The organism is Kaistella pullorum (genome assembly GCF_014837035.1).
In the GTDB taxonomy this organism is placed as follows: domain Bacteria; phylum Bacteroidota; class Bacteroidia; order Flavobacteriales; family Weeksellaceae; genus Kaistella; species Kaistella rhinocerotis.
Map to the genome: position 1 here is coordinate 402,403 of NZ_JACSPS010000001.1, position 57,435 is coordinate 459,837.

The following is a 57,435-nucleotide window of genomic DNA, read 5'->3' on the forward strand; positions in this document are numbered from 1 at the left end:
AATTTCGACTTTCTCAAACTGGTGCAACCTGTTAAGTCCGCGAACGTGTGCGCCGTAACTTCCCGCTTCTCGGCGGTAGCACTGTGAAAAGGCGGTGTTTTTGACCGGCAAGTCTTTTTCATCAAGCAAAGTATCGCGGTAAAGATTCGTTACCGGCACTTCCGCGGTAGGTATCAAATACAGATTGTCCTCATTCGCAAAATACATCTGGCCTTCTTTATCCGGTAACTGTCCGGTTCCGTAGCCCGAGGCTTCGTTCACCACGTGTGGCGGATTCACTTCCAGATAACCTGCCTCTGTATTTTTATCGAGAAAATATTGGACTAATGAACGCTGCAACCGTGCGCCTTTGCCGAAATATACAGGAAAACCTGCACCGGCGATCTTTACACCCAGCTCAAAATCAATCAGATTGTATTTTTTGGCAAGTTCCCAGTGCGGTACAGCGCCTTCGCCCAATCCTTCCACATCATGCGACTGATAAACGATCTCGTTATCATCAGCGGAGGTTCCGGCTACCACTTTGCTGTAAGGTATGTTTGGGATTTGATACAGAATATCGAGCAACCTGTTTTCTGCGTCTTTCAAACTTTGCTGCAGCGTCTGCGCATTATCTTTAAAGGTTGCGGTCCGTGCTTTAGCGTTTTCAGCTTCATCTTTTTTGCCTTCCTTCATCAACATCCCAATTTCTTTCGAAATCTTATTCATTTCGGTCTGGTTCAGTTCAAGCTCAGACTGTAGGCTTCTACGCTCATCGTCGGTTGCAATCGCTTCATCAACCAGGTTTAACTGGCGGAAATTTCTTTTATTTAAACCTTCTAAAACACGTTCGCGCTCCTCGCGCAAGATATTGACCTGTAACATTTAACGGTGAAATTTTTATTAAGATAGACTTAGGCTTGACAGCTGCTCAGAAAATACAAATTTAAGCTTTTTAGGCTAACTTTTTTAAGCTAATCATTTGGAAACCCTCACCAGATTAGGCCCGGCATCGGTTTTTCTGAATTTTAAAATGTTGTTGTAATAAACTTCGCTGATTTCAAAAATATCCGGCGCAGACTTGTACCGCAAAGAAAGTGTATCGTTCACTATGGTATCAGTGCTGTCTGATAACTGTTTTGTCAAAAGCATAGCTATTTTCGATTCGTAAACCTTTTGATTTGTGGTAGAATCTATTAAAATACGACGCGCGCCGGCAATGTACTCAATATAATTCAGCGTGTCTGCGTCTTTCTTTAAAGTGAAATTTACAGGCCCATTATCTGTGAGGCCATAGACATCATTCATCCTGATATTTGAATAATGTCCCTCCACGTTCTGATTCAGCAGATCTGTGCCCGCGGAATCGATGTAGAGCTGGATCACCTGGTCTATCCTTTGAATCTGCTCCTCGTCACTGCGGCATGCGGTAAAGAAAAGTGCGATAAGAAGCGCTGTAAATAGTGCGTTTTTCATTTAAGCAAAGATAGAATTTCTGGTGCATTGTTGAAAATGAAGGCTTACGACGCTTTTCCTCTTATTTTTGTAATTAGAACAGTGAGTTCGCTTTTGGAAAGTATAAAATCGCTCATCCGGAATTCAGTGATTTCATAAAAACGGTAAAAAAGCACCATCGAGGACAGAAGGTACGAAAGTGTAGTAACGACACATGCACCCAACAAGCCCCATTTCGGGATGACAAGCCAAGAAGTAACCAGAGTGAAAATCAAACCAATAACAGATTTTATATTGAGAATCCGGAGACTGTTAATTCCTGCAAAATAATGCCCGACGATATTTGAAACCGCAATGGCCAGGATGCCCGGCGCCAAAAGTAAGATGATGATTTTGGTCTGAACAAAATCTGCCCCTAAAATAGCAGCATACCACTCCGCGGGAATCAGCAGGATGATGATAAGAAACAGTAAACTCACCATGAAACTCACCCGGAGTGATATCTTTGTTTTGATAATTGCATCTGCAGATCCATCTTTGGCGACCAAATCAGAATAAAGAATCACGGAAAGACTTTTACTCACCGTCCAGATTGCTTCAGAAAAAGCCACACCTACCGAAAAAATACCGACGCTTGAGATGCCGCGGAAATATTCGAGGAAATAAAAGGAGGCGCGGTTATTCAAAAATTGCAGGAAGGCGCTGAGCTGCGATTTCCACCCGTAATCGAACAGGTTTCTGAAGATATTTTTGGACCAGGTAATATTAAAAATTTTAAATCCGCGCAGTAGCAGCACCGAACTCGCCACATAAAGTATGATGTAACAGACAATAAGTGCCACGAAATAAACTTCGACTGAACGCACATTGAAAATATAAATCAACGCCAGCATAACCGCGAGGTGAATCGCCTGCTGAAGTACTGAAAACAAATTAAACATTCCGATCTGCTGCCTGCCGATAAAGAGATTGAAGTTGGTGGTAAGCAGCGAAAAACTCACTGAAAGCCCGATGAGATACGCGAAATGATCCATCGGGTGCAGCCACGAAAGCAGGACAGGAAAAATGACGCCGGAGATTAGCGACCAGATGTAAGCACGCGCTACCACCTGCTCGGCCTGAAATTTTGATGAATAATAGGAGACGCTGCTACCTGTAAAGATATTACTGAAAAAACCGATGATCGCGAGGTCTGCAATCACAAGTGAAATGGTGCCCTTGCCTTCTGTGCCCCAAAAATTTGTCGTGAAAATCAGCAGCCCGAAGTTCAAACCCAGAATGATGAAGCGTGCGGCAAAACTTTCGAGAATCCTTCTTGATTTCATTATTTAGGTGCGAACTGCTTCACGAAATTTACAAATATTCCGCTGATTTTATTCCAGTTCAGGTCTTTTTTGTAGTATGAAACTGCATTTTGAGCATGTTTATGATATAATTTCAGGTCGTCCAGGTATTGACAAATGCGTTCAGCAACTTCATCAGCGTGTTCGGGATCTGCTGTAAAACCAAATTTCGAAATATCCAAATGCTCACCAATTGCTTTCAAATGCGAATATATCACCGGTTTACCGGCAGCAGCATAGTAGAAAATCTTAATCGGCAGACACCGGTGATTTTCGTTGGTTGCCGGTCGAAGATCAAAGCAGATATCTGCCTCGGCTATGCTTTCAGTGAATTTTTCAAGTGATGTTGGTGGCAAAATTTTTAATTCGTCAACAGTGGTTTCAGCTTTAAGTCTTTCAAAATAATCTTCATCACCAGGCCTGACCGACCCGATTAATAACACTGAAATAAAGAGTTCTGGCCGCATCACTCGTAAAACACTTACTGCATTAAAAAAATTATTGATGCCTTTGTCTCTCGAGAACGTGCCGGTATAGCAAAGTGTAATCTTTCGAGGATTTAGCTCATTTACCGACTCAAAAATGAGTGACTCATCTGGAAAATAAGGAAGCAAAATTTGGGGTTTGAATGGAAAAACCTCGGCAAGCGGCTGTCGTTTAGATTTTTCGCCAAAAATGAATCCGTTACTGAGGAAACCGGCATAAAGTTGGATCAAAGAAAACTTCACGTAATGAAGTGGCCTCAAAAAAACTGAATACACTGCCAACATTCGGTCTGAGGGATACCATTCTGTAACATCATACAAGATTTTGCACTTTGTGCGTCTATTGTAGTCCTTCGCCGCAATAACCGCCAACGGCTCTGACGCGATAATGCAGTGAGGTTCAAAATCATTGATCACATCCTGAAAAAACGCTTTCTTGACGTTAACTGTCGCTGATAAAATATTTTGCGATTTCACAGAAATGCCATCTAGCTCACCCTCAAAATCCGATGACAGGCTGCTGATTTTCACCTCATAACCCTGTTTTATGAGCTCTTTGGCCTGATGATGAAAAATACGGTCATCATCATAACGGTGTGAGGTGGTGAGAAATAAAATTCTGGGCATTTCAACTTTTTATTAAAAACCCTTTCGGCCCGCAAGCAGAAAGGGATATAAATTTAGAAATAAGATTCGGATTACTTACTTGCTGACATACATTGAAGCCCAACTTCGCTTCAGCGGCAATAAAAAATCGCTGAGGAAAGCTAGGTATGAGTTCTTCGAGAAATCAAAAACCTCTATATCGTGCGAAATTTCGCCAATTTTTAATGCATTTCTGAAATCCTGCAACTTCATTGTTTTCACCTCACCATTTTCCACAAAAGTGGCCTTCATCCTGTCAAACAGCCCCAGCTTGTACTGCTCATCTATTTCGCGCATCACGCCACCTAGCGCATCGATTGAGCAACCGGAAGCAGCTTCCACTTCTTCATCTACACACACCACGATGAACTGATTCTTCTCAATCTTAAATGAAGATGATAGCGGCTTGCCGTGTGCGGCCCATCCGGCCAAAAAATCATACAGTTTTTCGGTAATCACTTTGCTTTCCATCGCCGTAAAAGGCCGGGAAGCCGGGTATATGATCACGCGGTAATCGCTGGTTTCTACGGAATTTAACTCTTCTATTTTCATTCTCTCCTGTAAAATTAAAATGTATAGATTACAAATCTTCTGCTTCTGCCAAGAGTTCCGCAATGTCTTTTACCTGCACAGAAGTGTTGTCTAGATGTTTCACACCATCTGTCATCATCGTCATACAGAACGGACAGCCAGTGGCGATTACATTGGGTTGCACAGAAAGCGCTTCCTCTGTTCTTTCGACATTTATATCTTTAAAACCTTTTTCCGGTTCCTTAAACATTTGCGCACCACCAGCACCACAGCAAAGACCATTGGTTTTGCAGCGTTTCATCTCTACCAGCTCCGCATCAAGTTTTTCCAAAAGCATACGCGGCGCTTCATATTCGCCGTTTGCACGTCCGAGGTAGCAGGGATCATGGAAGGTAATTTTCTTTCCTTTAAAGGTTCCACCTTCTATCTTTAAACGGCCTTCATCCATCAGCTGGCGCAAAAACTGGGTGTGATGAATCACCTCATAATTTCCACCAAGGTTTGGATATTCGTTCTTAATGGTGTTAAAGCAATGCGGGCAAGCCGTCACAATCTTCTTTACATCGTAGGCATTCAAAACTTCAATATTGGTAAGCGCCATCATCTGGAAAACAAATTCGTTTCCGGCACGTTTTGCAGGGTCGCCCGTGCAGCCTTCTTCAGGACCTAAAACGGCAAACTCTACATTGATTTTATTTAAAAGCTTGCAGAAAGCACGTGTAATTTTTTTTGCGCGGTCATCGAAACTGCCGGCACAACCTACCCAAAATAGAACTTCCGGAGATTTGCCTTCGGCAGCGTACTCTGCCATTGTTTTTATAGTAAAATCCATTATCTGTTATGCTACTTGAATTGCGTTTTCCAGTTCAAATAAGTTATTTGAAGCGAGGCCGAAGCCATCACAATCTTCTATTAATTTAAATTTTAATCCTGTGCCCAATTCAGACGGTCAGCCTGGTTATATTGCCACGGCGCAGCATTGTTCTCAATATTGGCCATCATGAGGTTCAGTTCCTGTGGCGCTGCAGACTGCTCCATCACAAGATATCTGCGCAAATCTATAATGATTGAAAGCGGATCAATAAGCACCGGGCAGGCTTCTACACATGCATTACACGTCGTACAAGCCCAAATTTCTTCCCGCTGGATGTGATCATCAATCAGTTTTTTTCCGTCATCGACGAATTTTCCGTTCTTGTTGATGTTTTTACCAACTTCCTCTATACGGTCACGTGTATCCATCATGATCTTTCGCGGCGAAAGTTTCTTACCTGTAATGTTGGCCGGACAAACCGCGGTGCACCGCCCACATTCCGTACATGAATATGCATTGAGTAACTGTACCTGATTCAAATCAAAAATATCATTAGCCCCAAATTTGTCCGGAACCGTGTTTGGATCAGCGTCCGGTTGAGCAGCATACGGATCAGCATTCGGATCCATCATCAGTTTGATCTCCTGAGTTACAGAAGCTAAACTGCTGAATTCTCCTTTAGGCTGAAGGTTGGCGTACCACGTATTTGGAAACGCGAATATTATATGAAGGTGTTTTGAGTAATAGAGATAGTTCATGAAGAACAAAATCCCGAGGAAGTGAAACCACCAGGCGCCACGTTCTAAAATTACGAGTGAGGTTGCATCAAAGTTCTGTATCAAACTGCCAATCAGACCTGAAGAAACGGGAAAATTTCCATGAGCGGCTGATTCACCTTTTTGCTGCAGCGCCCAGTCAGCAGCGTTCATCGTAAAGAATGCGATCATTAAGGCAAATTCAATGATAAGGATCCAGTTCGCATCCTGTTTAGGCCAGCCAAAAAGCTCTTTCATGGTGAGTCTCTTTACACCAAAAAAGTTTCTTCGGATAAAGAAAATAACAACTGCGACGAGAACTAACAGCGCTAGTACCTCAAGTGTTGCCGTGAAAACTGAGTAAGCAGAATCGCCTATGATTCCTGCGAGAAAACGGTGAGTACCGAAAATTCCGTCGATGATGATTTCAAGCAATTCCAGATTGATGATTACAAAACCAACATATACGATGATATGCAGAATTCCGGCGATGGGCCGCTTGGTCATCTTGCTTTGCCCGAGTGCAACTTTCGACATCATCGCCCAGCGTTCTGCCGGCCGGTCACTGCGTTCAATCTTTTTTCCGAGTTGGATGTTGCGGTAGATTTCCTTTAAACTTTTAAAAAAAAGTCCGAAACCTACGATGAGGGCGATAAAAAATATAATATTGTCAATATACTGCATATTGAAAGCGTTTATTCTTTAGGCGAGCTGTTTTTACCGAAAACCGAAAAATTAAGGTAACGTTTCGGGTTTGCTTTAAGATCTAATATCAAATTGTTCAGGTTGGCTGATGACTCATTGAGATTACGGTAAAGTTCTTCATCTTTGGCCAATTTGCCAAGAGAACCTTCGCCATTCTGTATGCCCGAAATAACACCATTCAGCTTATCTGCGGTAATACTAAGGTTGTCAATGGTATTATTGAGCTTTTTCACATCTACCTCATCGGCAACGCGGCCATATTTGTCGATTGCAGTACGTGCACTGATGGTCGCAAGGTTTGCATTATCGAGCATTTTCTGTACACGGGGATCATTATTAGCCAACAAAGCGTTGGTTTGGCGCGAAGTACTTTCAAAAGACGCCACGGTTCTGTTCAGGTTGATCAGTAGCGCACGGATTTCCGCCCTGTTTTGCTCATCAAGCAGTTGGGTTGCGTTGTTTGTAAGCGAATCCACACGTTTCAGAACTACCTGAAGCTGATCTTTTACGGGACCGACCTGTGATGAGATACTGTTCATCATTGAAAGTTTGAATTCACCGCTCAACGTATCGCCATCCTTCGCCTCAGGACCTCCATATGCCAGATTAACGCGCATTTGTTTTCCGGACATCAAACCAGGTTCAAAGATCTCCAGCGTAGACTTTTTGGAAAATTTAAAATTTTCATCCACGGTCACCTTCACTACGAAATGAATCCTTCCGTCTTTGTGCGTCACAGGCATGATCTCATCTACCTGCCCTACTTTTAGACCATTGATAGAAACGGGATTTGAGGCTTCAAGGCCTTCTACATTGTCAAACTGTGCGTAAAAAATATTGTCTGTGGTAAAAAGGCTCTTGCCCTTCATAAACTGAAACAGGATTACGAATCCTATGATCGCTAAAACAGCGATTAATCCAGCTTTTATCTCTTTAGAAAACTTCACTCTTGGGGTATTTTAAGTAAACAAATATAATACATTTTTGAAACAAGTTCACATTAGTGAAAACTGTGCCATCTAAACAGAAAAGCGACTGTGAAAGCCGCTTTTCGAGATATATTCTTTAAGATTCTTACTGCATCGCTGTCTGGTTGAACAGTTCGATTCGGTAATCTTTTATTTTTGCATTGTCCTGAAGACTCTTCAGAAGTGCCTGACCAAACTGCTGTGAGTTTTGCCCGGCTATTGCTTCAGTCACTTGCTTGATGTCACCTGGTTGCTTGTTTACGGTTTCAGAGTTTTTCACCAAAACATACACACCGGTCATACCTTCTACAGGCATTGAAAGTTTTCCTTTAGCAACACCGAATGCAGCACCTGCAACTTTCGGCTCCATAGCACCTGCAAGAAGCGGGTTCAGTATGTTGATCTGTCCGCTGCCCTTCGGCGCACCAAACAGCTTCGCGATCTGGTCAAGGGATTTGGCATTTGCAGCTTTGATCTTTTCAGAAATCTGCTTTGCCATTATTTTATTCTTAATGATAGGCTCTATCTGGTCTCTCACCGCTTCCGGATCAGCAGTTCCTGCATCCTGAATTCCGTTCAGATAAGCGACGATGCGGTCACCAGTACCATCTACAGTAAAGATTTCTGTATCACCTTTGCTGCGTTTCTTGTTAAATGCCCACGCGATGATTTCCTGATCTTTATCGGTTCCCAAACCTGGTAGCTGTCCCTGGAAACGGCCTACTTCTTTAGGATTGTCAAACTGATAGTTTCCTTTCTTCGCGATATTTGCGAAATCGTTGAAAGATTTGCCCTGAACCTGCTGAATAAAGCGGGTAGCTTTAGTGTACACTTCATTTTCAGTTTTGTCTGACGCTTTGACGGCTTTTACCAAGTTAGCAACCTTGTAAGTCATCGCGCCCGATTTTTTGTCTTCGATATTGATGATGTGGTAACCAAACTGCGTTTCTACAACACCCGTTGCGCCCTTCCCGTTGTTAGCCAGGAAGCTTAGATATTCCGGTACGAATGGTGTCGCCGGTGTTGTCCAACCCACGCTTCCACCCTGCGCCGCAGAACTTGGATCTGCTGAATACTTCAACATTTCGGTGAATTTAGCCGGATCAGCTTTAAGTACGGCACCTATAGAATCAGCTAATTTTTTTGCTTCATCCTTGCTTCTGGTTTCATTTGCCCCAGCCTGATTTCCTTTGTAAGTAACCAGGATGTGTCGTGAAAGCGTGGAGTCTGAAGGTTTTTTATCTAAAATTTTAGAAACTACGTAGAAATTTTGCTCTTTGTAAGGACCGAAAGTGCTACCAATGCTTGCACCGGCAACTTTATCCTTAATCTGAGAAGGTAATTGTTCTGCCGAGAAATACTGCGGGTTGAACGGTAAGTCAGAATTTAATGAAACAAACATGGAGTCATTGGTCGTATTCTGGAAGTTCTCTTTCCCATCGCTCATATCAGTTCCCTGAGAAAACAATTTGTTGATCTCATTTTGAGCAAGTGTCTCATCCTGCGCACTTGGGGCCGCCGGGAAATACACGAAACCGATATTACGGCTCGCATCACGCTTGAAAAGAATTGGGTGCTTCTTGATATAATCTGTAAGGTCCTGTCTCGTGATTTTCACAGGATTCTTCTTCTCGTAAACACTGTAGTCTATCTTTACAAAATCGATATTGGCAAGCTGGTCACGCTGCTTCATCATTTCTTCAGCTTCTTTCTTGCTCGCAGTGATACCAATGGAAACATTTGCAAAAAGCTGACGTGCCATCATGCGGTACTCCATTGTACGGCGCGTACGCAGCCAATTGTTGTACATCTCTACGTTGCCGCTGTTTTGCAGATCGGTAATTTGCTTCTTGATTTCCTGGGTCTTGAAGTTCCCCTTCGCATCGAAATTTTCTTTGTTTTGAGCGAACATAGGATCATACTGAAGCTGATTCCAGAACATGTCTTCGGTCAGCGTAAGACCCATTTTCTCGAATTGCTGCTTGATGAGTTTCGACTGTACCATCAGCTGCCAGGCCTGTTCTTCCAAACCTGTGCCCGGTTGCCCTTGCTGCTGAGCCTGTTGCTGCAACATAAAGAGTTGGTCGTCATACTCTTCCTTCGTGATCTCGTCGCCATTTACTTTACCGTACACGCCGGGTTTTGCGCCAAACAATTTTTCCAAACTGTCAGGATTTACCACGAAAGCCAGCATTGCGACTGCGATAATCCCCATCAAAAGCCAAGGCCTGTTTCTAATCTGTCCTAAAATAGCCATTTTGTTGTTTAAATTTTATCAGTTTGCGAAAATACACATTTTAAACATATTAGGAAAAATTTTGAGAATTAATGCTGTAATTTTTAAATCATCGGCAAATATGGCTACAAATGGCCTTGGCACAGTGCTTGTGAAATTACCCTCCGTCCCGTTTATCTAAGAGCGTGGATGAAGATTTTAAAAAATTTAAACAAAACACACGTTTTTATTGATGACAGATTGTCATTCAAATATATTATGGCAGATTTTAATGAACTAAATATTGAGCAGATGATTGAAGATGGTTTCACAATAATGGCCGAAGAGCTCGAACTCGGAGATTTTTCCGAAAGCACACAAAACACCGTGCAGGACGTTTTTCCTATTTTGCCGGTGCGGAACATGGTGATGTTCCCGAAAGTGATCATCCCGATTACAGCCGGCCGTGAAAAATCGATTAAATTACTTGAGGAAGCTCAGCGTAACAACGAATATATCGGTATTCTTACCCAGAATAATTCAGGGATCGAAAATCCTACCGAAGATGATCTTTACAGAATAGGAACTTTGGCCAAGATCATTAAAATAATAAAGCTTCCGGAAGGAAACATCACCGCTATCACGCGTGGTTTCCAGCGCTTCACGGTAAAGAATTTCACCGCGACACAGCCATTCTTCAAAGCTGAAGTTACCAAACTCAAAGACATTACTTCAAAGAAAAAAGAAGAATACGCGGCCCTGCTCGAAAATATCAAGGACATGGCCTTCAAGATCATTGAGCTTGATCCTAACATTCCGGCCGCGGCCAATTTCGCTATAAAAAATATGAGTGATAATGAGGATTTGCTGAATTTCATCAGTGCAAATGCCAATTTTTCGCCGGAAGAAAAGCAAAAACTCCTCGAAGAAAAACACCTCATGAACCGCGCACAGCGTTGCTATGAACTGATGCATGCGGATTTCCGGAAACTTGAACTCCGGAATCAGATCCATCAAAAGACCAACCGCGAGCTCGACAAAAGCCAACGTGAATATTTCCTGAACCAGCAGATGCGCGCCATCCAGGAAGAACTGGGCGGCGGACCGGATTCTGATGTGGAGGAACTGATGGAAAAAGCCAAGAAACTAAGGTGGAGTGATGATGTGGAGACCCATTTCAACAAGGAAATCAACCGGCTACAGAGGCAAAACCCAAGTTCGCCCGATTACAACGTGCAACGGAATTACCTCGACTTCTTTACAGAATTGCCGTGGGAAAAGTATTCAAAGGATGTATTTGATATCAATAAGGCACAAAAAGTTTTAGATAAAGCCCATTTCGGTCTTGAAGACATTAAAAAAAGGATTCTTGAGCATATGGCGGTACTGAAACTTAAAAATAACATGAAATCGCCAATTCTCTGCCTGGTAGGCCCACCGGGAGTTGGTAAAACCTCACTTGGTAAATCTGTCGCAGACGCGCTCGGCCGCGAATATGTACGTGTATCACTCGGCGGGTTGCATGATGAGTCTGAAATACGCGGACACCGCAAGACTTACATTGGTGCAATGGCTGGAAGAATTTTGCAGTCAGTAAAGAAAGCCGGGACATCCAATCCGGTGATCGTGCTCGATGAGATCGATAAAATTGGCCAGGGCGTCCATGGTGATCCGAGCTCAGCGCTTCTGGAAGTGCTTGACCCGGAACAAAATCATTCGTTCTATGACAACTACCTGGAAATGGGTTATGATCTGTCGAAAGTAATGTTTATTGCAACCGCGAACTCACTTTCATCAGTACAGCGTCCGTTGCTTGACCGAATGGAAATCATAGAAATTGCAGGCTATACTTTGGAAGAAAAGGTGGAAATAGCAAAAAGACATTTAATTAAAAAACAGCAGGAAGAAAACGGTCTTGCCGCCAATTCCTTTAAACTTGGAAACGCCGAACTTAAACACATCATCGATGCGCACACGTCCGAAAGTGGCGTGCGTGGCCTGGAAAAAAGGCTTGCTTCTGTGGCAAGATGGGTCGCACTGCAAACCGCGATGGAAAAAGAATACAACGCTAAAATCTCAATCAGTAAAATTGATGAGATCCTGGGCGTTCCAAGACCAAAAAGCCTTTCTGAAATTACCGGCGTGCCGGGTGTTGTGACAGGTCTTGCCTGGACTCAGGTCGGCGGCGACATTCTGTTTATAGAAAGTATCCTGAGCGAAGGCAAGGGAAATCTGACGATGACCGGAAATCTGGGAACTGTGATGAAGGAATCTGCGACCATTGCTTTGGAATATATCAAAGCGAAACACGATGAACTTGGGATTTCTTCGGAAGACATTCAGAAGAAAAACATTCACGTTCACGTGCCGGAAGGTGCCACGCCAAAAGACGGCCCGTCTGCGGGAATCGCCATGCTTACATCTATCGTTTCAAGTTTTACGAATAAAAAAGTTAAGGCACATCTGGCAATGACAGGCGAAATCACGCTGCGCGGCAAAGTTTTGCCTGTGGGCGGCATCAAAGAGAAACTCCTCGCGGCTACGCGCGCCGGAATCACCGAAATTATTCTGTGCGAAGCAAACCGCAAAGATGTGGAAGAAATCAAAAAAGACTACCTGAAAAATTTAAAGATAAATTATGTGAACCGAATGAGCGAAGTGATTGAGCTTGCCATCGAAAAATAATGTGCAGAAACAGGTTAATTAAGAGATTGTAGATTCATTATAAAATTTAAATTTGCCAAAAATTATTTTTAATGAAGTCAAAATTCACGGGCAGTTTACTAAGTTTACTTATACTCGGGTCATGTGCTACTAAAGTCGTTAAGCCAGGCGAACCTGAACAAATTGACAGTAAAGTACGGGTTGGGAATACATATACTTTTAAAAAACTGGATGGCAGCCGAGCAAAATTTAAAGTGTCAAAAGTTGATGCAACAACCATTACGGGCACCGACCTCGATCTTAAAAGCTACAATCTTCAAAGAAACCAGGTCGCCTCGGTGAATAAAAGTAACACACTAGGAACGGTTCTCATTGCGGCGGGTGTCGCTGCAGCGGTAATCACCATTCCGGCATATTCCAAAAACGAACCCGTAGGCGGGCGATAAAATTGTAAAATCACAAACCTCCGGATTTTTCGGAGGTTTTTATTTTCTGTAAATTTGCAGCGTTTCTGAGTGGCTTCCATTCAATAATTTGACCTTTAAAATACAACCGAATGCTTCCTAAAATAAATCCTGAACAAACGAACGCGTGGCAAAATCTGGAAGAACATTTTGCGAACAATGATTTTGAGCTTCGCGAATTGTTTCAGAACAATCCGAACCGTTTTCGCGAATTTTCTGTTCAGCGCGACGGCTATCTGTTCGATTTTTCTAAAAACCTAATTAATGACCAAACGCTTGAACTGCTCCTGAAACTCGCGGACGAAACCGAGCTGAAAGAGGCGGTCGAGGCCATGTTTATAGGAGAGAAAATAAACGAAACAGAGAACCGCGCGGTGCTTCACACGGCTTTGCGAGATTTTTCAGACGCTCCACTGATGGTGGACGGCGAAGACATCAAGCCTTTGATTCGAAGAGTGCTGGCTCAAATGAAGGATTTTTCCGGAAAAGTGATTTCAGGTTCGCACAAAGGTTTTTCGGGCAGGGAAATCACCGATGTGGTGAATATCGGGATCGGAGGTTCAGATCTTGGTCCGGTGATGGTTTCCTCCGCACTGAAACATTTCAAAACGCGGCTTAACGTACATTTTGTTTCAAATGTAGATGGAAATCACATCGCTGAAACTTTGAAAAGTTTAGATCCTGAAACCACCCTTTTCATCATTGCATCCAAGACTTTCACCACGCAGGAAACGATGACGAATGCGGCTTCCGCTAAAGACTGGTTCCTGAAAAAAGGACAGCCGGACGATGTAGCGAAGCATTTTGTAGCACTTTCTACCAATGTAAAATCGGTGAAGGAATTTGGGATTGCCGAAGAAAACATTTTTGAATTTTGGGATTGGGTTGGCGGCCGCTATTCGCTTTGGAGTGCGATTGGCCTCAGCATCGTGCTCGCGGTTGGTTATGATAACTTCGAGCAGCTCTTAAAAGGTGCAAATGAAACTGACAATCATTTCCGTACCGCAGATTTTAAAGAAAACGTACCGGTGCTAATGGCGCTGCTTGGCATTTGGTACCGAAATTTTTACGGCGCGGGAACTTACGCCATCCTGCCATATTCTCAGTATCTTGACCGTTTTGCAGCGTATCTGCAGCAGGGCGATATGGAAAGTAATGGTAAATCCGTAGACCGAAACGGCGAATATGTAGAGTACGAAACCGGCCCGATTATTTGGGGTGAACCCGGAACTAACGGCCAACACGCATTTTACCAATTAATTCATCAGGGTACTGAGCTTATTCCAGCGGATTTTTTAGCATACGTAAAATCGTGCAACGAAGTTTCCGACCATCAGGATAAACTGCTGGCGAACTTTTTTGCGCAGACCGAAGCTTTAGCATTTGGCAAGAATGAAGCTGAAGTTATCGCGGAGATGCAGGCCTCAGGCAAGTCGTCTGATGAAATCGCTAAACTTCTGAATTACAAGGTGTTCTCAGGCGACTCTCCAACTAATTCATTTATATTCAGTGAATTAACGCCGTTTTCGCTTGGTCAACTGATCGCATTATATGAACATAAGATTTTCGTGCAGGGTGTGATCTGGAATATTTTCAGTTTTGATCAGTTCGGCGTGGAACTCGGAAAAGTTTTGGCCGGAAAAATCCTTGCAGAACTGGAGGCCAAAGGAGTAATTTCCTCGCACGATTCTTCTACAAACGGACTGATGAACTACTATCTGGCTCAGAAATAAGCTCTTAAACACATTTAAACAGATATCATGGCACAAATACTCGACGGATTAAAGATTTCAAAGGAAATTAAAACCGAAATCCGATACGACGTAGAAAAAATAGTGGAAGGCAAAAGACGTCCTCCGCACCTCGTGGCAATCTTGGTGGGTCAAAACGGCGCCAGCATAGCTTATGTTAACAATAAAATAAAAGATTGCCGAGAAGTGGGTTTCAAATCGTCTTTGGTAAAATTCCCAAGTACGGTTTCTGAAGCTGAACTTTTGGAAAAGATAAATGAACTGAACCTTTCAAAAGACGTTGACGGATTCATCGTGCAGTTGCCGCTTCCACCGCAGATCGATCAGGAGAAAATCATCATGGCGATTGATCCGCGGAAAGATGTGGATGGTTTTCATCCTGAAAATTTCGGAAAAATGGCCCTCGAGATGGATACTTTTCTGCCAGCAACCCCATTCGGCATCCTTACACTTTTAGAAAGATACCAGATCGATACCAAAGGAAAACATTGTGTGATCATCGGTCGCAGCCGGATTGTTGGCAAACCGATGAGCATCCTGATGGGCCGAAAAGACTTTCCGGGAAATTCTACGGTGACTCTTACCCACTCTTACACGCCACATATTGAGGAATTTACGAAAAATGCAGACATAGTCATTACCGCGCTGGGCGACCCTAATTTCCTTAAAGGTGACATGATCAAACAGGGCGCGATCGTAATCGACGTAGGAATCACGCGCATCGAGGATCAGTCGGACAAAGGTTACAAATTGGTAGGTGATGTAGATTTTGAAAGTTGCAAAGAAATCGCGGGCGCGATAACTCCTGTTCCAGGTGGCGTAGGACCTATGACACGCGCTATGTTAATGAAAAACACGCTTTTAGCTTATAAAACGTCTGTGTACAATGACTAAAGAAGAAGAAAATATTTTGCTGGCGGAGGGAAAAATGCTACCCGTCATGGAGCACTTCTACACATTGCAGGGCGAAGGCGCACATACAGGGAAAGCGGCTTATTTCATTCGCCTGGGTGGCTGCGACGTCGGTTGTCATTGGTGTGATGTGAAAGAAAGCTGGGACCCAACGCTGCATCCGCTTATGAGCGCAGAGTTTATCGCTGAAACAGCCGCAAAACACTGCAAAACCATTGTACTTACCGGCGGAGAACCGTTGATGTGGAACCTTGATATTCTGACTTCCAGACTAAAAGAACTTGGCTGTACGATACATATTGAAACTTCCGGCGCCTACCCCTTGAGTGGACATATTGACTGGATCACGCTTTCACCTAAAAAAACGGGCTTGCCGAAAGAAGAGATTTATGCGGTGGCACATGAACTTAAAATGATCATATTTAACAATAATGATTTTAAGTTTGCGCAGGAGCAGGCTGCCAAGGTATCCCCAACGTGCAGACTTTATATGCAAAGCGAATGGAGCAAGCGTGAGGAAATGTATCCTAAAATCACCGATTTCATTTTAGCAAACCCGAATTGGCAGGCTTCTGTACAAACCCACAAATATTTGAATATTCCATAAAATTATGTTAAATTTACTTAATGTAACTCGGTTTTATGCAGAAAATTCGATATTCGAGGTATTTTAAGGTCTTATTTATCATATTGGATGTGCTGGTAATCACCAGTGTATTTCTATTTTATTTTTTGCGAAACTACAATCAGGCAATTCCGAGGGATATCTGGGAACAGAATATATTTTCGCTCATACTCCTGGCATTTTTCTGGATCTTACTCAGCGGAACCACGCGTCTGTATTCGGTGGCAAGAAACCTCACGTACACCATTTATCTGGAACGTCTGGTCACACACATCTTCATTTTCATTTTTGGTGTCATACTTTTAGCTAAAGTCAGCAACAACGATTTTTTGAAGCAGGATCGCTTCATGATCGCAGTCACGCTTTTTATATTGCTGGTGGTCATAAAATCTGTAATTTCCTTTATCTTAAAATATCTTCGAAGCCGCGGTATTAACCACCGGAATATCATGTTCCTGCCTGATGACAGCTCCGCAGAAATCCTTAAAAATATTTTCAGGAAACGAAAGGATTACGGTTTTAAAATTTTTAATTATCCCGCTCAGCATCCACTTGATTTGCAACACCTTGTTGACTTTTGGAAAAAAACCGGCATCCACACGATGTATGTGTCAACCGGATCCCTTGAAAAACTCCAGGAAAATGAGATTTACCGTCAGGCTGAGTTGCACAAAGTGAGGATTTCCCTGATTCCCGGAACAACCAGAACTAATTTTTTCCAGTATGATCTCGCCTATGTGGAGATGCAGCCAATATTGGTCCCATCTAAATTTCCACTTGATTTCCTGTCGAATAATACATTAAAACGAAGTTTTGACATCGCTTTTAGCCTTGCGGTCCTACTTTTGATTGGCATCTGGCTGTTCCCGCTTGTTGCGCTGCTCATAAAGCTCGACGGAAAAGGACCGGTGTTTTTTACGCAGCAGCGGTATGGCTTTCATGAACGTGTTTTTAAGTGCATTAAATTCCGTACGATGCGTGTAAATGGCGACTGTACACATAAGACCACGGCGAAAAATGATGACAGAATCACCAGGATAGGTCAGTTTCTGCGCAAGACCAGTCTGGATGAGTTTCCGCAGTTCATCAACGTACTGCTGGGCGATATGTCTGTTGTAGGTCCACGGCCGCATATGCTGCTGGTGGACGATTTTTATAAGTTGAAAATCGGCCGCTACTCGATACGCAGCCTTGTAAAACCGGGTGTTACCGGTCTAGCGCAGGTGAACGGTCTGCGCGGTGACAATGGTGACATGGATATCCAAATGAAAAAAAGGATCCTTACGGACGCGTTCTATGTGAAAAACTGGAGCTTTATGCTCGATTTGGTCATCATTTTGAAGACAGTTTTTCTGGTAATTGGCGGGGACAAAAATGCCAATTAAAAATCTTAGAAATAAATAAAATACTAATTTAGCCAAATGTTAAAAAAACTCTTCAGTGAGATAGGAGCTTACTTTCTGCTGCTCTCGAAAAGCCTTAAAAGACCGCAAAAAAGTTCGGTTTTCGGCAAGCTTTTCATGCGTGAGATTCATGATTTAGGTGTCAATTCTTTTGGGCTGGTACTCTTCACCTCCATCTTTGTGGGTGCGGTGGTAGCCATCCAGATGTTCAATAATTTCAGCGCTTCCTCTTTCCCTATTCCAAATGCTTTTATCGGCTATGCCACGAAAGTGGTTTTGATCCTCGAATTTGCCCCAACCATAATTTCGGTTATTCTAGCAGGTAAGGTGGGTTCATATATTGCTTCCAGTATTGGTACGATGCGGGTTACAGAACAGATTGATGCGCTCGATATCATGGGTGTCAATTCTCCAAACTTTCTGATCCTGCCGAAAATCTTGGCAAGTGTAATCTTTAATCCCTTGCTTATTGCGATCAGTATCGTATTCGGCATTTGGGGAGGATATTTGGCAGGCCAGGCAACAGGCAGCTGGAGCAAGGCCGATTATATCACCGGAATACAGATGTATATGCCGCAACATTTCATATGGTATGCCTTCTTTAAGACGGCTATGTTTGCATTTTTGATTGCCACCATTCCGTCGTACTTTGGTTATAATGTGAAAGGAGGCTCACTGGAAGTGGGTCGCGCAAGTACACAGGCGGTTGTTTGGACCATTGTTGCGATCATCATCACCAATTTAATATTAACACAAATGTTCTTAAGCTAATGATAGAAGTAAAAGATTTAAAGAAAAGCTTCGAGAATGTTGAAGTACTCAAAGGTATTACAACCACCTTTGAGACCGGAAAGGTGAATCTAATCATCGGTCAGAGTGGTTCGGGCAAGACGGTCTTTCTTAAGAGTTTGCTCAATGTTTACCAGCCCACCTCCGGCGGGATTCTGTTCGACGGACGTGATATCAATAAAATGTCGCGTGATGAGAAACAGACGCTCCGCTCCGAGATCGGGACGGTTTTCCAGGGCAGCGCACTGTTTGACTCAATGACGGTGGAAGAAAACATCACTTTTCCGCTCGATATGTTCACCAATCTATCTTACCGTGAGAAAAAAAGACGTGTTTTTGAAGTAATCGGGCGTGTACACCTCGAAAATGCAAACCGCAAATTCCCTTCTGAGATCTCCGGTGGAATGCAGAAGCGGGTGGCGATCGCGCGTGCGATCGTAAACAATCCGAAATATTTATTCTGCGATGAGCCCAATTCAGGTCTCGATCCATACACATCAAACATCATCGATGATTTGCTGCTTGAAATTACCAAAGAGTACAACACTACAACCATCATCAATTCACACGACATGAACTCGGTGATGACAATTGGCGAGAAAATTGTATATCTGCGACTTGGAATAAAGGAATGGGAAGGAAACAAAGACATCCTGATCAATGCAGGCAATAAAAACCTCATCGATTTCGTTTATTCGTCGGAACTTTTCAAGGAACTGCGCGAGTACTTTCTTGAAACGAACAAAACATCCATTGAAAATATTGTAAACAATCCTTCGAACAATGAATAAATTATTTAGTATCGCTCTTTTAGGAGCCAGTATTTTTGCATCAGCGCAGGTTTCTGTTGCTGGTAAAGCCAATGTGCTGATCCCTACAAGCTCAGCAACGTGGCAAAACTTCAAAGACGCTGCCGGCACAGCGGTGAGCGAAAAGGGAAAAAACATCACAGGATTTAATGCGGGTCTGTCATTAAAAGTTGATTTACCAACCGCACTTTATGTAATGCCGGAAATCTATTATACCAACTTTAAGAATGAAGTTACCGTAGCCGGTGACACCAATAATCAGCAAACGACGCTAGAGGCAAAAAACAGCCGTATAGATGTTCCTGTTTTGCTGGGTTACAATTTATTAGGTGATATGCTTAGCGCGTATGTTGGGCCTGTTGCAAGTTTTAATTTGGCCAAAGGAGATGATTTCGGAACCTTTGTGCAACAGGTGAAAGCTAAAGATTTCACGATCGGGTATCAGCTCGGTGTGCAGAGTGAAATAAAAAAACTTATTCTTTCTGCGCGTTATGAAGGCGCATTCTCCAGCGACCAACGTAAGTTTGTAAATACCGTGGCCGGTTCAGACCAGGAAATAGAGTATGATAACAGACCGAGTTTCTTTATGGTCGGTTTAGGTTATAAGTTCTAATAAATTTAAAGACTAAAATAAAATCCTCAGAATCAATAGTTCTGAGGATTATTTTTTGGTAGCTCATCGATGGTTTGTTCCCGCGCAAGCTCAGCAATCTGTCGGTCAAGCTCCTCTTTTTCCTTGCGGAGTTTTTTCAGTTCCTGACGTTTCTGCTCTTCGCGCAATGCGGTTCCTTTGCTTACGTAACCTACGATCCCGCCGATTATTAAACCAATACCGATTCCGGCAAGGATACCCATAAGGCTGATAGGTTCAAACAATTTTACAAATGAAAACTCAGGCAACAGATAATAAAGCAGAAAAGCCAGTGCCAGCAGCAAAAAGCCTATAAAATGTAAATTTTTCATTTTCAAATATTAAAAACCTTCCCAAATTTAATAATTATTCAGGAAGGTTCGTTGTTTAATGCGTAATATTTAAAGTTTTCCGCCAGCAGCTTTGTAATACTCAAGTGCTTTAGGCAAACGTCTCTCGATATCTGCCCGTCGGTTTTCAGGACTCGGGTGAGTGGAGAGGAATTCCGGTGGTCTGTTACCTGAAGATGATGCTTCCATACGCTCCCAGAAAGGCTGTGCCTGACGTGGATCATAACCGGCCATCGCCATTAGGTAAAGTCCCATCTCATCAGCTTCCAGTTCCTGGCTGCGGCCATATTTCAGCAGCGCCACTTGTGCACCGATAGGATAAACCTGCTGGAAAATGCTGGCCATCTGTCCGCTCGTTGCGCTACCAAGCACCGCACCTCCATATTGGGCAACCATCGCCTGCGAAATTCTTTCATTTCCATGACCAGCGAGGGCGTGCGAAATTTCGTGTCCCAAAACGACTGCAAGACCTGTATCATTTTTGGTTATCGGTAGAATTCCTGTATAAACAGCCACTTTTCCCCCCGGCATACACCATGCGTTGACCTGTTTATCATCGATGAGATTAAATTCCCATTGGTAATTTGTCAGGTCACCTTCGCGCCCAATGCTTTTATAATAGTTGTTGGCAGCATTCTTTATACGTGCGCCTACATTTTTCACGCTGTTTGCAGCTGTAGTACCGCTTATCACCTTTGAAGTGGATAATGTTTGGCGATATTGCTGAAGAGCCATCGCTGAAATCTCCTGATCGTTCGCCAAATGGAGCGATTTTCGGCCTGTAATAGGGTTTGTCGTACAGGAAAGGATCACCGCCAGGGCCCCTACGCCCATTATTTTGTTCAAATTTTTCATTGCTGTAAATTTCAGATTTTTCATTGCTAAACAATTTTTATTCCAAATAAATTTTTGCTCCTTAACATTTCGCACCATATTTGTATCAAATACAAAAAATCGGATATGAAAAACTTAATAAAATATTGTGCTGCAACACTGTTACTCATTCTGTCAAGTTGCGGAACCAGTAACACAATGCCCAAAGCTGACGTTTCTTCGCTTCTTCAGCAGGGTGAATTCACATTTATGGCTGAAAAGGCGCACCCAACAAATGCGGATGTGATCAATGTCCTTAATTCTTTGCCAAACTCCAGTTCTGCACGTGTACTGGATCTAGATTACGGTTACAGCCTAAGGATTGAAAAATCTGAAATCACTGCGGAGCTGCCCTATTTCGGTAGGTCTTATACGCCAAGTTACGACACTTCTAAAAGTGCCTATAGATTTAAAACTAAAGAATTCGGTATTACCCAGAAAGAAGGCAAGAAAGGAAGTACCGTCTATACCATTATTCCACAAGACCGCTCTGGGGTGCAACGTCTGATACTCGAGGTCTTCCCACAAGGCAGAGCCTATCTTTCGATTGATTCGAACGACCGCCAGCCTATTTCATACAGCGGATACATCTCCAAAAACCTGGAAAAGAAATAATTTATTTTTTAAACAACTTCGAGACGAAGAGTTGTGCTTCTGTACTGGGATTTGATGTCAGTTCAGAAGCATTTTTTTTGTGCAAGTTGTAAAGTGCTTCTGCCTGATTATTTTCGGAAATTTGCTGCAGGATAAATGCATGAACCCAATATTCAAACCGTTTCTGCGCCTGCTCTTTGCGTACGGAGTCAAACCGTCCCGAAGATTTTTTAAGTTCCATAAATTCGCTTAACTTTTCATACACTTCCACAAGACCTTCGTTTTGTAGAGCGCTTCCAAGTAGTACCGGAACCTTCCAACCGGCTTCCTTAGGGGAGAGGAAATGTAGTGCGCGTATCAGCTCAATCTTGGTATTTTTAGCAAGCGTACGGTTCTGCTCATCTACTTTGTTGATGAAAATAAGATCGACCATTTCCATTATTCCCCTTTTTATGCCCTGAAGTTCATCGCCGCCGCCTGTAATTTTCAGGAAAACAAAAGCATCGGTGATATCAGCAACCAAAACCTCACTTTGTCCCACGCCTACCGTTTCAATCAAGATATAATCGTAACCCGCAGCTTCGCAAATGAGCATGGTTTCGAAAGTGGCATTGGCCACACCTCCCAGAAATCCGGATGTCGGTGAAGGTCTGATAAAAACCTTATCCATTTTGGCGAGTTCTTCCATGCGGGTCTTATCTCCTAAAATGGATCCTTTGTTCAGTGATGAACTCGGATCTATGGCCAAAACTGCGACGCGATGTCCTTTTTGCACCAAAATTTTGCCGTAGCTTTCCATAAATGTAGATTTCCCCGCGCCCGGAATTCCTGTGATACCGATACGTACAGATTTGCCGGTGCGTGGCATGATGTTCCGGAGCAGCTCATCAGCAAGCTCACGGTGCGCAGGTTTTTTACTTTCTACAAGCGTGATTGCTTTGCCGATCATTCTTTTATCGCCCCTGTATATACCATCCAGGTATTGCTCTAGTTTAAATTCCATAATTAGAAATTCGGATATTCAGTTCGCAACCCTAGTTTTTTAGATCTTAAAGTTCCACATTCAAAACCCGGAAAAAAGGATTTTCGCGTTGGAAGTTGCTTCCGAAACATTTTTTTGAAAGGTTCATTTAAAATACATCTCGCGTTGGCAGAAAAGTTCCAATAATAAAGGGATGTCCGAACAAATGTAAGAGAAATTTGTTATTTTTGAATCTAAACTATAGCATTAATGACTTCAAAACAGCAAGCGACATCACGTAAAATCGACGGAAAAAAGTATTCCTTAGCCTTATTTGCAGCCTCCATGGTTTTAATGACAGCATGTACACCGAAAACCGCGGTGGCCGAAGGATCAAAAACCATTAGCGCCGAGCATTTGGCTGCCGGAAAAACCATTTTTGAAAACTCGTGCGCGCGCTGTCATGCATTACCGGATCCTACTGCGCACTCAGCACAGGATTGGGTAGGCATTATGAACTGGATGGCACCAAAAGCAAAACTGACTGAAGAGCAGCACAGTCTGGTGTATGATTATGTAGTTTCTGTGAAAAAGTAACATGGACCGTAAACCCGAAATTTCGTGGGAAGATTTTGAAAAACTCGACATCAGAACGGGCACGATTATTTCTGCTAAGGACTTTGTGAAAGCACGAAAACCCGCCTATCAACTTGAAATTGATTTTGGTTTACTTGGAATTCTAAAATCTTCGGCGCAATTAACGGCGCTGTATAAAGCCGACGACCTGACCGGCAAACAGATAATTGCGGTCGTGAATTTTCCTAAAAAGCAAATAGCGGACTTTATGAGCGAGTGCCTGGTTTTAGGAATATATGGCGAGAATAATGATGTAACTTTGTTGACACCGCTTTCGAATGTAAACAACGGTCTGAAGGTTGGGTAAGAATTAAGTATTTAAATAAAAGCATTGTGATTCAGCATGTTCCATTAGAAAAAGTAATGTTTCTCGACATCGAAACGGTGCCGCAGCATGGAAATTGGGACGATATGGATGAATCGGGCAAATATCTTTGGGACAAAAAAACCAAACCGCAGCGTAAAGACGATCACACTGCGGAAGCTTTCTATGCAGAGCGTGGCGGTATAATGGCAGAATTTGGCAAGATCATCTGCATTTCTGTTGGGATGCTGGACAAGAGTGATAAGTTGCTGATCCGAAGTTTCTACGGAGATGATGAGAAAACGATGCTTGAGGATTTTGGTAGAATTTTTAACAAACCAAGGCTGCGCGATGTTATCCTATGCGCGCACAACGGAAAGGAATTCGATTTTCCGTGGATTGCAAGACGCTTCCTTATCAACGGCCTTCAACCGCCAATGCCATTTCAGATGTTTGGCAAAAAGCCCTGGGAGATTCCGCATCTCGATACGATGGAACTTTGGAAATTCGGAGATTATAAATCTTACATTTCGCTTGAACTTTTAGCGCACGTCTTCGGCATCCCTACGCCGAAGGACGATATAGACGGTTCCATGGTCGCATCTATATACCACACAGAAAAAGACTTATTTAGAATAGTTCAATATTGTGAAAAAGATGTGCTAACTTTGGCAAACATTTTCCGCCGCATGAGACAGGAAGATTTACTTGAGAAACTGGACTAAAACCGCGGCGGCCAGAGAGCCAACGACATGAATTATACAGACGACCAGATCGCCGAAATCGGCGAAAATATTATCAAAAACTTAAAAACCGTTTACGATCCCGAGATTCCGGTAGATATCTATGAACTCGGCCTCATTTACGATGTACAGATTTCCGAAATCGGTGAGGTGAAAGTGATCATGACGCTTACAACGCCAAACTGTCCCGTGGCAGAAAGCCTTCCGGCGGAGGTGCGTGAAAAAGTTTCCGAAATTGAAGGCGTGAAGGAAGTTGATTTGGAACTTACCTTCGAACCAGCCTGGAATAAGGACATGATGAGCGAGGAAGCCCGTTTTGAACTTGGAATGTTTTAAGAATTTAAAAATGAAAAATCCGGTTTCAAAAGCGGTTTATTTATTCGTATTATTTGCGTCCACATTTATATTTGCGCAGCAAAACGAGGAATTCCGCAGTACCAAACGGTTTTTCGATTATCAGCGGGACATGCTCGCGAAAGAGTTTCAAAAACACCTCAACGCAGAAAAAAATCCTTTTCAGCAGGCACTTGCTAAGAAAGACTATGCGGATTTTATGGTTAAGCTAGACAGCATCCAGAACAACGCATTTATCAACACCCTTATCAAAGTAAAAAACCGCGAAGATCTCGACGCGTATACGACACTGCCGGAAGTGCAACTTAAAAATCCGCCACGTGAAACGCTTACCGAACAGGCGCAGTATCCGGGTGGTTTTGAAAAACTACGCACGCAGGTCGCTGACCTTTTTTACCAGGAATCTGTGCATGCCGACGAAAAACACATCCGCGCTGAGGTACTGTTCATGGTAGAACGCGATGGCACCATCAGCAATGTACATGCAGAAGGGCACAACTTCACCTTCAACCGTCAGGCTGAAATTGCACTCTATCTTCTTCCTGAGAAATTTTCTCCGGCAAAATCGAACGGAAATGCAGTTCGTTACCGATTCCGCCTGCCGCTCGCACTGACTTTCGACTAAAATATTTTCTGCGGTCTTTCGGAAAATAATTTTATCTTTCAAAAAAAATTATGAAGAAAATTTTATTCGCGGTCGCGGTATTCACGGCAGTATTCACCGTACAAGCTCAGGAAGCTGTGGCAGAGACTCCGAAACAGAATGATATCCTCATCAGCCCTATTGAACTTATTGCCATTCCGCTGCTCAACTTTTCATACGAAAGGTTGCTGAACGAGAATTCCGGAGTCGGAATCAACGGTATGTTCTATTTCGGTAATAATGATGATGATGATGAGTACGGCATGACGCAAATTTCCCCTTACTACCGGATGTACTTCGGCCGGAAATATGCTTCCGGGTTTTTTGTGGAAGGTTTTATTCCGATAACCACAACGAAGGATACATACTATGAAACGTACACTGGGCCCGGATATTTCAACCAGGAATCACGCGTGGAGAGCAACACGACCGTTGGTGTCGGAATCGGATTTGGCGGAAAGTGGATTGCCCGGAATAATGTGGTTTTCGAAGCCAGTACAGGTATCGCGAGAAGATTTGGTATGCCGGAGCGTTATAATTCTGCAATTACAGGCAAGGGAATGCTCGGCATCGGTTATCGTTTCTGATTATTAGTGATATTTTTAAGAGCTTTTGTCATTAATGACGGAAGCTTTTTAATTTAAAAATTAAATAATACAATGTTCAACGACGAATATTTTATGCGGATGGCGCTGCAGCAGGCACATAATGCTTTTGAGCAGGACGAGGTGCCGGTGGGCTGTATTGTGGTTTCAAATGACAGGATTATCGCCAAAGCGCACAACCTCACCGAAACCCTGAACGACGTCACTGCTCATGCCGAAATGCAGGCGATCACCGCAGCTGCAAACTTTTTGGGCGGAAAATATCTGCAGAACTGTACGCTTTACGTGACGCTGGAGCCCTGCGTGATGTGCTGCGGCGCGCTGAACTGGTCTCAGATCTCAAAAGTGGTGATTGGCGCACGCGATGAACAGCGTGGTTTCATCAATAAAAATCTCTCACTACATCCAAAAACAGAGATCGTTTTGGGCGTTTTAGAGAATGAATGTTCGGCACTTGTGAAAGACTTCTTTAAGAATAAAAGATAAAGGACGAAAAGAAATCGGCGACTACTTCACTTTACTTCCGAACGTACCTTATTAGGAAGCAGATTCACCCAAATAATAAAGCCCTTTCAACGTATGAAGCCTGTCTGCCACGTGAATTTTTTCTGTCAAGGGCTTGTACACATGCGAAACACCGCCGGTTGCGATGACGAAACAATCTTCCTGAACTTCTGCGTTGATGCGGTCAATAAAACCTTCTACCATACCCAAAAAACCGTAGACCATCCCGCTCTGCATACAAGAAACAGTGTCGAGACCAAGTACTTTCTTAGGTTTTATGAGCTCAATCTCAGGTAATTGTGCAGTATCATGAATCAAAGAATTTAACGATGTTATAATTCCCGGCGCGATGATCACGCCCAAAGTTTCGCCTTTCGCATCAATGCAGCTCGCCGTGAGTGCGGTGCCAAAATCAAAGATGATTTTTTTGCCTTCAGGATACAGGTGGTGCGCGGCCACAAGGTTGGCGTAGATATCTGTCCCCATCTGTTTCGATTTCGGTTGAACTCCTGAAGCGGTTTCACGGTTTACCACCACCGGATTCAGGCCGTGAATCTTCTTGATCGCCCTTGTGATATCGTAAGTAAGCTGTGGAACTACGGAGCCAATTACCACCTTATCCACCGTAGACGCATCGATGTGGTGAGTCTGATACATCATTGTAAACTGCATCTGCAGTTCGTCGCTGGTGCGGTAAGGTTTGGTATTCAGTATCCATGAAGTCCGGCATTCCTCACCTTCAAAGAGACCGAAACGGATATTGGTGTTGCCGATATTGATGACGATTGTTAACATACTTTTTCCTGCAGTTTATTTAACGTCTGTGTGGTGTACATCGACAAAATTATCCTCTGGATTCACATCTGCAAGTCGCTGCGAAAAGTCAATTCCCAATGCCGAAAGCTGAGATTTGTTGTACGGAACCGTCAAAGTATACTCTTTCTGTGTCCACGGCCAATAATTCAGCGTAGCGAACTTCCCATAGATGTCGTTGGACTTCCACGTATGGGTCATATTTAAAGGAATATGATAATTAACTACTTTTTTATCTGCCGTCATAATTGAAAAATCGATAGGCATTGGAACCTCACCTTTGTTTTCAAGCGTAATAACCGTCGAAGTTGTGCCGTACTCTACATTTTTAATGGCGTAATCAATGGTTTTGGTCGTGTTGATCCAATAATGATGAAACCATTTCAGATCCATACCCGAAATTCGCTGTGCGATATGCATAAAATCGCGATCTGTAGGATGTTTAAGCTTCCATTGGTTGTAGAATTCTTTCATCACAAGCGACAGGTTTTGTTCACCCATAATATAGCCCAGCTGTACCAGGAATAAATCTCCTTTCACGTAAGAAGCTATAGAATAAGCGCTTCCATTATCATGATGATCGGCTAACCAGACCGCTGGTTCCTCTTTGCCGGTTTTTGTAAAATTCACATAAGACTTAATGGAGCCCACGAAAGGATTCGCAACCGGTTCTTTTGGCGGAAACAATTGGTGCATCACGTAATCATCATAATAACTCGTAAAGCCCTCATCCATCCAGGGACGTACACTTTCGTTATACGCAAGAATCTGCTGGTTATATGAATGTCCGCCTTCATGAACCATCAGTCCCACCAAACCTTCGAGCGAACGGCCTTCGCCGAGGATCATCGTGCACATTCCGTATTCCATTCCACCATCACCACCTTGGATAAACGAGTAAGACGGATACACATAGCGCCCGAATGCAGCATTCATCAACTGGAAAAATTTGGTTACATAAGGTTTACTTTCTTCCCAAAGGGCCGTTTTTTCACTTTTCTGGTAAACGTAATACACTTTAGGTCCGTCCAGTACGGTAAATTGTTCCACTGTGTAATCGCGGTCGGCAGCCCAGGCAAAATCGAGAAGATTTTTTGCGGTCCAGCGCCAGGTTGCTTTATTTTTATTGTCGGATTTAATGTTTGCCGCGGCGTCATAACCTTTCACCTCACCAGGATTTTCTAAAGTACCGCCGGCGCCGATCACGTAATCTTTATCGATTTTTATGCTCACATCAAAATCGGCGAAGGGCGCGTGGAATTCGCGGCCGATATAGTCGAACGTTGCCCAGCCGTCATAGTCGTACTCCGCAATTTTCGGATACCACTGCGTCATCGTCATATCGATGCCTTCGCGATTGTTTCGTCCGGCACGACGGATCTGGTGCGGAATTACAGCATCCCATTCCATTGAAAAAGTGGTAGAGGAGTTGGGTTTGATCGGTGTATGCAGAACCACTTTCATAATAGTTTCCTGAACTTCAAATTTCAGGTCTTTACCGTTCTGACGAATCCATCTAATGTTTTGAGCACCTTCTTCACCTTCCGGAATGGAAGCGAGACGCGAAACTCCTTCACGCTGAAGCCTGCCGTCACCATTTTTTCCCTGATTCTGAACCCTTTGGTCCATCATGGAGCCGCGTTTGAATGCATTCCAGTAAAGATGGAAGTAAACTACTTTAAGTTCGTCGGGAGAATTATTGGTATAAGTAATTGTCTGATTTCCTTTGTAAGTAAAATTCGGCGCATCTACATCGATGTCCATCTTATACTTCGCAAACTGCTGGTAGTACGGGCCCTGCTGTGCGGCAGTCAGCCCAAAAATAAAAGTAAAGATCAAAAAAAGTCCCTTGTTCATTCTGTGAAATTTTAAAAGAAGCCGAAAGATAAGAATTTTGGCTTAACCCTAGGCTCCAGGCACAAAAAACCCCTTTTAAAGCACGTTTAAAAGGGATTATAATATCAATTGATTTTTAGGACTGCGGTTTTCCGCTGGCTAAAATTTTCTCAAGAATTTTTAATGTGATCAGATACGTTGGTTTTACACCGGTCAGGCCCAAACCACCTGAAGAAAGCGTTGATCCCGTTTCCAAAGGATTATCAGAAGCATAGTACGCGTACATCACGAACAGATCCTGGGAAATATGGTGGCGGATCTTTGAAGCAACCTGAATTGCTTTCTGGTAGTGCGCACCTTCCATTTCAAGACCAATCGCTTTCCATGAAGTATCCATGAAGTAGCGCAGGATGTCTTTATTCTGCAGTGAAGTTCCGAGGACGGTTACCATTCCGCCTTCGAAAGCCTGCAGTTCATCATCTTCAAAATCGGCTAAAGAAAGCGCGTTCTCGAACGGATAATTATCAGCCGTACCTTCGAATACGTGTGAAGTTGGAATCATGATATCGCCTTTGCCACCCATCAGGATGCCGGCTTTCCCCATGACTGAGATAGATTTCACTTTCATCGTGTACACTTCGTCATTGTACTCATACGGTCGGAGAAGCTCATCCATGATTTCGTATGCCTGTTCACCAAAAGCATAATCGAACACCATGATCACATCATCAGACGCAAAATCTTCATCTGCAAAAGGGGTGTTGGTAAGATCGGTCTTAGCCAAATCAATGATCTGAACATCGATATTACTACCGCTTTGGTCATCAATATAGATCAGACCTGCATTCTGGCTGTGCGTAAGCACCTTTTCCTGCAGCGCCTTTTTATTCGAAATATCTTCGTAAAGCTTGAAATCAACAGACTTTGTAGCTTTTTTACCTAATGCGTCGTTTCCGTAAAGCATATTCTTCACCGAATGCATGTTGGCCGAAATGATGTGCAAAGGGCGCATCTGCAGATCGTTTTCTGCTAATACCGTCTTCACCTTGTTCGCCCATTTCTCACCAAAGAAGTGATGACCTACCCTCTCACGTAAAATCGCGGAGAAATGTACTTCGCGCTCGCGGATTTTCTTCAGGTCATTGAAACTTTCGTTCCCTAAATGATAAATGATCTTGAAAAGTCGGTCCGGATTGGCATCGTCGCCGAAACTGTTGTAAGCGTTCAGCGTTTCATCGAAAGTACGTCCAAGTAACGAAGAAAGATGGATCAGAGCGACTTCTTTTTCTTTTCGGCTGTATTTTTTCTCACCGCGCGCAACCTCTTCGATGATTCTCCAGGCGCGTGTTGGCCGGTCATCTTCATCAGAGACAAATGCCAGATTGCGGATCTTGTCCGCTTCTATATATAAGAAGGTAAGGTGCGTCAGTATATCATAGATTTCGGAGCGGCCCAGCAAAACCTCGATATTCATTTGGTGCTCATCGATACGGTAGCAGTTCCTTCTTCTTTTTTTCGGGACAATCACCTCAAAACTACCTTTCTCAAAACCTTCGTCCGAAGTAAGATGGATGAATGAGCATTCCTCGATTCCTTCAGGCAGACGGTCCAAAACATAAAGCAGACCATCGAGCTCTATTTTATTGGGGATGCTCATGGTCCCGTAAATTTCGGGGTTGATAGTCATTAGAAGTGAGCGAAGACTTTCGCCGGAGATCCCGGAAGGTTTGAAAAAACCGCGATAGAAGAGGTGTCGCATTGAAACATAAAGCCTTTCGATTGCTTCTGTCGTTTCGCGTGCACGAGAATTTACCATAGTGTATCTTTTGGCAAAGATAACACATATCCTTCAAATTTCCTCGGGGGCTGACACTGAGGGATATCAGTATGCGGATTTGCGCAAGACTATTGGAGAAAAAAATAAGAATTCTATACGAAAATTGAGCGTCTGTAGATTGGCGTCTATTTCCGCCCTCCGTTCCCGCTTTTTTTGCTGCGCTGCGCTGTGCAAAAAAGAGCTCCACTCAGGTCGGGACGCGGACTTTTTCTACTATCAAAGGACGTTTATTGAAATTGGGTAAGTGAAGATAATATATAAAGTCAATATATATTGAATAAAAATCAAGTCGCATATTTAAAGATAAAACGCCACACCCCTAAAAAATTTCATTTTTTATTTGTAAAAACCAACTTTTTTGTACATTTACCCCCAATAAAAACACAACCAATGTCATATTTAAGATTCAAAGCATTAGAAACCCTCTCTTTTAAGAATTTCAGACAGGATAATGCCGTTACGGTTCCTGCAAAACTTTCCGAACTTTTCTGCACAAATGTTTTTTCTGAAGAAACAATGCGCGAATACCTGACCAAAGAAGCGTTCGGATCCATAATGGACGCTATTAAAAAAGGCGTTAAGATTCCACGTCACATCGCAGATCAGGTTGCAGTAGCCATGAAAGACTGGGCCCTCTCCAAAGGTGCAACGCATTATACACATTGGTTTCAGCCATTGACAGGCTCTACTGCTGAAAAACATGATTCATTTTTCACTCCGATCGAAGGTGGCGGCGGCCGTGCAATTGAACGATTCTCCGGCAGCATGCTGATACAGCAGGAGCCTGATGCATCTTCATTTCCGAACGGCGGCATCAGAAACACTTTCGAGGCCCGCGGATATACGGCCTGGGACCCAACGTCTCCTGCGTTTATCATGGGCACCACGCTTTGCATTCCATCAATCTTCATCTCCTACACCGGCGAAACTTTAGATTATAAAGCACCGCTTCTCCGCGCGTTAAACGCCGTAGACGAGGCCGCAACCGAAGTTTGCCGCGCCTATTTCGACAAAAACGTAACGAAGGTTACTCCTACATTGGGCTGGGAGCAGGAATATTTCCTAGTAGATTCAGCGCTCTACCAGTCGCGCCCCGATCTCGTGATCACAGGAAAAACTTTGCTGGGACATTCTCCCGCGAAAGGTCAGCAGCTCGACGACCATTATTTCGGCTCGATCCCGACACGCGTGATGAACTTCATGAAAGAACTTGAAATTGAGTCGATGAAACTCGGCATTCCGGTGACTACAAGACATAATGAAGTTGCGCCGAACCAGTTTGAGCTTGCACCGATGTTCGAGGAAGCAAACGTCGCGGTGGATCACAATTCACTTTTGATGGATATCATGGCGCGTGTTGCCCACAAACATCATTTCCACATCCTTTTCCACGAAAAACCATTTGCGGGCGTGAACGGAAGCGGAAAACACAACAACTGGAGCCTTGCTACCGATACCGGCGAAAATCTATTAAGCCCCGGAAAAAACCCAAAGAAAAATCTGCAGTTCCTCACATTTTTCGTGAATACACTTAAAGCAGTACACGATTATGCTGACCTGTTGCGCGCAAGTATCGCCTCAGCAAGCAACGATCACCGTTTGGGAGCAAATGAAGCGCCGCCGGCAATCATTTCCGCCTTTATCGGAACTCAGTTATTCAGCGTGCTGGAAGAACTCGAAAAAGTTACTGATGGAAAGCTCTCGCCTGAAGAGAAAACCGAACTCAAATTAAACGTTGTCGGAAAGATCCCGGTGATTCTGCTTGACAATACAGACCGTAACCGAACTTCACCGTTTGCATTTACCGGAAATAAGTTTGAAATCCGCGCGGTAGGCTCGTCTGCTAACTGTGCTGAGGTGATGACCGTGATGAACTCTATTATGGCGAAGCAACTTCAAACATTTAAAAAAGAAGTTGACGCTCTTATATATAAGGACGGCCTCAAAAAAGACGAAGCAATCTTCAACATCCTGCGTGAATATATTAAGGACTCAAAAAATATCATGTTTGAGGGCGACGGATATTCTGAAGATTGGGCGGAAGAAGCAAAAAAACGCGGTCTCAACAACCTGAAAACTACCCCGGAAGCACTTGAAAGAGAACTCGACGCGAAATTTGTTGAGCTTTACGAAGATTTGGGAATCTATACACACCGTGAGATTGAAGCCCGAAACGAAGTGAAACTTGAGAAGTATGGATCTGTGATCGCTATCGAAGCAACCGTTCTTGCAGATATCACACGAAACCACATTATACCTTGTGCGCTGAATTACCAAAACCGCCTGATCGAAAATGTAAAAGGCTTGAAGGAAATCTTTGGTGAAAGTGAGTTTAAGAATTTTGCAAAAGAGCAAATAAGCATGATCTCGCAGATTTCGGAATACGTGTCTGTACTGAAGATTGAAAGCGAAAACCTGTTGGAGGCAATCGCAAAGGCAAAGGAAAAATCTTCGTCGCAGGAAGTGGCATTTGCGTTTCGCGATGATGTATTGCCATACTTCGAAGTACTGCGCAGCGCCTCAGATGCTTTGGAAATGATCGTCGATGACGAACTTTGGCCGCTCACAAAATACCGGGAATTGCTTTTTACAAGATAAATATAATGAACCTCAGCCATTTAGCTGAGGTTTGTCATATTTCAGAGCCAGATAGACATGCAAAATAATTCCAATAGACATTATAAATGTTAACAAGTCTTAAAGAAATTAAAAAAGCAACCCCTTGAATAAAGGGATTGCAGTTTCTTTTCCTTTAACATTCCAAAAAATAATGTTAAATAGTGTTAAAACACCTTTGCGGCCCTGGGTGTTTTAACCCGCGCATTGGCCATAATACCTAATTTTGCTTTGCATTTCAAACGAAGTATTAAGTATTAACACAGAAAATCAAATATATATGAAGAGAAGAGTTCTGTCTTACGTATTAGCTATTACCGCTGCTTTTTCATTGCAGTCATGCGTTTCTAACTACGTAGTCTCAGCCCCTGCTACATATAATAAGGAATACAAATCAGATGCCAAACTTGCATCAATCGACCAAAAGAAACTGGAAGTTGCAAAAGCACAACTTCTTACCAATTTCCAGGACGAGAAGCTTGCAGCGGCAAAAACAATGGAAGCTACGATCCGAAAAGATGAGATCGCCAAAACGCTTCATTTCACCAAAAAAATCGATGATATCTTAGCCGAAGCAGAAACTTACCTGGGAACTCCGTACAAATATGGCGGTATGACCCGCAATGGGATTGACTGTTCTGCATTCGTACTTTCAGTTTTCGGTGCAGCGACTGGTATGACGCTTCCACGTGTTGCAGCATCACAAGCGCAGCAGGGCGAAAAAGTAGAAAAGCAAGACCTTCAGAAAGGTGATTTGGTATTTTTCTCACAAGGCCGCGGACGCATCTCGCACGTAGGAATTGTAGAGGATGTAACAAGTGAGGGACAGGTGAAATTCATCCATGCTGCCACTTCTAAGGGTGTTATGGTTTCCAGTCTTAATGATTCTTATTGGGGACCGAAATTCAGATTTGCAAAAAGAGTATTGACTATCGATACATTTCAAAATAACTTTGCCAACAACTAAACAGATTATTTGATCTGTAAAAAACCACCTTTCCCGAAGGTGGTTTTTTTTGGGCGAATTTTTGGACTCAATATTTTGAAGCAAACGTTTCCGCATTGGTGCATTGGTCCGTGTAAATGATACCGATCTGCGGCCGCGATTGCAGCGGAAATCCTTTTGTGCTGAGCGAAGCGAAGACCAAAAGATTGCAGCGGAAAGCGCGAAATGTCCGCCCAAAATAAATACTTAACGTTAGACCAGACTGTTTCGGTCCGCGTAGTTGAGCTTGAAGAAGATGAATGTCATGATAGAAAATGCGAGGAAGGAGCTTCCGCCATAGCTGAAATACGGCAGCGGAATCCCTACAGTCGGGAAAAGCCCCATCACCATGCCCAGATTGATCGTGAAATGCATAAGCAGGATCGAGGCAAAGCTATAGCCGAAAACACGGTTAAATATGGTTTTCTGACGTTCTGCGAGATAGTAAATCCGCCCGATAAACAGTGCGTAGAAAATGACGAGCACGGAGGCGCCGAAAAAGCCCCACTCTTCGCCGACGGTACAAAAAATATAGTCGGTTTCCTGTTCGGGAACGAATTTACCGCGCGTTACCGAGCCTTCCATATAGCCTTTGCCGAAAAAGCCGCCGGATCCAATCGCGGTTTTTGAATACAGCAGGTTGTAACCAGAAGTATCGCGGAATGCTTTCTCGCCTTTGTACAGAACTTCGATACGTTCACGCTGGTGTTTCGGAAGTTTTTCCAAAATCGTGGGTGCGCTGTAGGAAAGCCCTGATAAAAGGAGAAAAATTCCGACAAATGAAGATACCGAGATCACATTCCAGTGGATTGTCTGGCGGTTGATAAACAGCACAAAACCTAAAATGAGCGCAATGGCCCCGATTACATAAAGCGGATTAACCGCCAATGCCACGAGAAACACAGCTGCGATAATCCCACCAGTACCAAAGAGCCAACCGCTGAGTCCTTCCCGGTATAATGCAATGAAAAACGCGGTGAAAACTAGCAACGATCCAACGTCGGGGATCGCGAGGACCACTACAGCAGGAACAGCAATGATTGCGACTACACTCCAGAGCGACTTTTTTCGCTGTATGTCGAAATCTCCTGCTGAAACATAATTAGCAAGCATCAGTGCGATACCTATTTTGGCAAATTCAACCGGCTGCATGGTGAAACCGCCGAATTTGTACCAGTTTTTCTGGCCTAATATCTCTGTTCCGAACGGAAAAAGGCCAATTAAAAGCAATAATCCTGAAAAATAAAAGATCCCTGAAAAATTTTCAAAGAATTTGGTTCTCATCGCAAAGATGACCAGCCCCACCACTACAGAAATACCGAAAAACATCAGTTGTTTTCTGCCCAAACCTGCGTCCACGCTATAGATATTGGCAACTGCAAAAAGCGAGATCGCCAAATAGAGAAATATGCTCAGTTTATCAAGCCCTTCTGCCCATTTCATTTGCGTGAAATTTTTGAATTAACTTTTCGCTGAATGGAGTCTTTTCTTAGGATCAGCTTGGTGCGCAGAGCGCCGTTGCCAATAATCTTCAGGCTGTCATTAATATTTTCGAGCATCGAAGAGTCTTTATCGGGCTCTCGGTAAAGTCCTTTCCTTTTAAGCTCAGAAACCCATTGGCGTCTGTATTCAGGCATAAAGCTGGCGCCGGTGAGCTTTTTATAAAGATGCTCCCTTTTCACGTCGCCGGTAAGGTACTTTTCAGCGATTACCGCCGCAGCCGGGCCGGCCCACGTTCCACCAAAGCCTGCATGTTCCATTACGGCTGCAATCACAATTTTCGGATTTTCTGCCGGTGCCGCGAGAACAAATATGGAATTATCTTTTCCCTGAGGAACCTGCGCAGTACCAGTTTTCGCCAGCATCGTAAAGTCTTTTGATTTCAGACTTCGCGCGGTGCCGGCGTTTACTACCGCTTCCATACCTTTTATGATAGGCTCAAAATGCTTTGGGTCAACAAGCGTTTTGTGTTTTACTTTAAATCTAGGATCAGGATTTGGTCTTCCGTCAATGGCCTTCACGATGTGCGGTGTAAAGTACCAGCCGCGGTTTACAATCGCCGCCGTAGCATTGGCCATCTGAAGCGGAGTAAGAAGAACGTCACCCTGACCCATACCATTAAAGATAGAACCATTCATCGTGTATGCAGAACTCCAGTCTTTCTTGCCGCTTCTTTTCTCATAAAAGGCGCCACTTGGAATCCTTCCCCGCGCGCCTACCGCCAAATCATTATTTAGGAATTCGCCCAGTCCAAAGCTGCTCATTATTTCTTTCCATTCATCCACACCTTTGCTTGGATTGCCGGGATATTTGTTCATAATGGAAATGAAAGCGTACGAAAAATGGCAGTTACTCGACACCTGAATGGCCGGTATCAGCGGATCTGCACCGCCATGACCTTTCACCCGAAGCCCACGGTAGTTAAAACCGCCACCGCACGGGTAAATCGTGTTTTCATCCATCACACCCATCTGCATCGCGGCTGCGGCAGTGAGCAGTTTAAATGTTGAGCCGGGCGGATAGGCCGCCTGTATAGAGCGGTCGAAAGTTGGCCGGTTGTTGTAAATGGTATCCATCTGCAACCGGTAGAGATTTTTGGACTTATCGGGGCCGGTGAACAGGTTCGGGTCAATATCCGGACCGGTAGCCAGCACCAGTATTTCGCCGTTTGCAGGATCAAGTGCGACAATCGCACCCTGTTTGTTGACCAGCATTTCTTCTGCCATGCGCTGAAGATCGTAATCAATGGTCAGTGTGACGTCTCTTCCGGTAACCACATCTTTATCCAATGCTCCGTTCTTATATGAGCCGATGCTTCTTAAACGAATGTCTTTCTGAATATATTGGATGCCTTTCTCGCCGCGCAGAACCTTCTCATAAGACTTTTCTACGCCCGATTTTCCGATAAAATCACCCGGAAGATAATACAGCGAATCTTTCTTGATGTCGCGCTCATTCACTTCATTCGTGTAGCCCAGCAGATTCCCAGATGTCGACACTTCGTACTGACGCTGGGGACGGGATACGATGCTGAACGCAGGATATTTGAATATGATTTCCTGAATGCGTGCTATTTCTTCGCGGGTCAGGTTTTTCATAAAGGTCATCGGCGTGAGCTTCGAATAGTACTTTTCATTTTTTATTTCATCGATTCTCTTAATGAAATCCTGTTTGCTGATGTTGACCAGATTACAAAATCCGATGGTATCAAAATCCGGCCGAATTAGCGCTTCGGTAAACGAAATTTCGTACGCAGGCTGGTTTCCGACCAGGATTCGACCGTTGCGGTCGAAAATGACGCCGCGTTGCGGAATGATGTATTCGGTTTTAATTGAGGTATTCGCAGCATTGAGCGCGTAGCGGTCAGTGAACAGCTGCAAATAGGCGAGCCGCGCAATGAAGATCAGCGCCAGACCAGCCAGTATGAATGTGATTTTTAAATATTGTGACTTCAAACTTTCTGTTTGATTTTAAATGCAATTGCATACATCAGGATAAATATAAACGAAATGGCAGTGGTAGCCAAAACATTCAGAAAAATCTCAAAGAAACGGCTCAGCTTGAAAAACTCAGTGTACTGGACGAGAAGCTGATGCAGAAAAATGCTTGCCAAAATAAAAAACAGATATTGCGACCATTGCAAAGACTGAAACGAGAAAAAATCTGTAGATGTATCTGTGGATGTGCGGAAAATAAGCGTCCGGAAATAGGCTATCGCTGTCGTTGCAAACGCATTGATCCCCCATGTGTAAAGAAACGCATCAATCCCCAAACCCAACAAAAAACTGAGCGCCAGAAACTGAAACCTGTTTCGGAAAAACGGATAAAACATCACGAACACAGGATAGAGCACCGGTGTGAACTTTCCGAGAACCGTAATCCTGTTCAGCACGAAAATTTGCAGTGCAATCAGCACCGCAATCATCAGAATATCGGTAAAAAATGTCCTGCTAATCATTTCTCGCGGTTTATGGTTGCCTGCAGCGTATCCTGAATTCTTTTCACTTCCGCCTTCTTAAGATGTTTTACGACGTACACTTTGCTCAGATTTCCCATTTTTTCAGTCAGTTCAACCGAAACATCCCAGAAGCCGGTTTTGCTGTCAACTTCATAACCTGCGACTTTTCCAATCATGATTCCCTGGGGGAAAATAGCCGATTTACCATCGGTGATCACCGTGTCTCCCACCTGAAGCGGCACATATTTCGGGATATCCGAAAGGTGCATCGTGCGAGAATCTTCGCCGCGCCACGTCAGTGTACCAAAATAGCCTGATTTTTTCAGCGCTGCGTTTATCTTGATCTTATTTAAACTTAAAACCGACTGCGCAAGCGAGTAGGAATTGGTAGAATTAATAACAATTCCGGCGATTCCGTTCGGCGCCATCACACCCATCTGAGGATGTACGCCGTCTCTTTTTCCGCGGTTTATAGTGAAATAATTGTCTTTCCTGTTAATGCTGTTAAAGATAATGTCGCCATCTACAAAGGTGTAGATCTGTCCGCCGCCAATGGTATCGTGCACTTTTCGGAACTGCGGGATCTCAGTCACATTTTTGCCGTAAACCTGCTCCATCAGCATTTTGTTCTGCGCAACGAGCTGTTCATTGATTTGCTTAAGCTTTAAATAAGAAGCACCTTCATCAATATACCCCGAAACCCACGAGTTGAATGCCGCCGTCTGCCCCGCTATCCAGGATTGCTGCATGGAGTTCCGGCTGAATATCAGCACCACCGCGATAAGCTGCAAAAATGTAAAGAAGACGAACAAGCCGTTCTTCGAAAATAAGCGCAGCAAAAATCCCATCGATTAAATTTCGTGAAAAGTTAGAAGAAAAATTATTTAATAAGGAAATTGAACTTGTCCATGTTTTTCAGTGCGATTCCTGTACCACGTACTACCGCACGTAAAGGATCTTCGGCCACAAAGACAGGAAGTCCTGTTTTCTTATGAAGCCTGTCTGCAAGTCCGCGAAGCAATGCACCACCACCCGCTAAATAAATTCCGGTTTTGTAAATATCCGCGGCCAATTCCGGCGGAGTAAGCGAAAGTGTTTCCATCACTGCGTCTTCTATCCTGATAATGGATTTATCAAGTGCACGCGCAATTTCTTTATAGTTCACCATAATCTCTTTCGGCTTTCCAGTGATCAGGTCACGGCCCTGTACCGGGATATCTTCCAAATCCAAATCAAGGTCTTCAACCGCTGAACCTACTTCAATCTTCACACGCTCGGCTGTTCTTTCACCGATGTAAAGATTGTGGTGTGTACGGAGATAATAGGCAATATCATTGGTGAAAACGTCACCGGCAATCTTCACAGATTTGTCGCAAACGATACCTCCAAGCGCCACAACAGCGATTTCGGTTGTTCCTCCGCCTATGTCGATGATCATGTTCCCTTCGGGTTTCTGTACGTCAATCCCTACACCTATCGCCGCAGCCATCGGTTCATAGATCAAGCGCACTTCCTTCGCGTTCACCTTTTGGGCAGAATCGCGCACGGCGCGTTTTTCTACCTCGGTAATTCCGGAAGGTATACAAATTACGATTTTGAGGGTCGGCTGAAACAGTTTTCCTTTAATTCCCGGAATTTGTTTGATAAATTCCTTGATCATGTGCTCCGATGCATGAAAATCAGCGATCACACCGTCTTTCAGCGGGCGGATAGTTTTGATATCCTCATGCGTTTTTCCCTGCATATGCTTCGCCTTCTCACCCACTGCGATAGGTTTGCCGCTGGAGCGCTCAATCGCCACTATTGATGGCTGATCGATTACGATCTTGTTGTTATGTATAATCAGCGTGTTAGCTGTACCAAGATCAATCGCAATATCCTGCGTAAACATATCAAATAGACCCATTTTTTCTGTGATTTTTTTAAAGTGTACAAAGATATAAAAATACCCGCGTTCCGGAAATTGCGCGCATTTTATTTTGGTTAAAGTTATATTAAAATTGTCCGGTTTAACTTATAAACTTTTTTGTGAACTAAATATTTCCCACCTCCCGGAATTTTACACCATATTCTTTGCAAAAGTCCTCTTTTAGTGACGATGCTTCAGCCTGTAACTTTCGCCAATTCAATTTAAAGTCTTAAATTTGCGCTTGCTTTATGAACCAAGATCCGAACATTCACAAAACCGCCAATTTTGCCGTCCTCAGCGTAAGTTTCGAGAAAGCTGATGCGGCTACGCGTGGTAAGTTTTCGTTCTTCGATGACCACATCAAGGAGTTCGTGAGCAATCTGCACGCGCTGAACCTCGGCGATGCCTTCGTAGTTTCCACCTGCAACCGTACGGAGATCTATACTACATCTACCAATTATCTGCTTGTAGCGGAACTTTACTGCAAAACGATCGGGGTAAGCCTTTCAGAATTCATGAAGCATGTGAATATCCTCAAGCATGAAGAAGCGCTGAACCACCTTTTCCGCGTAGCAGCGGGCTTGGAAAGTCAGATCATCGGTGATTTTGAGATCATAGGGCAAATTAAGAATGCGTATCACCGCTTTAAAAAAGAAAGGAAAAACGCAAACCCATTTCTTGAACGTGCTATAAATTCAGCAATACAGATTTCAAAAAGAATTAAGAATGAAACCGGAATTTCTACCGGTGCCGCATCCGTTTCCTACGCGGCAGTTCATTATATCCTAAAGAACCAACCACAGATTTCAGACAAAAACATTTTGCTGCTCGGCGTGGGCGAAATTGGTCAGAATACTGTGGAGAATCTCGTAAAACACGTGTATAAACCGCGTGTGAAGGTCGCAAACCGAAGCGCTGACAAGGCGGAGAAAATAGCAGAAAAATACAAGATACCTCATATTGAGTTCGGACAGTTGCAAACAGAGCTCAGCCAGACTGATATTCTCATTGTGGCGACTGGTGCGCAGCATCCCATCATCAATAAAACGCATTTCCCCAACGGTAAAGAAACATTGGTGATCGACCTTTCGATCCCGAATAATGTAGAAAAAGACATCACCGAAAATCCAAATGTAAAACTGGTAGATGTAGACAGCCTTTCCAAGCAGATCAATGAAACGATGGAGACTCGCCAAAAGGAGATTCCAAAAGCCGAAGAAATCATCCGTGAAATGACCAAAGACTTTCTGGAATGGGAAAAGAAGCGTAAAATGGCGCCCAATATCCATCATTTTAAAGCCGTCCTGAAAAATATGGAACGGAACGAGATGCACAACATTCACAAAAAACATAAATATGTAGATGTGAATGACATGCACCTGTCTAATAAAATGATTCAGAAAATCACGAACCGTTTTGCCAAATATATAATCGACAATCCGTGGAAAGCAGAGGAAGTCAGCAGATTAATGCACGAGATTTTAGTTGAACAGCCTAATAACGAATTCAATGAAAAGCATTAAGATCGGCACGCGCAACTCGCCGCTAGCCCTATGGCAGGCACGCGAAGTAGCCAGACACCTTCAGAATAAAAATTACACAACAGATATCACCCCAATCGTTTCCACCGGCGACAAAAATCTTACACAGCCGCTTTACAGTCTTGGGATTACCGGTGTCTTCACGCGCGATCTGGATATTGCACTGCTTAATAATCAGGTTGACGTTGCAGTACATTCGCTGAAAGATATCCCGACAAACCTGCCCGAAAACATTGAAATTATCGCGGTTCTCGAAAGAGATTATCCACAGGATGTTTTGGTTCGAAAAAAAGATTCGGCTACGCTGGACCTGCACATGCTGAAAGTAGCGACGAGCAGTCTGCGCCGCCGTGCATTTTGGCTTAAAGAATTTCCGGAAACTGAATTTGCTGACATTCGCGGTAATGTTCAGACTCGTCTGAACAAACTCGAGGAGAATGATTTTGATGCGACGATGTTTTCTCTTGCGGCCATTGAAAGAATGGGCTTAAAGGTTGATTATGAACATCTTCCGATGATGATATCGGCACCTGCACAGGGCGTCGTGGCAATCTGCGGACGTGCGGACGATCTGGAAACCAAAGAATTATTCCGCGATGTAGACCATCGCGAAACCAGGATCTGTGTAAATATTGAAAGAAGTTTCCTAAATACACTTGAAGGAGGCTGCACAGCGCCAATCGGTGCGTTCGCTGAAATAAATGACCACAATGAAATCCGTTTTATAGGCCGGATTTGCTCGCTTGACGGACAAAACTGTATTGAAACCGATGAAATCTTCGAATGGAATGAAAATGAAGATTTTGGTAAAGTGATGGCACAAAAAATCCTGGATAACGGCGGACGTGAACTGATGCAAGAAATAAAAAGCGCATTAAAATAGAACTGATGCGGATACTTTTCACAAAGAACTTTAATAAAATGATGATTTCCAAGAAATTAGGGAGTCATTTTTCTTATGATTTTGTAGAAGTGATCAAAATAGTTCCGATGCAGGTTGAACCGTTTGACCTCAAAAATAAATCGCTGATTTTCACAAGTGTAAATGCGGTGAAGAGCTTCTTCGAAAACGGCTTCAGGCCAGACGAAAATTTCACCAGCCGGAATTTCAATAAAATTTACACTGTAGGCATGACCACCAAGAAAGAACTGCGGAAATATGGTTTCGGAACCTTCAAAGTAACCCGGCACGCGAAGGAACTTTCAGAATTCATTATAGAAAACAGTTCGAAGGAAAATTTTCTGCATTTCTGCGGAAACCTGGCCCTGGATGTTTTAAATAAAACCCTGCCGCTGCAGAACATCTCTTACCGAAAGATTCCGGTCTACGAAACCGTACTGCTTTACCCAAAAGTCACGGGCACTTATGATGCGGTTTGCTTTTTTAGCCCGAGCGGAGTTCGTAGTTTTGCAAAGTTTAATTCTTTGAATAATATTAAGATATATTCCATTGGTGAAACTACCGAAAAGGAAATAAAGAAATTCACGAAAAACCCGATTATCACAAGTAAGGAAAGCACTATGGAGGATCTGTTGCGTCTCATCGCCAGACCCGAATAGCAGCTAAGTTAAAATAAAAGATATGATTAAAAATGACCTGTATATAAAGGCGTTGAAAGGCGAAACCGTAGAAAGGCCGCCGGTATGGATGATGAGACAGGCTGGCAGATTCCTGCCAGAATTCCGTGCCATGCGCGATGAGTATGATTTTTTCACGCGCTGCCGCACACCGGAACTTGCCGCTGAAATCACCATGATGCCAATCCGCAGATATCCGCTGGATGCCGCTATACTTTTTTCAGACATCCTGGTAGTTCCGCAGGCGATGGGCATCGACTTCGAAATGAGGGAAGGTGTAGGTCCGTGGCTTGAGACGCCGATCCGCACATTGGAGCAGGTTCAGGAAATTGAAGTGCCGAATGTGGATGATACTTTGGGTTATGTTTTCGATGCTATTGAACTTACGCTGCACAAACTCGACAAGCAGATTCCACTGATCGGGTTCGCGGGTTCACCGTGGACAATTTTGTGCTATTGCGTGGAAGGGAAAGGTTCTAAAGCATTTGACGTTGCTAAGAAATTCTGTTTTGAAAATCCGGAGGCTGTGCATTTGCTGTTGCAAAAAATTACAGATACTACGATCGCTTATCTTAAAAGAAAAATAGAAAAAGGCGTTTCTGCCGTTCAGGTGTTCGACTCGTGGGGCGGTATGTTGTCGCCTTATGACTATCAGGAGTTCTCGTGGCCGTATATCAACCAAATAGTGGAAGCTTTAAGTCCACTTACGCATGTGGTGGTTTTTGGTAAAGGGTGCTGGTTCGCGCTGGAGGAAATGAGTTTGTCTAAATCTTCCGCGCTTGGCGTCGACTGGACGATCCGTCCGGAAATTGCGCGAAAGCTCGTGGGCGAAAACATGACGCTGCAGGGTAATTTTGATCCTTCAAGGCTGTATTCTTCGCCGGAAACCATCAAAAAAATGGTCACCGAAATGATTGACCGATTCGGAAAAGACCGATACATCGTGAATTTGGGCCACGGCATTTTGCCAAATATTCCGCTTGAAAACGCCGAAGCTTTTATCCGCGCGGTAGTAGACTGGAAGCCGAATTAGATTTTGACAGATTTTTAGACTTAAAAGAAACGCGCAGGCGTTTCTTTTTTTTGGTTTTAAGTCTCATAGTAGCGCAGTTCCTCATCGTCGTCAGGCAGTCGGACGGTTTTTACAAATTTCAAACCGAGTTTTTCAATCAGTTTTTGTGAGCGGAAATTTCCGTGTGTTGTGATTGCTGAAATTTTCTTTAAACCAAATTCTGAAAAAGCGGCATCAAAAATCCTTTGCGCAGCCTCAAAAGCACAGCCGCCGCCTTCAAACTCGGGTAAAAGCGCAAAACCAATATCATGAGCATCGAGACCTTCCCGGCCGAAAACGCCCACAGTTCCGAGTTTTTCGCCGTCAGTTTTTCTGATGATAACATAATTTCCAAAACCAAACTGTTCAATGTGAGGGTGAAACTTTTCTTTAATATACCGTTCCGCATCCTCAACCGAACGGATATTTTTATCTCCGATAAACTCGATGAATTTCGGCTCATTGTAAAGTCTGAAGATCAGTTCAGCATCATCGGTGGAAACAGGCGTGAGCGTCAGTCGCTCCGTTTCGAAAGCTTTAGGTTTCATACGCGTCGTTTGGGTATTTAAAATTAACTAAATAGCGGCATAAAAATGGTTTGCTACAAGAAAAATATCGCATCAAGATGGCATTAAACCCAGAAATAATCGGATTTGTGGCCGGAGGGCTTTCCTCGGCGCTGTTTATACCTCAAATCATAAAAATTATCAAAGAAAAATCTGCAGAAGAAATCTCACTTGTCACCTGCATCATCGGTGTGGTAAGTTCCGCGCTGTGGCTTTGGTACGGGATTTTGCAGGATCACATCTCCATGATGGTGACAAACAGCATCGCCGTGGCCGCAACTACAATCCTTATTTTCTGTAAATTTATTTATGACCGTCAAATGCCTTAAATTTGTTAAATCAGACATTAAATAAAAGATAATCTATGCTTGAAGATAAAGCACACAAATACGAAACAGCCGTTCTAGTCGGGCTTATCACGCAACACCAGGACGAGGAAAAGCTCGTGGAATATATGGACGAGCTTGAATTTTTGGCAGATACCGCAGGCGCGACGGTGATCAAACGTTTCACACAAAAACTCACTCAGCCGGACCCGAAAACCTTCATCGGCAGCGGTAAGGCGCAGGAAATCCGCGATTATGTGAAAGAAAATGAAGTCGGAACAGTAATTTTCGATGACGAACTTTCACCGTCCCAACTTAAAAACCTCGAAAGAGAAATTGAGGTAAAAATCCTCGACCGCACCAATTTGATCCTCGATATTTTTGCGCAGCGTGCACAGACTTCTTATGCGCGGACACAAGTCGAACTTGCTCAATATCAATACCTTCTACCTCGCCTTACGCGAATGTGGACCCACCTTGAAAGACAGAAAGGGGGTATCGGGATGCGTGGTCCGGGTGAAACGGAGATCGAAACTGACCGACGGATCATCCGCGACAGGATTTCCCTGCTAAAAGAAAAACTGAAAACTATCGACCGCCAGATGGCAACGCAGCGCAACAACCGCGGAAAAGTGGTTCGGGCGGCGTTGGTGGGTTACACCAACGTGGGAAAATCGACGTTGATGAACGCTATTTCAAAGTCCGAAGTTTTTGCAGAGAATAAACTTTTCGCCACACTTGACACAACAGTAAGAAAGGTGGTCATCGGCAATTTGCCGTTTCTGCTTACCGACACTGTTGGATTTATCAGAAAACTCCCAACGCAGCTTGTAGAGAGTTTCAAATCAACTTTGGATGAAGTTCGCGAGGCCGATCTACTGATTCACGTGGTGGATATTTCGCATGAAAGTTTCGAAGACCACATCGATTCTGTAAATCAGATTTTAATGGAAATAAATGCGCACCAGAAACCGATGGTGATGGTTTTCAATAAAATAGATGATTTCAGCTATGAAAAAAAGGAAGAAGACGATCTCACACCCGAAACCCGCAAAAATATTTCGCTGTCTGAATGGCAAAAAACGTGGATGTCAAAATCTAAATATCCAACGGTGTTCATTTCCGCTTTGACGAAGGAAAACTTCCCCGAAATGAAGAAACTGATTTACGATGAAGTATTAAAAATTCATATTTCAAGGTTCCCGTACAATGATTTCCTTTTCGAATATTTCGAGGACGAAACAACATAAATAACACCTTTAGAATGAAAGAATTGTTTGTTTTTTCAATGATTTTCTGTGCTTCGGTTGTTTTCGGCCAGGTTAATATCGACGAAATTAAAAAAAACGTAACCGAAAATCCAAAGGAATTTTATTACCAAAATCTCGACACGTTTAAAACAAATCCGTCAACCCTATCTCAGGAACAGTTGAATTATATTTATTATGGCAATAATTATGTGGATTATGGTTTCGACAGAGGTGATTTTAATAAAAAACTGAGTGAAGTCTCAAAATTTGCAGGAAGAAAACTTTCAAAAAAGCTTTCGGGTGAAGTTTTAACTAAAGCTTTATCTCTTTATCAACTTAATCCGCTCAACAAAACATTACTTAATGACTTGGCACTCCTGTACGGGTACTCCGGCGACCATGAAAAAAGGGATTTTCATTTGCTACAGTACCAATTGCTGGTTGAAACTATCGGCAAAAGCGGAACAGGACTTTTAGAAGAAACGCCAATTGTGGTAACAAGCTTCCAGGACAAATTTCTGGCACTGGAGCAGTTTTCGAAAGTTCTTGCAAGTGGAATAAGTTTTAAAACAAAACAACTCGAAGACGGATCCTGGTTAGACATTTTTAAAAACGGTCTTGACTTATATTTCATAAAAACCGTGCATCATAAAGACATGTTTAAATAATGAATACAGTTCAGGAAATAAAATCTGCGCTACAAGATCTGGCGCTGCCCGAAAAAGCTGAATTTTTCCCAAGATTCTTTAAAGCCGGAAAAGGTCAGTACGCTGAAGGCGACCAATTCATCGGCGTTACCGTTCCGGATCAAAGGAAAATTGTGAAAGAATACTGGAGTCGAATATCTTTAGAGGAAATTGCCGAACTTCTGTCTTCCAAAATCCATGAACACCGGCACAGCGCACTGCTGATGCTAGTTAGCAAATACGAAAAAACAAAATCCGAAGAGGCAAAGGAGGAAATTGTCGGTTTTTATCTTAAAAATAAACAGTTCATCAACAACTGGGATCTGGTAGATAATTCGTGTTACAAAATTCTGGGTCGGCACGCCTACGAAACAGACAACCCGGAACTTCTGTTAAAACTTGCTGAGGAGGAGAATCTTTGGAGCAAAAGAATTGCCATCGTAAGCACGATGTATTACGTAAAACGCGGTGAATTTGACCTGTTAAAGAAAATTGTGCTCAAAAATCTGCAACATCCACACGATCTGATGCACAAAGCCAACGGCTGGCTTCTCCGCGAAATGGGAAATAAAGGCGAGACCGAATTTATGGCCTTTCTGAAACTGCATTACCACGAAATGCCGCGAACCACGCTTCGTTACGCAATAGAGAAACTTTCGCCGGACCTACGTCAGGATTTTTTAAAAGGCCGCATCTGATGGAGAATGTTTTTTATATGCGGGAGATCAGCCATTATTTTCTGCATTTTATCTTTCCTTATTTCATCGCACTTTTATTTTTTAAAGATAATTGGCGAAAAGTGTACCTCATCCTACTTGCGACAATGCTTGTGGACCTTGATCATCTTTGGGCAGTTCCTATTTTTGACCCGCATCGCGGCAGTATCGGTTTCCATCTGCTGCACACGTATCCGATGCTTGCGCTGTATCTGCTCGGCGCACTGTTTCTAAAAGGGAATTACCGCATCATCTGCATTGGTTTGGTTTTACATATGGTCACAGATTTCCAGGATTTTCATCTTTGGAAATTTTAGATTTTTTAAGTCACCATATCGTGATTTTTAAATCATTTTCGTATAATTGTAAAAACCGACTTTATGAAAATAAAAAAAGCACTTCAGTGGTATATCGTCTTTCCCTTAATCGCCGCCCTATTTTATCTTGGCGGTTTTTTGTCGGATTCGGTAACTTCGAATATTATCGCAGCTGTTTTGCTTTTTGCTACCGTGCTGGCAGCAGTACACCATGCTGAAGTGGTGGCGCACCGTGTGGGTGAGCCGTATGGTACTATTATCCTCGCGATTTGTATCACGGTGCTTGAAGTAGGTCTGATCATTTCATTCATGCTTTCGGGCAGCGAAGGCGCGCTGACTTATGCACGTGACACGGTTTTTGCGGCCGTAATGCTGATTTTAAACGGAATTTTGGGCATGTGTATCTGGGTTGGAAGCCGAAAATATAAAGAACAGTTCTTTATGCGGAGTTCCGCCACAACCTATCTCGTGAGTTTGGTTGCTATTCTTGTGCTTACGCTGATTTTACCGAATTACACCTCATCTGTCAACGGACCTTTCTACAGCAAGGCCCAATTGGTTTTTGTCGCTGTGGCCTGTCTCGCGATCTATATTGCGTTCCTGATGTTCCAGACGGTTCGCCACAGGAATTATTTTATCGTGACTGAAGCAGATCAAACAACGCACGAGGCTGATCCGCCGAGCAATATGAAGACCGCGATAAGTTTGGTGCTGCTGATTATATGTCTGGCCGTTGTGATTTTTATGGCTAAAGGTTTATCGCCAGTGATCGAAGATTTTGTTGAATCCGTGGGTGCGCCACGTGCGTTGGTCGGTGTGATTATCGCAACCGTCGTATTACTTCCCGAAGGTTTCGCGGCGGTGCGTGCGGCAGCAAAAAACCAGATTCAAACGTCGATCAACCTAGGTTTGGGATCGGCGCTTGCGAGTGTAGGGCTCACGATTCCAGCGATATCGATCGTGTGTATTGTGTACGATATCCCGTTTGTTTTGGGCCTCGATCTGAAATCGATAATCTTGCTCGCACTGTCGGTATTTACCGTGATGCTTTCATTAAGCCGTGGAAAAACGAATCATCTGTACGGAACTGTACTGTTGGTCAATTTAGCGGCATACATATTCACCGTAATTTTTCCTTAAGAATAATCAGGAAAATTGATTTTGAACAGATTATCAAATACTTAAAGTCACTTAACGGCGTGCGACTTCCATCTTGTGCGCCATCAGATTGGCGATATTTGTTGCTTTATAAATAGCCAAATCCGCCATTTCTCCGGTAAAATTCTCCTCTACAGTTTCTGTCCACAACGCAAGCCAATGCGCAAAATGGTCTTTTTCGATCGGCACCTCTGCATTGATTGGAAAATGTACCGCCATGGGGTTTCCCTTGTATGAAATCTGACCAAAAAGAAGCGTTTCCCAGAATGCATACATTTTCGGAAGATGCTGGCTCCAGTCTACTTTTGCGACGTCATTAAAGAAGAAACCGATCTTTTCATCGCGCCCAACCTTATCATAGAATCTGTTCACCAGAACTTCAATATCAGCGCGGTCTTCAAGCTTTTTCATAATGCAAAATTAGCGATTTTATAACGGTTTGGCTTTTAGATTACAAGGCTTGAATTCTTTAAAAATAAAAAAAATTATTCGCGTACTTTTGCCGAATGGATCTGAAAGCGCATAAAAATCTGGCCACACTGAAGCAGAAAGAACACAAAAAGTTTCTCGATGCACTGAAGCGCAAGCCGCCAAAAAACCTCGATTATACCGTATTGGAAACGCATGAAGAAGTTTTTGAGAACATCGACTGCCTTAAATGCGCGAACTGCTGCAAGACCACCGGACCGCTTTTTACTGAGAAAGATATTGAACGGATTGCAAAACATTTCCGCATGAGTCCCGCAGTTTTTGAACAAAAATATCTGCGTACAGACGAGGACCAGGATAAAGTTTTGCGACAGCTGCCGTGCCCGTTTCTCGGTGAAGACAATTTCTGTTCGATCTATGATGTGCGGCCCAAAGCGTGTCGCGAGTTTCCACATACTGACCGTAAGAAGATTTACCAGATCAATAATTTGACGATTAAGAATACCTTGATCTGTCCGGCAGCATTTGATTTTGTGGAGAAATTGCAGCAAAATTTAGACAAAAAATAAAACATTTTAGATAAGAATTTTGTCTAAATTGCATTAATGTTTTGATTTTAAAACGATTGTGAAATCAGAACACTTTAAAATTAACAAAACACAAAAGAAAGAAAGATGAAAAAAATTGTATTGGCCTGCGCCATCATGCTCGGAACCGCAACACTGATGAACGCCCAACAAACCAACAAAGTTGAGAAAACAGACACAAAATCGGTTGTCCGCACACCGAAAACCATCGCGCCACCGGTGAAAAAAGTTACCACAGACATTAAGACCAATGAAATGGAAACCGCGAGACGGCGGGATGAAAAAACTGAACACGCTACTGAAAGATCTCCAGCAAAAGTCAATGAAGCCGTAAAACCGGCCGAAAATGCCAAACAGGCTCCAATAAAACTGGAGGCAATGTAAAAATTCGGTGATTTGAATTAATTAAATAAGAAAGCGTTGAAAAAAATTTCAACGCTTTTCTTATGTCGTAATATGTTAAAATTCCTTATACCACGCCCTGGGCAAGCATTGCTTCCGCAACTTTGACAAAACCTGCGATATTCGCACCTTTCACATAGTTTACATAGCCGCTCTCTTCTTTTCCATAATCGCGGCAAGCCTTGTGAATGCCGATCATGATTTCTTTCAGACGTGCATCAACTTCTTCGGAAGACCAGTTGAGACGGATGGAGTTCTGTGTCATCTCAAGTCCTGAAGTTGCTACACCACCTGCATTAGAGGCTTTACCCGGTGAGAACAATACTTTATGGTCAAGAAAATGATTGATCGCATCCAGCGTGCTAGGCATGTTTGCAGCTTCTGTTACGCAGATCACACCGTTTTCTACCAGAAGTTGTGCGTCTTCAAGGAACAGTTCGTTTTGTGTTGCTGCCGGAATCGCAACATCACATTTTACCTCCCACGGTCTTTTGCCTGCGTGGAACTCTGCACTTGGGAACTTGTCGGCATAATCGGCAGCGCGGTTGTTACCTGAAGCGCGAAGTTCAAGCAAGTACTCTATTTTTTCGCCGGAAATTCCGTCTTTATCATAAATATAACCGTCCGGACCAGAGATTGTCACTACTTTTCCGCCAAGTTCTGTGACTTTTTTCACTACACCCCAAGCCACATTTCCGAAACCGGAAACCGTAACCGTTTTGCCTGCGAAATCCTGACCGATTGTCTTCAACATCTGCTCTGCGAAATAAACCACACCATAACCGGTAGCTTCAGGGCGAATAAGAGACCCACCATATGCCAGACCTTTACCGGTAAGCACGCCCGTGAATTCATTTCTGATTTTCTTATACTGCCCGAAAAGATAACCGATTTCCCTTGCACCTACACCGATATCGCCTGCCGGAACATCGGTTTCAGGACCGATATGCTTGCAAAGTTCAGTCATGTATGCCTGACAAAAACGCATCACCTCCATATCCGATTTTCCCTGTGGATCGAAATCTGCACCACCTTTACCGCCGCCCATTGGCAGGGTTGTAAGTGAGTTCTTAAATGTTTGCTCGAAGGCCAAAAATTTAAGTACCGAAAGATTCACAGTCGGATGGAAACGGATACCTCCTTTGTAAGGACCAATTGCAGAATTCATTTGGATCCGGAAACCTCTGTTTACCTGAATTTCGCCTTTGTCATCAACCCACGGCACGCGGAAGATAATGGTGCGTTCCGGCTCTGCCATACGCTCAAGGAGTTTCATTCCGCTGTACTGCTTTTTGGTAGCAATGAAGGGAATTACGGTCACAGCAACTTCTTTTACGGCTTGTAGGAATTCGGGTTCGTTTGGGTTTCTCGCCTCTATTTTGGCGATAAAATCCTGGATCTTTTGTTCTACGTTAAAATGTTCCATTTAGGGTGAGTATTATTATCAACAAATTTAATTTTATTTTCAAAACTTGCAAGAGAATTTTTAGGAATTGCCGAAACTTTAATGTTTTTAAACTTTATTTTTGTTAAATTAATAAATTCATATTTAAAAATACAAATAATTGAATGTTAACAGGATATTAATAGATTTTCTAAAACCATTAACCGCTTATAATGCCAAATACTGACGTCCCGAAAGTGCTTTGACATAACCCAGTAGTTCAAGCTGAAGCAAATCCGGTAGGACGCGATAAGTGGGTAAATCGAGTTTGAGGCAAATTTCGTCAAGCGAAAGTGCAGCCTGCCTGTCCAGTACCGCCAGAAGCTGCTGCTGATTTTCAGGCAGCATTATCTGTACTTCCGAACTCGGAAACAACACACCAACAGTTGCGCTTTTCGAAAAACCAAGTTGGTCTGCAAGTAAAGTGACCGTAGAGATCGCAGCCGCTTTATTCTGCACGATCAGTTGGTTGCAGCCTTGGCTAAACTTATCCGTAATGCGTCCGGGCAGCGCAAAGACTTCACGATTATAATTGTTGGCAAATGTAGCTGTGCTCACAGAACCACCGCCAAATGCAGTTTCAACGACGATGGTAGCTGCTGAAAGCCCGGCGATGATCCTGTTGCGCTGGATGAAATTTTCACGGTCGGGCTTTTGGGAAGAATTAAATTCTGTAAAAAGCGCACCACCATTATCCAGGATCTTTTCGGCTAAACGGCGGTTTTTGCTCGGATACAGTGTGTGGAAACCGTGTGCAAGAACAGCAATCGTAGGAAGACCGTTATTTAGGGAAACCTCGTGTACTTCCGTATCCACACCCAGCGCTAGACCACTGACCGTGATGACCCGGTGGTCTTTAATTTCATTAAGGAAATCATTAATAAAACTTTTGCCGTATGAGGTGATGTTTCGGGTCCCGACAATGCTTAAAGTCTGCAGCGCGCTGTTCCACTCGCCTTTTTGGTAAAGAATAGCGGGCGCATCTTCACATTCATTAAGTTGTGGCGGAAGCTCCCCTTGATGACGAAGCAGGATGCGGATCTTATTTTTCTCGCAGAAGGCGACCTCCTTTTCGGCAAAAACAAGATGCTCGGGTTTGCCGATTTCCTGAGAAATCCGCTTCCCCACGCGGTATACATTGCTGAGACCGGATTTCGAAAGTTCCCACACTTCCTTTGCCGAACCAGCTTCCGCAACAAGTCTGCGAAAGATGGTGTCGCCGATCAGCGGACACTGCCGAAGCGCAATGGAGTACAGCGTTTCTTCGGAAAACATGGTTATTTTTATTCAAATTTATCCAAAAATAAAATTACTTCTTACGGATTTCGTCTAAATGTTCCCAGGCGTTGTCCTTTTTCTTGCGGTATGGCAACTCATTGAAATCATCCGGGAACTTTTCCTTGTACTCCTGCCAGAGTTTGTCATCTTTTTCGCTGTAATAGTTCGGGAACTGCCAGATAAATCGCTTTTCTTTCTCACCGCTTTTGCGGTACATAAAAGCGAGCAAGATTCCGACGATGGCACCGGACAGGTGAGACTGCCACGACACGCGGCTCGGTTCTTCAAGGTTGTAGAAAAACTCTTCCGGCATCACACCCCAAACAAGTCCTCCGTAATAGAGCGCTACAACCAGCGAAACCGTGAGCAACTTCATATTCCAGCGAAACATTCCGCTGAAAAAAAGGAAAAACGCGAGAACATAGACGATTCCACTAGCGCCAATGATACACACCGAATAATATTCGCCCGTGTACACATCTACCGGCGGCAAAAGCCACACAAGAAATGAGGAAACGAACCATCCGGTAAAAAAAATAGTGCCCGCGATGCGGCCGTAAAACTGAAAAAGCAAAAATATCAGCACAAAAACCGGCACCGAATTCCCAAAGATGTGATCGATATTCCCGTGAAGGAACGGCGAAAAGAAAACTCCCTTCAGCCCATCCGGATGCAGCGGAATTATCGCGCCATCACAGCCGCTCACAATGCCAGTCTTCTGAAGCACAAAGCCCAGCCACATCGCGGCCACCATGGCAGTGGCATAATAAACTGCTTTAAAATTAAGGGATTGTTTTAGCATTCGGAACTTTTGTCAAAACTGTTGCCACGAATAAATGTAGGTAATTATGTCTAAATTATAATATTATGCATCAATTTCTAAGACAAATCCGTGCAGTAACCGCCGCAATTTGAAATATATAATTGTTTGCCCTAAATTTGCGGGCTATGAAACACCTTTTCAGTATACTGACGGCATTTTCTACCATACTTCTCTTCGGGCAGGAACGCCGCAGCATCTTTCACGAAATAGATTCAATCTCGCAGCGCAGATGGGATTCGGTTTCCCTGGACCTTGACAGCCTGGCCAACCCTAAACTCATCAATTTCGATGTTCATTTCAAAGATACCCTTGTGATTCGTGATGCAGTGGTGGTGCCGGCCGTAACAAATGAAATTCCGGTTACGCCGTATAATTTTTTAAAGCTGAATCAGCCCAAAAGATGGTTTTTTTATGGCCAGAATAATCTTGTTTTCAACCAATCTTCATTCTCGAACTGGAACTCGGGTGGGAATAACAACATCGGCGTAATCGGCAAGATAAACTATAACATCAGCTACAAAAACAACCGCCATTTCCTCGATAATCATATTCAGCTAGGCTATGGATTTGTCGCTTCAGAAGGTGAATCATCCCGAAAAACTGAAGATTTCATCAATGTAATGACTAATTATGGGTATGATATCGGCAAAGATTTCTATCTGTCCACAGGTTTTCAGTTTCTGTCGCAGTTCTCGCCGGGATACAATTACTCCGAAACGCCGGATCCTGAGTTCAAAGACCGCATCTCGCGTTTTATGGCGCCAGGATATCTGAATGCCGGTTTGGGTCTTTCTTACAATCCAAATGAAAACTTCCAGGTGATTTTCAGACCTGTAAACGGCAAGTTTACTTTTGTAGCCGATCCCTATTTGCAGAAAGCGGGCCGCTACGGACTTGAAAGAGACGGGCAAAGCGTACGCTCAGAGCTTGGTGCCTTGCTGAACGTGCTGTACCGGTTGAAAATTTACAAAGACATCAATTTTGTAAACCAGATCAATTTTTTCAGCAATTACGTAAATCATCCGGAGCGCGTGGACATCGCTTATAATGGTACGCTGAATATCCGTTTCAATCGTTTTATCTCAACCGTTATAAGCCTGGATCTGGTGTATGACCACGACCAACTGCAGAATCTGCAGATGAAACAGACGCTCGGCGTAGGTTTTTCTTATAATTTAGGACTTGAAAACCGCGAGAAAAACAAAAAACTCATCAAGCCTTTTGTAGCACCTTAGCTTAATTTTGGTTTAAACATTCCAGAACTCACGGTCTAAACTGCGGTATTGGATTGCCTCCGAAATATGACCTGAATTTAAATTTTCAGCCTGTTCAAGGTCTGCGATCGTGCGGGCAACTTTTAAAATTCGGTCGTAGGCGCGCGCCGAAAGATTTAGTTTTTCCATGGCAGTTTTGATGAGATTTTGCGAGGCAACGTCGAGTTCGCAGTATTTCTCGATTTCTTTCGGACCCATTTGGGCATTGTAATGAATTTCAGCTTCGCGGTATCTTAAAGTTTGAATTTCGCGTGCTTTCAACACTCTTGAACGGATCTCCTCACTTTTCTCGCCTTTTCTTTTGTCTGATAACTGCTCAAACTCCACTTTTTGTACTTCGATATGAATGTCAATTCGGTCAAGCAGCGGCCCGGAAAGCTTGTTCATATACCGCTGCATCTCAAATTGCGAGGAAGTATTGTTCGGATCATCGGGAAAGTAGCCGCTTGGACTGGGATTCATGCTTGCCACGAGCATGAAACTGGCCGGATAATTCACCGTGAATTTTGCGCGCGAAATCGTGACTTCACGATCTTCGAGTGGTTGGCGCATCACTTCGAGCACAGTGCGTTTAAATTCCGGCATTTCGTCGAGGAACAGAACGCCATTGTGCGCGAGGGAAATTTCGCCCGGCTGCGGATAGCTGCCGCCACCGACTAGCGCGACATCCGAAATCGTGTGGTGCGGACTTCTGAACGGCCGCACGGTCATCAGCGAAGTTTCGGTCCCGATTTTTCCGGCCACTGAATGAATCTTGGTAGTTTCCAGTGCTTCCTTTAAAGTTAATGGCGGCAAAATACTCGGAACTCTTTTGGCGAGCATGGTTTTTCCACTTCCGGGAGGCCCGATGAGAATGATGTTGTGTCCACCCGCTGCCGCAACTTCCATCGCGCGTTTCGCGGTTTCCTGACCTTTTACTTCAGAGAAATCGGTGGAGAAAAAATTGATTTTATCCTGAAATTCTTTGCGTGTATCAATCGTAGTACGCTCCAGCGGCAAGCCTTCGTTAAAAAAATCGATAACTTGTTTGATGTTTTCTATGCCGTACACTTCCAGTTGGTCTACTATCGCGGCTTCGCGAATGTTCTGTTTGGGTAAAATGATGCCTTTGAAGCCTTCTTCGCGCGCTTTTATGGCGATCGGCAAAACTCCTTTTATCGGTAACAGTCCGCCATCAAGCGAAAGTTCACCCATGATGATATACTGACTGATGTTTTCTGCGCTGATCTGGTCTGATGCCGCCAAAATTCCGAGCGCAATGCTCAGGTCATAAGCCGAACCTTCTTTCCGAAGATCTGCGGGTGCCATGTTGATGGTGATTTTCTTACCCGGAACCTTGAAGCCAACATTCTTCAACGCTGCTGAAATCCGGTAGCTGCTTTCCTTGATTGCATTATCGGGCAACCCGACCAAATGATAGCCAACGCCGGGCGAATCTACGTTGACCTCTATCGTAATTGTCTGCGCCGAAACACCGAAGATTGCGCTTCCATAGACTTTTACCAACATAATTTGTGTTTTGATATAAAATTACCAAAAAATTGC

Annotated in this window: 58 protein-coding genes (1 of these 58 only partly in view); 32 read left to right on the forward strand and 26 right to left on the reverse strand. The window is 43.6% G+C overall.

The window, feature by feature from the left end:
- The 9 genes from serS to H9628_RS01930 form a co-directional block, all read right to left on the reverse strand.
- Positions 1 to 864, reverse strand: partial view of a serine--tRNA ligase gene (serS, locus tag H9628_RS01890; protein WP_251832420.1) — the 5' portion only. Its footprint begins 405 nt before the window's first position; 864 of the gene's 1,269 nt are visible here — the first part of the coding sequence; its start codon is at positions 862 to 864; the stop codon falls past the left edge of the window.
- A 93-nt stretch (positions 865 to 957) separates the two neighbouring features.
- A complete protein-coding gene (locus H9628_RS01895; RefSeq protein ID WP_251832421.1) occupies positions 958 to 1,455 on the reverse strand; it encodes a hypothetical protein in 498 nt (165 codons plus the stop codon).
- A 44-nt stretch (positions 1,456 to 1,499) separates the two neighbouring features.
- Positions 1,500 to 2,759 (reverse strand): MATE family efflux transporter, encoded by a 1,260-nt coding sequence (locus H9628_RS01900; protein WP_251832422.1) that lies wholly within the window; start codon positions 2,757 to 2,759, stop codon positions 1,500 to 1,502.
- Positions 2,759 to 3,889 carry a glycosyltransferase gene (locus H9628_RS01905; protein ID WP_251832423.1) on the reverse strand — a complete coding sequence of 377 codons (1,131 nt, stop codon included), beginning with the start codon at positions 3,887 to 3,889 and terminating at the stop codon, positions 2,759 to 2,761. The genes H9628_RS01900 and H9628_RS01905 overlap by 1 nt, the downstream gene beginning before the upstream one ends.
- 75 nt (positions 3,890 to 3,964) lie before the next feature.
- Positions 3,965 to 4,459, reverse strand: coding sequence for a hypothetical protein (locus tag H9628_RS01910; RefSeq protein WP_251832424.1), 495 nt, complete (start codon positions 4,457 to 4,459; stop codon positions 3,965 to 3,967).
- Positions 4,460 to 4,487: 28 nt separating this feature from the next.
- The gene (locus tag H9628_RS01915) at positions 4,488 to 5,270 is read right to left on the reverse strand and encodes a (Fe-S)-binding protein (RefSeq protein ID WP_251832425.1); all 783 of its coding nucleotides are present in this window, start codon (positions 5,268 to 5,270) and stop codon (positions 4,488 to 4,490) included.
- Between the two features lie 92 nt (positions 5,271 to 5,362).
- Positions 5,363 to 6,691, reverse strand: coding sequence for a (Fe-S)-binding protein (locus H9628_RS01920; RefSeq protein WP_251832426.1), 1,329 nt, complete (start codon positions 6,689 to 6,691; stop codon positions 5,363 to 5,365).
- A gap of 11 nt (positions 6,692 to 6,702) precedes the next feature.
- Entirely contained in the window at positions 6,703 to 7,659 is a 957-nt protein-coding gene (locus H9628_RS01925) for an MlaD family protein (protein WP_251832427.1), read from the reverse strand.
- 127 nt (positions 7,660 to 7,786) lie between these two features.
- Entirely contained in the window at positions 7,787 to 9,937 is a 2,151-nt protein-coding gene (locus tag H9628_RS01930; protein WP_251832428.1) for a peptidylprolyl isomerase, read from the reverse strand.
- A 237-nt stretch (positions 9,938 to 10,174) separates the two neighbouring features.
- On the opposite strand from H9628_RS01930, the gene lon reads away from it, so the two are divergent.
- The 9 genes from lon to H9628_RS01975 all read left to right on the forward strand — a co-directional run bounded on the left by lon (position 10,175) and on the right by H9628_RS01975 (position 19,925).
- Positions 10,175 to 12,580, forward strand: coding sequence for an endopeptidase La (gene lon, locus H9628_RS01935; RefSeq protein ID WP_251832429.1), 2,406 nt, complete (start codon positions 10,175 to 10,177; stop codon positions 12,578 to 12,580).
- A 71-nt stretch (positions 12,581 to 12,651) separates the two neighbouring features.
- Complete coding sequence (locus tag H9628_RS01940; RefSeq protein ID WP_251832430.1) at positions 12,652 to 13,005, forward strand: hypothetical protein; 354 nt, start codon at positions 12,652 to 12,654, stop codon at positions 13,003 to 13,005.
- A gap of 110 nt (positions 13,006 to 13,115) precedes the next feature.
- Positions 13,116 to 14,756: a glucose-6-phosphate isomerase gene (gene pgi / locus H9628_RS01945; RefSeq protein ID WP_251832431.1), complete on the forward strand. Its 1,641-nt coding sequence runs from the start codon at positions 13,116 to 13,118 to the stop codon at positions 14,754 to 14,756.
- A gap of 27 nt (positions 14,757 to 14,783) precedes the next feature.
- Positions 14,784 to 15,668, forward strand: a complete 885-nt coding sequence (locus H9628_RS01950; protein WP_251832432.1) for a bifunctional 5,10-methylenetetrahydrofolate dehydrogenase/5,10-methenyltetrahydrofolate cyclohydrolase — start codon at positions 14,784 to 14,786, stop codon at positions 15,666 to 15,668.
- A complete protein-coding gene (locus H9628_RS01955) occupies positions 15,661 to 16,293 on the forward strand; it encodes a 7-carboxy-7-deazaguanine synthase QueE (protein WP_251832433.1) in 633 nt (210 codons plus the stop codon). The genes H9628_RS01950 and H9628_RS01955 overlap by 8 nt, the downstream gene beginning before the upstream one ends.
- Before the next feature lie 35 nt (positions 16,294 to 16,328).
- A complete protein-coding gene (locus H9628_RS01960) occupies positions 16,329 to 17,696 on the forward strand; it encodes an exopolysaccharide biosynthesis polyprenyl glycosylphosphotransferase (RefSeq protein WP_251832434.1) in 1,368 nt (455 codons plus the stop codon).
- Between the two features lie 36 nt (positions 17,697 to 17,732).
- The gene (locus tag H9628_RS01965) at positions 17,733 to 18,485 is read left to right on the forward strand and encodes an MlaE family ABC transporter permease (protein WP_251832435.1); all 753 of its coding nucleotides are present in this window, start codon (positions 17,733 to 17,735) and stop codon (positions 18,483 to 18,485) included.
- Entirely contained in the window at positions 18,485 to 19,294 is an 810-nt protein-coding gene (locus tag H9628_RS01970; RefSeq protein ID WP_251832436.1) for an ABC transporter ATP-binding protein, read from the forward strand. Before H9628_RS01965 ends, H9628_RS01970 begins: the two co-directional genes overlap by 1 nt.
- Positions 19,287 to 19,925 carry an outer membrane beta-barrel protein gene (locus H9628_RS01975; protein WP_251832437.1) on the forward strand — a complete coding sequence of 213 codons (639 nt, stop codon included), beginning with the start codon at positions 19,287 to 19,289 and terminating at the stop codon, positions 19,923 to 19,925. The genes H9628_RS01970 and H9628_RS01975 overlap by 8 nt, the downstream gene beginning before the upstream one ends.
- A 32-nt stretch (positions 19,926 to 19,957) precedes the next feature.
- Here the strand turns inward: H9628_RS01975 and H9628_RS01980 are convergent, their stop codons facing one another.
- Together H9628_RS01980 and H9628_RS01985 are read right to left on the reverse strand one after the other, a co-directional pair.
- Positions 19,958 to 20,275 carry a hypothetical protein gene (locus H9628_RS01980; RefSeq protein WP_251832438.1) on the reverse strand — a complete coding sequence of 106 codons (318 nt, stop codon included), beginning with the start codon at positions 20,273 to 20,275 and terminating at the stop codon, positions 19,958 to 19,960.
- Between the two features lie 69 nt (positions 20,276 to 20,344).
- Entirely contained in the window at positions 20,345 to 21,148 is an 804-nt protein-coding gene (locus H9628_RS01985; RefSeq protein WP_251832909.1) for a M48 family metallopeptidase, read from the reverse strand.
- Between the two features lie 105 nt (positions 21,149 to 21,253).
- On the opposite strand from H9628_RS01985, the gene H9628_RS01990 reads away from it, so the two are divergent.
- Positions 21,254 to 21,781, forward strand: a complete 528-nt coding sequence (locus H9628_RS01990; protein ID WP_251832439.1) for a DUF4251 domain-containing protein — start codon at positions 21,254 to 21,256, stop codon at positions 21,779 to 21,781.
- Between the two features lies 1 nt (position 21,782).
- Here H9628_RS01990 and meaB read toward each other — a convergent pair whose 3' ends face one another.
- Positions 21,783 to 22,763, reverse strand: coding sequence for a methylmalonyl Co-A mutase-associated GTPase MeaB (gene meaB / locus H9628_RS01995; protein WP_251832440.1), 981 nt, complete (start codon positions 22,761 to 22,763; stop codon positions 21,783 to 21,785).
- Positions 22,764 to 22,991: 228 nt separating this feature from the next.
- Here meaB and H9628_RS02000 point away from each other — a divergent pair, with 228 nt between their 5' ends.
- From H9628_RS02000 to H9628_RS02030, 7 genes are all read left to right on the forward strand, one after another.
- A complete protein-coding gene (locus H9628_RS02000) occupies positions 22,992 to 23,318 on the forward strand; it encodes a cytochrome C (protein WP_251832441.1) in 327 nt (108 codons plus the stop codon).
- Between the two features lies 1 nt (position 23,319).
- Complete coding sequence (locus tag H9628_RS02005; RefSeq protein ID WP_251832442.1) at positions 23,320 to 23,664, forward strand: tRNA-binding protein; 345 nt, start codon at positions 23,320 to 23,322, stop codon at positions 23,662 to 23,664.
- Positions 23,665 to 23,690: 26 nt separating this feature from the next.
- Positions 23,691 to 24,386, forward strand: coding sequence for a ribonuclease H-like domain-containing protein (locus H9628_RS02010; RefSeq protein ID WP_251832443.1), 696 nt, complete (start codon positions 23,691 to 23,693; stop codon positions 24,384 to 24,386).
- A gap of 27 nt (positions 24,387 to 24,413) precedes the next feature.
- Positions 24,414 to 24,740 (forward strand): SUF system Fe-S cluster assembly protein, encoded by a 327-nt coding sequence (locus H9628_RS02015; RefSeq protein ID WP_251832444.1) that lies wholly within the window; start codon positions 24,414 to 24,416, stop codon positions 24,738 to 24,740.
- A gap of 10 nt (positions 24,741 to 24,750) precedes the next feature.
- On the forward strand, positions 24,751 to 25,383 hold the full coding sequence (locus tag H9628_RS02020; RefSeq protein WP_251832445.1) for an energy transducer TonB: 633 nt from the start codon (positions 24,751 to 24,753) through the stop codon (positions 25,381 to 25,383).
- Positions 25,384 to 25,433: 50 nt separating this feature from the next.
- Positions 25,434 to 25,988, forward strand: coding sequence for a hypothetical protein (locus H9628_RS02025; RefSeq protein WP_251832446.1), 555 nt, complete (start codon positions 25,434 to 25,436; stop codon positions 25,986 to 25,988).
- Between the two features lie 72 nt (positions 25,989 to 26,060).
- Positions 26,061 to 26,492 carry a nucleoside deaminase gene (locus H9628_RS02030; RefSeq protein ID WP_251832447.1) on the forward strand — a complete coding sequence of 144 codons (432 nt, stop codon included), beginning with the start codon at positions 26,061 to 26,063 and terminating at the stop codon, positions 26,490 to 26,492.
- Positions 26,493 to 26,543: 51 nt separating this feature from the next.
- Here H9628_RS02030 and H9628_RS02035 read toward each other — a convergent pair whose 3' ends face one another.
- From H9628_RS02035 to H9628_RS02045, 3 genes are all read right to left on the reverse strand, one after another.
- Positions 26,544 to 27,305 carry a type III pantothenate kinase gene (locus tag H9628_RS02035; RefSeq protein ID WP_251832448.1) on the reverse strand — a complete coding sequence of 254 codons (762 nt, stop codon included), beginning with the start codon at positions 27,303 to 27,305 and terminating at the stop codon, positions 26,544 to 26,546.
- Positions 27,306 to 27,320: 15 nt separating this feature from the next.
- The gene (locus H9628_RS02040; RefSeq protein WP_251832449.1) at positions 27,321 to 29,180 is read right to left on the reverse strand and encodes a M1 family metallopeptidase; all 1,860 of its coding nucleotides are present in this window, start codon (positions 29,178 to 29,180) and stop codon (positions 27,321 to 27,323) included.
- Positions 29,181 to 29,295: 115 nt separating this feature from the next.
- Positions 29,296 to 30,975 (reverse strand): DUF6909 family protein, encoded by a 1,680-nt coding sequence (locus H9628_RS02045; protein WP_251832450.1) that lies wholly within the window; start codon positions 30,973 to 30,975, stop codon positions 29,296 to 29,298.
- A gap of 411 nt (positions 30,976 to 31,386) precedes the next feature.
- Between H9628_RS02045 and H9628_RS02050 the strand changes: the two genes are divergently transcribed.
- Positions 31,387 to 33,594 (forward strand): glutamine synthetase III family protein, encoded by a 2,208-nt coding sequence (locus H9628_RS02050; protein WP_251832451.1) that lies wholly within the window; start codon positions 31,387 to 31,389, stop codon positions 33,592 to 33,594.
- A 298-nt stretch (positions 33,595 to 33,892) separates the two neighbouring features.
- Entirely contained in the window at positions 33,893 to 34,579 is a 687-nt protein-coding gene (locus tag H9628_RS02055) for a C40 family peptidase (RefSeq protein WP_251832452.1), read from the forward strand.
- Positions 34,580 to 34,810: 231 nt separating this feature from the next.
- Here H9628_RS02055 and rodA read toward each other — a convergent pair whose 3' ends face one another.
- Genes rodA through H9628_RS02080 form a run of 5 tightly spaced genes read right to left on the reverse strand, consistent with a single transcriptional unit; the run spans position 34,811 to position 40,461 of the window.
- Positions 34,811 to 36,040 carry a rod shape-determining protein RodA gene (gene rodA, locus H9628_RS02060; RefSeq protein WP_251832453.1) on the reverse strand — a complete coding sequence of 410 codons (1,230 nt, stop codon included), beginning with the start codon at positions 36,038 to 36,040 and terminating at the stop codon, positions 34,811 to 34,813.
- Complete coding sequence (locus tag H9628_RS02065; protein ID WP_251832454.1) at positions 36,037 to 38,052, reverse strand: penicillin-binding transpeptidase domain-containing protein; 2,016 nt, start codon at positions 38,050 to 38,052, stop codon at positions 36,037 to 36,039. The genes rodA and H9628_RS02065 overlap by 4 nt, the downstream gene beginning before the upstream one ends.
- Entirely contained in the window at positions 38,049 to 38,555 is a 507-nt protein-coding gene (locus H9628_RS02070; RefSeq protein WP_251832455.1) for a rod shape-determining protein MreD, read from the reverse strand. The genes H9628_RS02065 and H9628_RS02070 overlap by 4 nt, the downstream gene beginning before the upstream one ends.
- Positions 38,552 to 39,403 carry a rod shape-determining protein MreC gene (gene mreC / locus H9628_RS02075; protein WP_251832456.1) on the reverse strand — a complete coding sequence of 284 codons (852 nt, stop codon included), beginning with the start codon at positions 39,401 to 39,403 and terminating at the stop codon, positions 38,552 to 38,554. Before mreC ends, H9628_RS02070 begins: the two co-directional genes overlap by 4 nt.
- A 32-nt stretch (positions 39,404 to 39,435) precedes the next feature.
- Positions 39,436 to 40,461 (reverse strand): rod shape-determining protein, encoded by a 1,026-nt coding sequence (locus H9628_RS02080; protein WP_251832457.1) that lies wholly within the window; start codon positions 40,459 to 40,461, stop codon positions 39,436 to 39,438.
- A 251-nt stretch (positions 40,462 to 40,712) separates the two neighbouring features.
- Between H9628_RS02080 and hemA the strand changes: the two genes are divergently transcribed.
- From hemA to hemE, 4 genes are read left to right on the forward strand one after another with little or no spacing between them, the layout of a single operon-like run.
- Positions 40,713 to 41,987: a glutamyl-tRNA reductase gene (gene hemA, locus H9628_RS02085; RefSeq protein WP_251832458.1), complete on the forward strand. Its 1,275-nt coding sequence runs from the start codon at positions 40,713 to 40,715 to the stop codon at positions 41,985 to 41,987.
- The gene (gene hemC / locus H9628_RS02090) at positions 41,974 to 42,888 is read left to right on the forward strand and encodes a hydroxymethylbilane synthase (protein ID WP_251832459.1); all 915 of its coding nucleotides are present in this window, start codon (positions 41,974 to 41,976) and stop codon (positions 42,886 to 42,888) included. The genes hemA and hemC overlap by 14 nt, the downstream gene beginning before the upstream one ends.
- A gap of 5 nt (positions 42,889 to 42,893) precedes the next feature.
- Positions 42,894 to 43,565 carry a uroporphyrinogen-III synthase gene (locus H9628_RS02095; RefSeq protein WP_251832460.1) on the forward strand — a complete coding sequence of 224 codons (672 nt, stop codon included), beginning with the start codon at positions 42,894 to 42,896 and terminating at the stop codon, positions 43,563 to 43,565.
- Between the two features lie 22 nt (positions 43,566 to 43,587).
- On the forward strand, positions 43,588 to 44,616 hold the full coding sequence (gene hemE, locus H9628_RS02100; protein ID WP_251832461.1) for a uroporphyrinogen decarboxylase: 1,029 nt from the start codon (positions 43,588 to 43,590) through the stop codon (positions 44,614 to 44,616).
- 56 nt (positions 44,617 to 44,672) lie between these two features.
- Here the strand turns inward: hemE and H9628_RS02105 are convergent, their stop codons facing one another.
- Complete coding sequence (locus H9628_RS02105; protein ID WP_251832462.1) at positions 44,673 to 45,182, reverse strand: GNAT family N-acetyltransferase; 510 nt, start codon at positions 45,180 to 45,182, stop codon at positions 44,673 to 44,675.
- A gap of 77 nt (positions 45,183 to 45,259) precedes the next feature.
- On the opposite strand from H9628_RS02105, the gene H9628_RS02110 reads away from it, so the two are divergent.
- The 6 genes from H9628_RS02110 (at position 45,260) to H9628_RS02135 (ending at position 49,635) form a co-directional block, all read left to right on the forward strand.
- Positions 45,260 to 45,529, forward strand: coding sequence for a SemiSWEET family sugar transporter (locus H9628_RS02110; protein WP_251832463.1), 270 nt, complete (start codon positions 45,260 to 45,262; stop codon positions 45,527 to 45,529).
- 35 nt (positions 45,530 to 45,564) lie between these two features.
- Positions 45,565 to 46,776, forward strand: coding sequence for a GTPase HflX (gene hflX, locus H9628_RS02115; RefSeq protein WP_251832464.1), 1,212 nt, complete (start codon positions 45,565 to 45,567; stop codon positions 46,774 to 46,776).
- A 14-nt stretch (positions 46,777 to 46,790) separates the two neighbouring features.
- Positions 46,791 to 47,444: a DUF4919 domain-containing protein gene (locus H9628_RS02120; protein WP_251832465.1), complete on the forward strand. Its 654-nt coding sequence runs from the start codon at positions 46,791 to 46,793 to the stop codon at positions 47,442 to 47,444.
- Positions 47,444 to 48,160: a DNA alkylation repair protein gene (locus H9628_RS02125; RefSeq protein ID WP_251832466.1), complete on the forward strand. Its 717-nt coding sequence runs from the start codon at positions 47,444 to 47,446 to the stop codon at positions 48,158 to 48,160. Before H9628_RS02120 ends, H9628_RS02125 begins: the two co-directional genes overlap by 1 nt.
- A complete protein-coding gene (locus H9628_RS02130; protein ID WP_251832467.1) occupies positions 48,160 to 48,495 on the forward strand; it encodes a DUF6122 family protein in 336 nt (111 codons plus the stop codon). The genes H9628_RS02125 and H9628_RS02130 overlap by 1 nt, the downstream gene beginning before the upstream one ends.
- 63 nt (positions 48,496 to 48,558) lie before the next feature.
- Positions 48,559 to 49,635, forward strand: a complete 1,077-nt coding sequence (locus H9628_RS02135) for a calcium:proton antiporter (protein ID WP_251832468.1) — start codon at positions 48,559 to 48,561, stop codon at positions 49,633 to 49,635.
- Positions 49,636 to 49,686: 51 nt separating this feature from the next.
- Here the strand turns inward: H9628_RS02135 and H9628_RS02140 are convergent, their stop codons facing one another.
- On the reverse strand, positions 49,687 to 50,064 hold the full coding sequence (locus H9628_RS02140; protein ID WP_251832469.1) for a group III truncated hemoglobin: 378 nt from the start codon (positions 50,062 to 50,064) through the stop codon (positions 49,687 to 49,689).
- A 95-nt stretch (positions 50,065 to 50,159) separates the two neighbouring features.
- Between H9628_RS02140 and H9628_RS02145 the strand changes: the two genes are divergently transcribed.
- On the forward strand, positions 50,160 to 50,651 hold the full coding sequence (locus tag H9628_RS02145) for a YkgJ family cysteine cluster protein (RefSeq protein ID WP_251832470.1): 492 nt from the start codon (positions 50,160 to 50,162) through the stop codon (positions 50,649 to 50,651).
- Positions 50,652 to 50,756: 105 nt separating this feature from the next.
- The gene (locus tag H9628_RS02150) at positions 50,757 to 51,053 is read left to right on the forward strand and encodes a hypothetical protein (protein ID WP_251832471.1); all 297 of its coding nucleotides are present in this window, start codon (positions 50,757 to 50,759) and stop codon (positions 51,051 to 51,053) included.
- Between the two features lie 85 nt (positions 51,054 to 51,138).
- On the opposite strand, the gene gdhA is transcribed toward H9628_RS02150, so the two are convergent.
- The 3 genes from gdhA to H9628_RS02165 form a co-directional block, all read right to left on the reverse strand.
- Positions 51,139 to 52,497, reverse strand: coding sequence for an NADP-specific glutamate dehydrogenase (gene gdhA, locus H9628_RS02155; protein ID WP_251832472.1), 1,359 nt, complete (start codon positions 52,495 to 52,497; stop codon positions 51,139 to 51,141).
- A 186-nt stretch (positions 52,498 to 52,683) separates the two neighbouring features.
- A complete protein-coding gene (gene dprA, locus H9628_RS02160) occupies positions 52,684 to 53,790 on the reverse strand; it encodes a DNA-processing protein DprA (protein ID WP_251832473.1) in 1,107 nt (368 codons plus the stop codon).
- 34 nt (positions 53,791 to 53,824) lie between these two features.
- Positions 53,825 to 54,595 (reverse strand): rhomboid family intramembrane serine protease, encoded by a 771-nt coding sequence (locus tag H9628_RS02165; protein ID WP_251832474.1) that lies wholly within the window; start codon positions 54,593 to 54,595, stop codon positions 53,825 to 53,827.
- Between the two features lie 146 nt (positions 54,596 to 54,741).
- Between H9628_RS02165 and H9628_RS02170 the strand changes: the two genes are divergently transcribed.
- Positions 54,742 to 55,851, forward strand: a complete 1,110-nt coding sequence (locus tag H9628_RS02170; protein WP_251832475.1) for a DUF3078 domain-containing protein — start codon at positions 54,742 to 54,744, stop codon at positions 55,849 to 55,851.
- Between the two features lie 12 nt (positions 55,852 to 55,863).
- On the opposite strand, the gene H9628_RS02175 is transcribed toward H9628_RS02170, so the two are convergent.
- Entirely contained in the window at positions 55,864 to 57,399 is a 1,536-nt protein-coding gene (locus H9628_RS02175) for a YifB family Mg chelatase-like AAA ATPase (RefSeq protein WP_251832476.1), read from the reverse strand.
- Positions 57,400 to 57,435 lie beyond the last annotated feature (36 nt).

Coding starts and splice junctions, on each gene's coding strand:
- rodA (WP_251832453.1), bottom strand. CDS start 36,040: ATGAAATGGGCAGAAGGGCTTGATAAACTGAGCATATTTCTCTATTTG.
- H9628_RS02035 (WP_251832448.1), bottom strand. CDS start 27,305: ATGTTAACAATCGTCATCAATATCGGCAACACCAATATCCGTTTCGGT.
- H9628_RS02005 (WP_251832442.1), top strand. CDS start 23,320: ATGGACCGTAAACCCGAAATTTCGTGGGAAGATTTTGAAAAACTCGAC.
- H9628_RS01940 (WP_251832430.1), top strand. CDS start 12,652: ATGAAGTCAAAATTCACGGGCAGTTTACTAAGTTTACTTATACTCGGG.
- H9628_RS01985 (WP_251832909.1), bottom strand. CDS start 21,148: ATGAAAAATTTGAACAAAATAATGGGCGTAGGGGCCCTGGCGGTGATC.
- H9628_RS02070 (WP_251832455.1), bottom strand. CDS start 38,555: ATGATTAGCAGGACATTTTTTACCGATATTCTGATGATTGCGGTGCTG.
- H9628_RS01950 (WP_251832432.1), top strand. CDS start 14,784: ATGGCACAAATACTCGACGGATTAAAGATTTCAAAGGAAATTAAAACC.
- lon (WP_251832429.1), top strand. CDS start 10,175: ATGGCAGATTTTAATGAACTAAATATTGAGCAGATGATTGAAGATGGT.
- H9628_RS01915 (WP_251832425.1), bottom strand. CDS start 5,270: ATGGATTTTACTATAAAAACAATGGCAGAGTACGCTGCCGAAGGCAAA.
- H9628_RS01920 (WP_251832426.1), bottom strand. CDS start 6,691: ATGCAGTATATTGACAATATTATATTTTTTATCGCCCTCATCGTAGGT.
- H9628_RS02140 (WP_251832469.1), bottom strand. CDS start 50,064: ATGAAAAAGCTTGAAGACCGCGCTGATATTGAAGTTCTGGTGAACAGA.
- H9628_RS02095 (WP_251832460.1), top strand. CDS start 42,894: ATGCGGATACTTTTCACAAAGAACTTTAATAAAATGATGATTTCCAAG.
- H9628_RS02150 (WP_251832471.1), top strand. CDS start 50,757: ATGAAAAAAATTGTATTGGCCTGCGCCATCATGCTCGGAACCGCAACA.
- hemC (WP_251832459.1), top strand. CDS start 41,974: ATGAAAAGCATTAAGATCGGCACGCGCAACTCGCCGCTAGCCCTATGG.
- H9628_RS02120 (WP_251832465.1), top strand. CDS start 46,791: ATGAAAGAATTGTTTGTTTTTTCAATGATTTTCTGTGCTTCGGTTGTT.
- hemE (WP_251832461.1), top strand. CDS start 43,588: ATGATTAAAAATGACCTGTATATAAAGGCGTTGAAAGGCGAAACCGTA.
- mreC (WP_251832456.1), bottom strand. CDS start 39,403: ATGGGATTTTTGCTGCGCTTATTTTCGAAGAACGGCTTGTTCGTCTTC.
- H9628_RS02000 (WP_251832441.1), top strand. CDS start 22,992: ATGACTTCAAAACAGCAAGCGACATCACGTAAAATCGACGGAAAAAAG.
- H9628_RS01930 (WP_251832428.1), bottom strand. CDS start 9,937: ATGGCTATTTTAGGACAGATTAGAAACAGGCCTTGGCTTTTGATGGGG.
- H9628_RS01910 (WP_251832424.1), bottom strand. CDS start 4,459: ATGAAAATAGAAGAGTTAAATTCCGTAGAAACCAGCGATTACCGCGTG.
- hflX (WP_251832464.1), top strand. CDS start 45,565: ATGCTTGAAGATAAAGCACACAAATACGAAACAGCCGTTCTAGTCGGG.
- H9628_RS01980 (WP_251832438.1), bottom strand. CDS start 20,275: ATGAAAAATTTACATTTTATAGGCTTTTTGCTGCTGGCACTGGCTTTT.
- H9628_RS02040 (WP_251832449.1), bottom strand. CDS start 29,180: ATGAACAAGGGACTTTTTTTGATCTTTACTTTTATTTTTGGGCTGACT.
- H9628_RS01900 (WP_251832422.1), bottom strand. CDS start 2,759: ATGAAATCAAGAAGGATTCTCGAAAGTTTTGCCGCACGCTTCATCATT.
- gdhA (WP_251832472.1), bottom strand. CDS start 52,497: ATGGAACATTTTAACGTAGAACAAAAGATCCAGGATTTTATCGCCAAA.
- H9628_RS02015 (WP_251832444.1), top strand. CDS start 24,414: ATGAATTATACAGACGACCAGATCGCCGAAATCGGCGAAAATATTATC.
- H9628_RS01895 (WP_251832421.1), bottom strand. CDS start 1,455: ATGAAAAACGCACTATTTACAGCGCTTCTTATCGCACTTTTCTTTACC.
- H9628_RS02145 (WP_251832470.1), top strand. CDS start 50,160: ATGGATCTGAAAGCGCATAAAAATCTGGCCACACTGAAGCAGAAAGAA.
- H9628_RS02175 (WP_251832476.1), bottom strand. CDS start 57,399: ATGTTGGTAAAAGTCTATGGAAGCGCAATCTTCGGTGTTTCGGCGCAG.
- H9628_RS02110 (WP_251832463.1), top strand. CDS start 45,260: ATGGCATTAAACCCAGAAATAATCGGATTTGTGGCCGGAGGGCTTTCC.
- H9628_RS02130 (WP_251832467.1), top strand. CDS start 48,160: ATGGAGAATGTTTTTTATATGCGGGAGATCAGCCATTATTTTCTGCAT.
- H9628_RS02055 (WP_251832452.1), top strand. CDS start 33,893: ATGAAGAGAAGAGTTCTGTCTTACGTATTAGCTATTACCGCTGCTTTT.
- H9628_RS01970 (WP_251832436.1), top strand. CDS start 18,485: ATGATAGAAGTAAAAGATTTAAAGAAAAGCTTCGAGAATGTTGAAGTA.
- H9628_RS02105 (WP_251832462.1), bottom strand. CDS start 45,182: ATGAAACCTAAAGCTTTCGAAACGGAGCGACTGACGCTCACGCCTGTT.
- H9628_RS02170 (WP_251832475.1), top strand. CDS start 54,742: ATGAAACACCTTTTCAGTATACTGACGGCATTTTCTACCATACTTCTC.
- meaB (WP_251832440.1), bottom strand. CDS start 22,763: ATGGAATTTAAACTAGAGCAATACCTGGATGGTATATACAGGGGCGAT.
- H9628_RS01960 (WP_251832434.1), top strand. CDS start 16,329: ATGCAGAAAATTCGATATTCGAGGTATTTTAAGGTCTTATTTATCATA.
- H9628_RS02030 (WP_251832447.1), top strand. CDS start 26,061: ATGTTCAACGACGAATATTTTATGCGGATGGCGCTGCAGCAGGCACAT.
- H9628_RS01990 (WP_251832439.1), top strand. CDS start 21,254: ATGAAAAACTTAATAAAATATTGTGCTGCAACACTGTTACTCATTCTG.
- H9628_RS02165 (WP_251832474.1), bottom strand. CDS start 54,595: ATGCTAAAACAATCCCTTAATTTTAAAGCAGTTTATTATGCCACTGCC.
- H9628_RS02135 (WP_251832468.1), top strand. CDS start 48,559: ATGAAAATAAAAAAAGCACTTCAGTGGTATATCGTCTTTCCCTTAATC.
- H9628_RS02080 (WP_251832457.1), bottom strand. CDS start 40,461: ATGGGTCTATTTGATATGTTTACGCAGGATATTGCGATTGATCTTGGT.
- H9628_RS01905 (WP_251832423.1), bottom strand. CDS start 3,889: ATGCCCAGAATTTTATTTCTCACCACCTCACACCGTTATGATGATGAC.
- H9628_RS02020 (WP_251832445.1), top strand. CDS start 24,751: ATGAAAAATCCGGTTTCAAAAGCGGTTTATTTATTCGTATTATTTGCG.
- H9628_RS02050 (WP_251832451.1), top strand. CDS start 31,387: ATGTCATATTTAAGATTCAAAGCATTAGAAACCCTCTCTTTTAAGAAT.
- H9628_RS02125 (WP_251832466.1), top strand. CDS start 47,444: ATGAATACAGTTCAGGAAATAAAATCTGCGCTACAAGATCTGGCGCTG.
- H9628_RS01955 (WP_251832433.1), top strand. CDS start 15,661: ATGACTAAAGAAGAAGAAAATATTTTGCTGGCGGAGGGAAAAATGCTA.
- H9628_RS01975 (WP_251832437.1), top strand. CDS start 19,287: ATGAATAAATTATTTAGTATCGCTCTTTTAGGAGCCAGTATTTTTGCA.
- H9628_RS01965 (WP_251832435.1), top strand. CDS start 17,733: ATGTTAAAAAAACTCTTCAGTGAGATAGGAGCTTACTTTCTGCTGCTC.
- H9628_RS02045 (WP_251832450.1), bottom strand. CDS start 30,975: ATGGTAAATTCTCGTGCACGCGAAACGACAGAAGCAATCGAAAGGCTT.
- dprA (WP_251832473.1), bottom strand. CDS start 53,790: ATGTTTTCCGAAGAAACGCTGTACTCCATTGCGCTTCGGCAGTGTCCG.
- pgi (WP_251832431.1), top strand. CDS start 13,116: ATGCTTCCTAAAATAAATCCTGAACAAACGAACGCGTGGCAAAATCTG.
- H9628_RS02025 (WP_251832446.1), top strand. CDS start 25,434: ATGAAGAAAATTTTATTCGCGGTCGCGGTATTCACGGCAGTATTCACC.
- hemA (WP_251832458.1), top strand. CDS start 40,713: ATGAACCAAGATCCGAACATTCACAAAACCGCCAATTTTGCCGTCCTC.